The organism is Paenibacillus sp. AK121, from assembly GCF_019042715.1.
Classification (GTDB): domain Bacteria; phylum Bacillota; class Bacilli; order Paenibacillales; family Paenibacillaceae; genus Paenibacillus; species Paenibacillus polymyxa_C.
The window spans coordinates 1-57,671 of sequence record NZ_JAHPJM010000020.1 but is presented as its reverse complement, the minus strand read 5'-3'; the positions used below and the strand labels follow the sequence as shown (position 1 = coordinate 57,671).

Annotated in this window: 54 protein-coding genes, 1 tRNA gene, 1 other RNA gene and 1 riboswitch (1 of these 57 running past the window's edge); of the genes, 17 read left to right on the top strand and 39 right to left on the bottom strand. The window is 46.1% G+C overall.

The annotated features are described in order from the left end of the window. The 9 genes from ffs to rpoE form a co-directional block, all read right to left on the bottom strand. Positions 1 to 138: signal recognition particle sRNA large type (gene ffs / locus KSP24_RS23835), an RNA gene on the bottom strand (it extends 129 nt beyond the left edge of the window). A gap of 111 nt (positions 139 to 249) precedes the next feature. After that, entirely contained in the window at positions 250 to 447 is a 198-nt protein-coding gene (gene rpmE / locus KSP24_RS23830; RefSeq protein WP_013368781.1) for a 50S ribosomal protein L31, read from the bottom strand. Between the two features lie 152 nt (positions 448 to 599). Further along, the gene (locus KSP24_RS23825) at positions 600 to 1,871 is read right to left on the bottom strand and encodes a radical SAM family protein (protein ID WP_064961912.1); all 1,272 of its coding nucleotides are present in this window, start codon (positions 1,869 to 1,871) and stop codon (positions 600 to 602) included. A gap of 94 nt (positions 1,872 to 1,965) precedes the next feature. Next, a complete protein-coding gene (rho, locus tag KSP24_RS23820; RefSeq protein WP_216976961.1) occupies positions 1,966 to 3,303 on the bottom strand; it encodes a transcription termination factor Rho in 1,338 nt (445 codons plus the stop codon). Between the two features lie 263 nt (positions 3,304 to 3,566). Beyond that, positions 3,567 to 4,820, bottom strand: a complete 1,254-nt coding sequence (locus KSP24_RS23815; protein ID WP_216976959.1) for a UDP-N-acetylglucosamine 1-carboxyvinyltransferase — start codon at positions 4,818 to 4,820, stop codon at positions 3,567 to 3,569. Positions 4,821 to 5,047: 227 nt separating this feature from the next. After that, positions 5,048 to 5,902: a class II fructose-1,6-bisphosphate aldolase gene (gene fba, locus KSP24_RS23810; protein ID WP_013368776.1), complete on the bottom strand. Its 855-nt coding sequence runs from the start codon at positions 5,900 to 5,902 to the stop codon at positions 5,048 to 5,050. Between the two features lie 248 nt (positions 5,903 to 6,150). Continuing rightward, complete coding sequence (locus KSP24_RS23805; RefSeq protein WP_014599366.1) at positions 6,151 to 6,519, bottom strand: response regulator; 369 nt, start codon at positions 6,517 to 6,519, stop codon at positions 6,151 to 6,153. 213 nt (positions 6,520 to 6,732) lie between these two features. Then, the gene (locus KSP24_RS23800) at positions 6,733 to 8,334 is read right to left on the bottom strand and encodes a CTP synthase (protein WP_013368772.1); all 1,602 of its coding nucleotides are present in this window, start codon (positions 8,332 to 8,334) and stop codon (positions 6,733 to 6,735) included. A 401-nt stretch (positions 8,335 to 8,735) separates the two neighbouring features. After that, complete coding sequence (rpoE, locus tag KSP24_RS23795) at positions 8,736 to 9,287, bottom strand: DNA-directed RNA polymerase subunit delta (protein ID WP_013368770.1); 552 nt, start codon at positions 9,285 to 9,287, stop codon at positions 8,736 to 8,738. 405 nt (positions 9,288 to 9,692) lie between these two features. On the opposite strand from rpoE, the gene KSP24_RS23790 reads away from it, so the two are divergent. Next, on the top strand, positions 9,693 to 10,853 hold the full coding sequence (locus KSP24_RS23790) for a S8 family peptidase (protein ID WP_013368769.1): 1,161 nt from the start codon (positions 9,693 to 9,695) through the stop codon (positions 10,851 to 10,853). A gap of 17 nt (positions 10,854 to 10,870) precedes the next feature. On the opposite strand, the gene KSP24_RS23785 is transcribed toward KSP24_RS23790, so the two are convergent. The 4 genes from KSP24_RS23785 to KSP24_RS23770 are packed head-to-tail and all read right to left on the bottom strand — an operon-like array spanning position 10,871 to position 16,019. Continuing rightward, positions 10,871 to 12,256, bottom strand: a complete 1,386-nt coding sequence (locus KSP24_RS23785; protein WP_216976957.1) for an MBL fold metallo-hydrolase — start codon at positions 12,254 to 12,256, stop codon at positions 10,871 to 10,873. Further along, positions 12,253 to 13,923 (bottom strand): ABC transporter permease, encoded by a 1,671-nt coding sequence (locus KSP24_RS23780; protein WP_216976955.1) that lies wholly within the window; start codon positions 13,921 to 13,923, stop codon positions 12,253 to 12,255. Before KSP24_RS23780 ends, KSP24_RS23785 begins: the two co-directional genes overlap by 4 nt. 4 nt (positions 13,924 to 13,927) lie before the next feature. Then, complete coding sequence (locus KSP24_RS23775) at positions 13,928 to 15,001, bottom strand: ABC transporter substrate-binding protein (protein ID WP_064961918.1); 1,074 nt, start codon at positions 14,999 to 15,001, stop codon at positions 13,928 to 13,930. Between the two features lie 19 nt (positions 15,002 to 15,020). Beyond that, a complete protein-coding gene (locus KSP24_RS23770; protein WP_216976953.1) occupies positions 15,021 to 16,019 on the bottom strand; it encodes an ABC transporter ATP-binding protein in 999 nt (332 codons plus the stop codon). Between the two features lie 201 nt (positions 16,020 to 16,220). On the opposite strand from KSP24_RS23770, the gene KSP24_RS23765 reads away from it, so the two are divergent. Together KSP24_RS23765 and KSP24_RS23760 are read left to right on the top strand one after the other, a co-directional pair. After that, complete coding sequence (locus tag KSP24_RS23765) at positions 16,221 to 17,099, top strand: LysR family transcriptional regulator (RefSeq protein ID WP_058711745.1); 879 nt, start codon at positions 16,221 to 16,223, stop codon at positions 17,097 to 17,099. A gap of 141 nt (positions 17,100 to 17,240) precedes the next feature. Beyond that, entirely contained in the window at positions 17,241 to 18,101 is an 861-nt protein-coding gene (locus KSP24_RS23760) for a hypothetical protein (RefSeq protein WP_025676291.1), read from the top strand. 131 nt (positions 18,102 to 18,232) lie between these two features. Here KSP24_RS23760 and argS read toward each other — a convergent pair whose 3' ends face one another. From argS to KSP24_RS23745, 3 genes are all read right to left on the bottom strand, one after another. After that, on the bottom strand, positions 18,233 to 19,912 hold the full coding sequence (gene argS / locus KSP24_RS23755) for an arginine--tRNA ligase (protein WP_013368762.1): 1,680 nt from the start codon (positions 19,910 to 19,912) through the stop codon (positions 18,233 to 18,235). Beyond that, positions 19,909 to 20,349, bottom strand: coding sequence for a YwiB family protein (locus KSP24_RS23750; protein WP_013368761.1), 441 nt, complete (start codon positions 20,347 to 20,349; stop codon positions 19,909 to 19,911). Before KSP24_RS23750 ends, argS begins: the two co-directional genes overlap by 4 nt. A gap of 94 nt (positions 20,350 to 20,443) precedes the next feature. Then, positions 20,444 to 21,334 (bottom strand): LysR family transcriptional regulator, encoded by an 891-nt coding sequence (locus tag KSP24_RS23745; protein WP_040102419.1) that lies wholly within the window; start codon positions 21,332 to 21,334, stop codon positions 20,444 to 20,446. 150 nt (positions 21,335 to 21,484) lie between these two features. On the opposite strand from KSP24_RS23745, the gene KSP24_RS23740 reads away from it, so the two are divergent. Together KSP24_RS23740 and KSP24_RS23735 are read left to right on the top strand one after the other, a co-directional pair. After that, positions 21,485 to 23,236: an ABC transporter ATP-binding protein gene (locus KSP24_RS23740; RefSeq protein ID WP_216976951.1), complete on the top strand. Its 1,752-nt coding sequence runs from the start codon at positions 21,485 to 21,487 to the stop codon at positions 23,234 to 23,236. Next, on the top strand, positions 23,233 to 24,972 hold the full coding sequence (locus tag KSP24_RS23735) for an ABC transporter ATP-binding protein (protein ID WP_040102421.1): 1,740 nt from the start codon (positions 23,233 to 23,235) through the stop codon (positions 24,970 to 24,972). Before KSP24_RS23740 ends, KSP24_RS23735 begins: the two co-directional genes overlap by 4 nt. Positions 24,973 to 25,134: 162 nt before the next feature. Here the strand turns inward: KSP24_RS23735 and KSP24_RS23730 are convergent, their stop codons facing one another. Both KSP24_RS23730 and speE read right to left on the bottom strand, forming a co-directional pair. Further along, positions 25,135 to 26,421, bottom strand: coding sequence for an MFS transporter (locus KSP24_RS23730; RefSeq protein WP_216976949.1), 1,287 nt, complete (start codon positions 26,419 to 26,421; stop codon positions 25,135 to 25,137). Between the two features lie 264 nt (positions 26,422 to 26,685). Next, a complete protein-coding gene (gene speE, locus KSP24_RS23725) occupies positions 26,686 to 27,513 on the bottom strand; it encodes a polyamine aminopropyltransferase (RefSeq protein ID WP_017427232.1) in 828 nt (275 codons plus the stop codon). A gap of 282 nt (positions 27,514 to 27,795) precedes the next feature. Here speE and KSP24_RS23720 point away from each other — a divergent pair, with 282 nt between their 5' ends. Next, a complete protein-coding gene (locus tag KSP24_RS23720; protein WP_216976947.1) occupies positions 27,796 to 29,853 on the top strand; it encodes a transglycosylase domain-containing protein in 2,058 nt (685 codons plus the stop codon). A 148-nt stretch (positions 29,854 to 30,001) separates the two neighbouring features. On the opposite strand, the gene KSP24_RS23715 is transcribed toward KSP24_RS23720, so the two are convergent. Both KSP24_RS23715 and KSP24_RS23710 read right to left on the bottom strand, forming a co-directional pair. Then, on the bottom strand, positions 30,002 to 30,466 hold the full coding sequence (locus KSP24_RS23715) for a hypothetical protein (RefSeq protein ID WP_014599361.1): 465 nt from the start codon (positions 30,464 to 30,466) through the stop codon (positions 30,002 to 30,004). Positions 30,467 to 30,601: 135 nt separating this feature from the next. Continuing rightward, on the bottom strand, positions 30,602 to 31,651 hold the full coding sequence (locus KSP24_RS23710) for a hypothetical protein (RefSeq protein WP_013368751.1): 1,050 nt from the start codon (positions 31,649 to 31,651) through the stop codon (positions 30,602 to 30,604). A gap of 124 nt (positions 31,652 to 31,775) precedes the next feature. On the opposite strand from KSP24_RS23710, the gene KSP24_RS23705 reads away from it, so the two are divergent. Both KSP24_RS23705 and KSP24_RS23700 read left to right on the top strand, forming a co-directional pair. Next, positions 31,776 to 32,168: a VOC family protein gene (locus KSP24_RS23705; RefSeq protein WP_016818553.1), complete on the top strand. Its 393-nt coding sequence runs from the start codon at positions 31,776 to 31,778 to the stop codon at positions 32,166 to 32,168. Positions 32,169 to 32,257: 89 nt separating this feature from the next. Beyond that, positions 32,258 to 33,070, top strand: coding sequence for a pentapeptide repeat-containing protein (locus KSP24_RS23700; protein WP_216976946.1), 813 nt, complete (start codon positions 32,258 to 32,260; stop codon positions 33,068 to 33,070). A 308-nt stretch (positions 33,071 to 33,378) separates the two neighbouring features. Here the strand turns inward: KSP24_RS23700 and KSP24_RS23695 are convergent, their stop codons facing one another. Together KSP24_RS23695 and KSP24_RS25405 are read right to left on the bottom strand one after the other, a co-directional pair. After that, the gene (locus KSP24_RS23695) at positions 33,379 to 33,732 is read right to left on the bottom strand and encodes a YunG family protein (protein ID WP_216976943.1); all 354 of its coding nucleotides are present in this window, start codon (positions 33,730 to 33,732) and stop codon (positions 33,379 to 33,381) included. A 52-nt stretch (positions 33,733 to 33,784) separates the two neighbouring features. Beyond that, a complete protein-coding gene (locus KSP24_RS25405; RefSeq protein WP_330707109.1) occupies positions 33,785 to 34,033 on the bottom strand; it encodes a histidine phosphatase family protein in 249 nt (82 codons plus the stop codon). Between the two features lie 141 nt (positions 34,034 to 34,174). On the opposite strand from KSP24_RS25405, the gene KSP24_RS23685 reads away from it, so the two are divergent. Beyond that, positions 34,175 to 34,924, top strand: a complete 750-nt coding sequence (locus KSP24_RS23685) for an MBL fold metallo-hydrolase (RefSeq protein WP_216976941.1) — start codon at positions 34,175 to 34,177, stop codon at positions 34,922 to 34,924. A 99-nt stretch (positions 34,925 to 35,023) separates the two neighbouring features. On the opposite strand, the gene KSP24_RS23680 is transcribed toward KSP24_RS23685, so the two are convergent. Both KSP24_RS23680 and KSP24_RS23675 read right to left on the bottom strand, forming a co-directional pair. Then, on the bottom strand, positions 35,024 to 35,530 hold the full coding sequence (locus KSP24_RS23680) for a PTS sugar transporter subunit IIA (protein ID WP_040102430.1): 507 nt from the start codon (positions 35,528 to 35,530) through the stop codon (positions 35,024 to 35,026). Positions 35,531 to 35,806: 276 nt separating this feature from the next. Further along, a complete protein-coding gene (locus KSP24_RS23675; protein ID WP_216976939.1) occupies positions 35,807 to 36,313 on the bottom strand; it encodes a YwhD family protein in 507 nt (168 codons plus the stop codon). 124 nt (positions 36,314 to 36,437) lie between these two features. Here KSP24_RS23675 and KSP24_RS23670 point away from each other — a divergent pair, with 124 nt between their 5' ends. From KSP24_RS23670 to KSP24_RS23655, 4 genes are all read left to right on the top strand, one after another. After that, a complete protein-coding gene (locus KSP24_RS23670; protein ID WP_216976938.1) occupies positions 36,438 to 38,450 on the top strand; it encodes a M1 family metallopeptidase in 2,013 nt (670 codons plus the stop codon). A gap of 11 nt (positions 38,451 to 38,461) precedes the next feature. Beyond that, positions 38,462 to 39,289 (top strand): hypothetical protein, encoded by an 828-nt coding sequence (locus tag KSP24_RS23665; RefSeq protein WP_013368741.1) that lies wholly within the window; start codon positions 38,462 to 38,464, stop codon positions 39,287 to 39,289. Between the two features lie 275 nt (positions 39,290 to 39,564). Further along, positions 39,565 to 39,702: riboswitch (cyclic di-AMP (ydaO/yuaA leader) on the top strand. Positions 39,703 to 39,707: 5 nt separating this feature from the next. Further along, complete coding sequence (locus tag KSP24_RS23660) at positions 39,708 to 40,208, top strand: C40 family peptidase (RefSeq protein ID WP_013368740.1); 501 nt, start codon at positions 39,708 to 39,710, stop codon at positions 40,206 to 40,208. A gap of 303 nt (positions 40,209 to 40,511) precedes the next feature. Continuing rightward, entirely contained in the window at positions 40,512 to 41,018 is a 507-nt protein-coding gene (locus tag KSP24_RS23655) for a GNAT family N-acetyltransferase (protein ID WP_216976936.1), read from the top strand. Between the two features lie 78 nt (positions 41,019 to 41,096). Here KSP24_RS23655 and KSP24_RS23650 read toward each other — a convergent pair whose 3' ends face one another. Next, the gene (locus KSP24_RS23650; RefSeq protein WP_007428083.1) at positions 41,097 to 41,396 is read right to left on the bottom strand and encodes a 4a-hydroxytetrahydrobiopterin dehydratase; all 300 of its coding nucleotides are present in this window, start codon (positions 41,394 to 41,396) and stop codon (positions 41,097 to 41,099) included. A gap of 117 nt (positions 41,397 to 41,513) precedes the next feature. Then, positions 41,514 to 41,807: a hypothetical protein gene (locus tag KSP24_RS23645; RefSeq protein ID WP_216976934.1), complete on the bottom strand. Its 294-nt coding sequence runs from the start codon at positions 41,805 to 41,807 to the stop codon at positions 41,514 to 41,516. Between the two features lie 187 nt (positions 41,808 to 41,994). On the opposite strand from KSP24_RS23645, the gene motA reads away from it, so the two are divergent. Further along, positions 41,995 to 42,789 carry a flagellar motor stator protein MotA gene (gene motA, locus KSP24_RS23640; RefSeq protein WP_013368736.1) on the top strand — a complete coding sequence of 265 codons (795 nt, stop codon included), beginning with the start codon at positions 41,995 to 41,997 and terminating at the stop codon, positions 42,787 to 42,789. Next, on the top strand, positions 42,782 to 43,609 hold the full coding sequence (gene motB, locus KSP24_RS23635; protein ID WP_013368735.1) for a flagellar motor protein MotB: 828 nt from the start codon (positions 42,782 to 42,784) through the stop codon (positions 43,607 to 43,609). Before motA ends, motB begins: the two co-directional genes overlap by 8 nt. Before the next feature lie 136 nt (positions 43,610 to 43,745). Here motB and rluF read toward each other — a convergent pair whose 3' ends face one another. Beyond that, the gene (gene rluF / locus KSP24_RS23630; RefSeq protein ID WP_014599354.1) at positions 43,746 to 44,447 is read right to left on the bottom strand and encodes a 23S rRNA pseudouridine(2604) synthase RluF; all 702 of its coding nucleotides are present in this window, start codon (positions 44,445 to 44,447) and stop codon (positions 43,746 to 43,748) included. A 50-nt stretch (positions 44,448 to 44,497) separates the two neighbouring features. Then, positions 44,498 to 46,774, bottom strand: coding sequence for a PAS domain S-box protein (locus KSP24_RS23625; protein WP_025677178.1), 2,277 nt, complete (start codon positions 46,772 to 46,774; stop codon positions 44,498 to 44,500). 328 nt (positions 46,775 to 47,102) lie between these two features. Between KSP24_RS23625 and tadA the strand changes: the two genes are divergently transcribed. Beyond that, positions 47,103 to 47,600 carry a tRNA adenosine(34) deaminase TadA gene (tadA, locus tag KSP24_RS23620; RefSeq protein ID WP_013368732.1) on the top strand — a complete coding sequence of 166 codons (498 nt, stop codon included), beginning with the start codon at positions 47,103 to 47,105 and terminating at the stop codon, positions 47,598 to 47,600. 59 nt (positions 47,601 to 47,659) lie between these two features. Beyond that, entirely contained in the window at positions 47,660 to 48,217 is a 558-nt protein-coding gene (locus KSP24_RS23615) for a GNAT family N-acetyltransferase (RefSeq protein WP_025677175.1), read from the top strand. Between the two features lie 124 nt (positions 48,218 to 48,341). Here KSP24_RS23615 and KSP24_RS23610 read toward each other — a convergent pair whose 3' ends face one another. The 11 genes from KSP24_RS23610 to guaB form a co-directional block, all read right to left on the bottom strand. Next, positions 48,342 to 49,418 (bottom strand): hypothetical protein, encoded by a 1,077-nt coding sequence (locus tag KSP24_RS23610; RefSeq protein ID WP_014599350.1) that lies wholly within the window; start codon positions 49,416 to 49,418, stop codon positions 48,342 to 48,344. Between the two features lie 195 nt (positions 49,419 to 49,613). Continuing rightward, positions 49,614 to 49,769, bottom strand: coding sequence for a small acid-soluble spore protein P (locus KSP24_RS23605; protein ID WP_014599349.1), 156 nt, complete (start codon positions 49,767 to 49,769; stop codon positions 49,614 to 49,616). A 72-nt stretch (positions 49,770 to 49,841) separates the two neighbouring features. After that, positions 49,842 to 50,012: a hypothetical protein gene (locus tag KSP24_RS23600; protein ID WP_216976932.1), complete on the bottom strand. Its 171-nt coding sequence runs from the start codon at positions 50,010 to 50,012 to the stop codon at positions 49,842 to 49,844. A 27-nt stretch (positions 50,013 to 50,039) separates the two neighbouring features. Continuing rightward, positions 50,040 to 50,381 carry a hypothetical protein gene (locus KSP24_RS23595; protein ID WP_013368726.1) on the bottom strand — a complete coding sequence of 114 codons (342 nt, stop codon included), beginning with the start codon at positions 50,379 to 50,381 and terminating at the stop codon, positions 50,040 to 50,042. A gap of 145 nt (positions 50,382 to 50,526) precedes the next feature. Continuing rightward, positions 50,527 to 50,615 (bottom strand) — tRNA-Ser (locus KSP24_RS23590). A 93-nt stretch (positions 50,616 to 50,708) separates the two neighbouring features. Then, positions 50,709 to 51,989, bottom strand: a complete 1,281-nt coding sequence (gene serS, locus KSP24_RS23585; RefSeq protein WP_216976930.1) for a serine--tRNA ligase — start codon at positions 51,987 to 51,989, stop codon at positions 50,709 to 50,711. Positions 51,990 to 52,025: 36 nt separating this feature from the next. Further along, positions 52,026 to 52,592, bottom strand: a complete 567-nt coding sequence (gene pdxT / locus KSP24_RS23580; protein ID WP_216976928.1) for a pyridoxal 5'-phosphate synthase glutaminase subunit PdxT — start codon at positions 52,590 to 52,592, stop codon at positions 52,026 to 52,028. Positions 52,593 to 52,608: 16 nt separating this feature from the next. Continuing rightward, the gene (pdxS, locus tag KSP24_RS23575; protein WP_013368723.1) at positions 52,609 to 53,490 is read right to left on the bottom strand and encodes a pyridoxal 5'-phosphate synthase lyase subunit PdxS; all 882 of its coding nucleotides are present in this window, start codon (positions 53,488 to 53,490) and stop codon (positions 52,609 to 52,611) included. Positions 53,491 to 53,622: 132 nt separating this feature from the next. Next, a complete protein-coding gene (locus KSP24_RS23570; RefSeq protein WP_419539284.1) occupies positions 53,623 to 54,945 on the bottom strand; it encodes a D-alanyl-D-alanine carboxypeptidase family protein in 1,323 nt (440 codons plus the stop codon). Between the two features lie 279 nt (positions 54,946 to 55,224). Next, positions 55,225 to 55,617 (bottom strand): hypothetical protein, encoded by a 393-nt coding sequence (locus KSP24_RS23565; RefSeq protein WP_216976924.1) that lies wholly within the window; start codon positions 55,615 to 55,617, stop codon positions 55,225 to 55,227. Positions 55,618 to 55,805: 188 nt separating this feature from the next. After that, positions 55,806 to 57,263, bottom strand: a complete 1,458-nt coding sequence (gene guaB / locus KSP24_RS23560; RefSeq protein ID WP_017427215.1) for an IMP dehydrogenase — start codon at positions 57,261 to 57,263, stop codon at positions 55,806 to 55,808. Positions 57,264 to 57,671: the final 408 nt, after the last annotated feature.

Below are 57,671 nucleotides of genomic sequence, written 5' to 3'. Positions count from 1 at the left end.
GTACTCATTGCGGAGGACCCAACCGTCAACATTGTGCGCAGGGACCAGCCTCACATCAACAACACCTCTAACAGGAATTCAACCTCGCTATAGCGGATTGCGAGTTACAGGGCACCGCTACCTCCCCATCTAGCACGGTGAAAATAAGTATATCGCATGGTTGCACAAAATGCAAATAGCAAATAACGACAAAAAGAGCCTCCTGCAATTGCAGAAGGCTCTAATAACTTTATCTCTTGCGGCAACTTATTAAATACCGTATTTCTTCTTGAAACGATCCACACGTCCACCAGCATCAATAAACTTCTGCTTACCTGTGAAGAACGGATGGCAAGCGGAGCAAATCTCTACACGCAGAGATTCTTTTACAGAACCAGTTTCAAACGTATTCCCGCAAGCGCAAGTAACATTAGTTACGTTATACTTCGGTTGAATAGCCTGTTGCATTAACTTTCACCTCTTTCCGCCCTGAACGTCCTATCAGCCCAGAGTTGTATGAACACATGTTCAAATTATAGCACTTGAATATAAGTGTTTCAACATCTTTTTAGTACACAAAACAGTGTAACATCAGTGTGTTTTAAATATCTTCCGACCGTTTAGGTACTGGCAAATTTGGGACGTGCCAGCCCTTGCGGCGGCACATGAGTGTAAGAACCGATAACCACATCCGGCAGTTCCTCACGATAAATCTCAAGCATTTGCTTCATACCAAGTATCTCCCCTTGAGCCGGTGGAATCAATTCCAGATAGCTTTCAGGATCAATATTCAGATTACGCATTTGAATCAGCTTGAGCTTAGTGCGTTTGGCAAATTCAATCATTGCCTCAATTTCTTCCTCCCGGTCTGTTACACCCGGAAAAATCAAATAGTTGATGGACGTATACACTCCCTGCTCTGACGCATAACGGAGTGACTTTTCCACATTAGCAAGCGTGTATCCGCGCGGCTTGTAATACGCATTGTAATGGTCGTCCAATGCACTAATTGTACTTACTCGCATAAGATCAAGACCCGCATCCACAATTCCCCGGATATGATCGTTCAGTCCCGCATTCGTGTTGATATTAATATACCCCATATCTGTAACGGAACGCACTTCTTTGATCGCATCAATAATCAGTTTGGCTTGAGTGGAGGGCTCACCTTCACAACCTTGCCCAAAACTGATGATAGACTCAGGTGTCTTCAAATGTTCCAACATAACTTCTACAATCTCTTCCACACGGGGACGGAAGTTCATTCTTGTCTGCGGAGATACAAAACCACTGTCATCCGGCTGTTCAGATATACAGCCAAAGCAACCCGCATTACAAGAATAAGATACCGGAACTCCCCCTTCCCAGCGATTCAGGAACGTATTCGAAGAAGTAAGACATTCGTACCCCAGCGCACAGTTAGACAAATGCTGGTACAACCTATTTTCGGGATACTGTTCTGTCATTCGCTGAACTCCCAATTTAACTTGATTGCGGTCGCAGTTTTCGGGATTCCATTTGGAAGGACTGTCACTCTGCTCTGCTGTTACATAAAATGCCCCATCTTTCCAGACAACGGCCGAATAACCGAACAAGGGGAGTTTATACTCCTTATCTGTCTTCACATATCCCGGCAGACACAGGCGTGTAAAACCTTGCGGTAACAAAGCCCCTACTGCCTGCATATCTCCCGGAAGAGAGACCATTTCCCCTGTTTCAGGGTTCATACCGACCGGGCGGGTGCTGGGCAGGCTTACCAGTGTGGCTCCTTCCGGCAACGGAATAAGCTCATCCTCCATGATTTCAACAATCATGTCTGCACTACGGGCAAGCCCATACAAAGAAGCATGATCATATACATTGCCTTTTTCGTCGGCATACACCAAATACATTATGGAGCTCCTTTCGTTCCATTAAGCGCACCATTAACCAAAAGAATGGTAATGGCTGTCTACTTACAGAACAGATAAAATACATAAATTGGGTTTAATTGGTTGTAGCGGGAACCGACGCTGAGGTTGAACGCGTAGTTCTTCGTTGTTGACCACCAGAGCTACCTTGCGAACCGCTGGAAGAAGGTGCTGTCAAATCAAACGAAGCTAAAAACTCAGCGTTAGTTTTGCTGTTACGCAGCTTTTTGAGGAAGCCTTCCACAAAGTCATGGCTTTCCGTCATATTTTTACGAATAGCCCAGATCGTATCTAATTCTTCCTTTTTCAACAGTACTTCCTCACGACGTGTACCGGAACGACGAATATCAATCGCAGGAAAGATACGACGTTCTGCCAGTTTGCGGTCCAAATGCAGCTCCATGTTACCTGTGCCTTTGAACTCTTCATAAATGATATCGTCCATACGAGATCCTGTATCAATCAGGGCGGTAGCAAGAATCGTCAAACTACCACCTTCCTCCACATTTCGAGCCGCACCAAAAAAGCGTTTTGGACGGTGAAATGCTGCCGGATCAATACCCCCACTCAAAGTACGACCAGAAGGAGGGATAACGAGATTGTACGCACGAGCCAACCGTGTAATACTATCCAACAGGATGACAACATCCTTTTTATGTTCTACGAGACGCAGTGCACGCTCCAACACCAGTTCTGCCACTTTGATGTGATTTTCAGGAAGTTCATCAAATGTAGAGGCCACAACTTCACCTTTGACAGAACGCTGCATGTCCGTCACTTCTTCAGGGCGTTCATCAATCAACAAGACAAATAGCTCAATCTCGGGATTGTTGGTAGAAATGCTATTGGCAATTTCTTTGAGGAGAAGCGTCTTCCCAGCTTTGGGAGGTGCCACAATAAGTCCGCGCTGTCCAAGTCCGACAGGGGCCAGTACATCCATAATTCTCGTAGACAAATGGTTGGGGGAAGTTTCAAGGACTAATTTGGTTTGCGGATACAGTGGAGTCAGTGCAGGAAAATGTAGCCGCTCAGCAGCTTGCTCAGGACTTCTTCCATTGACGGCGTTAACTTGAAGCAATCCAAAATACCGTTCATTTTCTTTTGGCGTTCGGCACTTACCGGAAACAAGATCGCCTGTTCTCAAGTCAAACTTGCGGATTTGTGAAGCAGAGATGTAAATATCTTCGGTACTCGGGAGATAATTGATCGGCCTCAGAAAGCCGTAACCTTCAGGAAGTATTTCCAGAACACCCTGCATAAACATTAATCCACTCTTCTCAGCTTGTGCGCGCAGGATGGCGAAAATTAATTCTTTCTTCTTGAGCGTTCCGTAGTACGGGATCTGGTATTGCTTGGCCAGCTTGTACAGGTCGGTCAGCTTCATTTCTTCCAGATCGGAAATTTGCAGATCCATATAATAACCACCTATTCAATTATTAAGTCCATTCATACATTTAAATGATAGACAATGATATCATAAACACCATCAACATAATTTTAACCAAAACAAATAAAGTTATGCAGCCAACTGCCTGGATTATACCGAATTATTCCGGTTTTTTGATAAAAGATTGTTAGGTATGAACCAAATCTTATATCAAGCAGCGGCTGCATAGGTGTTACCCGTTTTATCGCTTTGGTTACGACGAGTTCATACAAAGGACAGACATGGTTTAATTACTCAGTCTGCCGCCACACATCTGCGCCCAGAAGGCGCAGGTTGGAAACGAGATGATCATAACCACGGTCAATATACTCGACACCTGCCACCTCGGTTACCCCTTGGCTTACTGTAAGTCCAGCAATGACAAGGGCCGCTCCAGCGCGCAGATCTGCAGCCTTCACTTTAGCCGCATTCAGTTGACCACCCTCAATAATGGCAGACCGACCCTCTACGCGAATTTTAGCCCCCATTCGCACCAGTTCAGGGACGTGCTTAAAACGATTGCTGTACACAAAATCGCTCAACACACTGACACCCTGAGCCTGGGTTAGCAAGCTGGTCATGGGAGATTGTAAATCCGTGGGGAAGCCGGGGTATACCAAGGCTTTAACGTCGACATGCCCATAGGAAGGTGCACCCAGTACGCGAATACTTTCATCATATTCCTCGATGCCGATGCCCATTTCCTGCATTTTGGCAGTGAGAGCCTCCATATGTTTGGGGATTACATTGTCAATCAATACATTTCCACGGGTTGCCGCAGCAGCAATCATATATGTGCCTGCTTGTATACGGTCAGGTATGATGGAATGACGGCAGCCATGCAGCTCCGACACACCTTCAATACGAATCGTCTCCGTTCCAGCGCCTTTAATAATCGCCCCCATGGAGTTTAACAGAGTTGCTACATCTATAATCTCAGGCTCTTTAGCCGCATTTTCGATAGTTGTGGCGCCTTTGGCACGTGCGGCCGCCAGCATAATATTAATGGTTGCTCCTACACTGCTGACATCCAAATAAATCTTGGTGCCGCGCAGTTCTTTGGCGTGCAAATGAATAGCGCCGTGCTCGTTCGTAACCGTGGCACCCAGCGCCTCAAAACCTTTGATATGCTGATCAATGGGCCGGGGTTCAAAATTACATCCTCCTGGCAAACCGATGATCGCTTCCTTGAATCTGCCCAGCATGGCCCCCATCATATAATAAGAGGCTCGTAATTTCTTAACAGGTCCATTCGGCATAGGAATGGATTTAATGGAGGAAGGGTCTATCTTCATCTGGCTACCTTCCCAGGCAACCTTTGCGCCAAGCTCCTCCAATATCTCGGAATATACCGCCACATCACTGAGCAGCGGCAAATTATCCAAAATGACTTCCGACTCTGCCAGAATGGCTGCGGGAATCAAGGCGATGGCACTGTTTTTGGCACCGCTGATGGAAACTGTACCCTGAAGCGGCCGTCCACCGGTGATCATCAATTTTTCCATAAGCTTGAGGGTCCCCCTACGTGTTTTGCAGTCGGTCAAACAATGAACTGAAACCATAAACTTTCAACTTTTTAAGTGGTTAAAATGGAAAGACACCGGCTAAGCGGTGTGCTTTCCATACCAAACTATTCAACTGTACAGATTTAAATGTTTTGTGCAGCATAAATACAGCTACAATGAAAAAAATGCATTCAGTCTATGCAGTCGCATGACTAGTTGGAACATTATTACGCTTTGTTGTTGGAACCGAACTCACGGATTTTACCGATAACGGTTTGTTTGATCGCTTCACGACCTGGTTGGATGAATGTACGTGGATCGTAAGCATCTGGTTTTGCAGCAAGCACTTCACGAACCACTTTCGCAAATGCGATTTGGTTTTCAGTGTTTACGTTGATTTTGGAAGTACCCAGGGAAATGGATTTTTGGATGTCATGTGTAGGGATACCTGTTCCGCCATGAAGAACGAGTGGCAGTTTCACAGCATTGCGAATTTCTTCCATTTCTTTAAAGCCCAGGTTTGGCTCACCTTTGTATGGTCCATGAACAGAACCCAGTGCAGGAGCCAGTGTGTCGATGCCTGTTTCTTTAACGATACGTACACAATCGTCCAGCTTAGCGTACATTACGTCACCTACAACATCATCTTCTTGACCGCCAACCATTCCAACTTCAGCTTCAACGGAAACGCCTTTGGAATGTGCATATTCAACAACTTTCTTCGTTGTTTCAATATTTTTCTCGATTGGGCTGTGGGAATCGTCAATCATAACGGATGTGAAACCAGCGTCGATCGCTTCTTTACATTTGTCAAAGCTAGAACCGTGGTCCAAGTGAATTGCAACTGGAACCGTAATTTTCATGTCATGAATAAGACCTTCTACCATTTTAACAACAGTGTAGAATCCGCCCATGTGACGTGCTGCGCCTTCAGAAACACCCAAGATTACTGGGGATTTTTCTTCTTCAGCAGCGCCCAAGATAGCTTGAGTCCACTCTAGGTTATTAATATTGAATTGACCTACTGCATACTTTCCTTCGAGTGCTTTGTTCAACATGTCTTTCATAGATACCAATGGCATGGTTACAGTCCTCCTAAAGGTGTTTGGGTTTGTCTATATTTTTAGCCGACATCACATACGGGCTTATTATACCACAACCCATGTTAAATACTAAACAAGCTTTTGCATATCAACACATACAAAAATCACGCCCAGGACGCCGTTTTTCCATAGAATTGTATAAGGAGAGGATTTACTTTCAGTATTTCCCATAATCACAAACAAAAAACCCTGTTTTGTTAACAGAGTTCTCAACCAAAATGATTTACCTAGTCACCTCTGAGTTGTTTGTTCACGGCGATCCGCATTTCATCAATATCAAAGGGCTTGGTAAAATGCATAAGTGCACCTAGCTCCGTCGCCTCTTTAATCATGTCCAGTTCTCCATACGCTGTCATCATAATAACCTTGATATCGGGATTCATGCTTTTTAGGTGCTTCAGAATTTCGAGTCCGTCCATACCTGGAATTTTCATATCGAGCAGAACCAGATCAGGTGGTTCCTTCTCAACAATCTCAAGAGCAATTTTCCCGTTCGCTGCCTGAAAGGTCTCATAACCCTCACTTCCGAACACTTCCATCAGTAAAATCCGTATTCCATTCTGGTCATCGACGATTAATACTTTTTTCTTTTCCAATGTTTTAACCTCCTAAGATCTTAAAACGAGGATCATGCAGCTATTGCCATAACAGCGTCCGATGACGTACAATATCCGTCCCATACCTAAAACTATATTCGCTCCTGCAAAAAGAAAATCCTTCTCATATACATAATTGTGGAATATTCTTTCATAATCAGGAAGCATGGGATAAAAAAAGACCTCCCAAAGGAGGTCTTTCAAGCTGAAGCATTAACCTTGAAGCTGCAATGCCGCCTTTACAAATTCACGGAACAAAGGCTGTGGACGATTCGGACGGGAAGTAAATTCTGGATGGAATTGTACCGCCAGGAACCATGGATGCTCAGGAAGCTCCACAATTTCCACCAAACGTCCATCCGGTGAAGTACCAGAAATACGAAGGCCTGCTTTTTCAATAACTTCACGATATTCGTTATTGAATTCGTACCGATGACGATGTCTCTCGTATACCAGCTCGTCGTTGTAGCAAGCCGATGCTAGGGAACCTTCCACCAGTTTACATGGATACAAGCCAAGACGCATGGTACCGCCCAAATCTTCGATGTCTTTTTGGTCAGGAAGCAAGTCAATGACAGGATAATCGGTAGCCGGGTTAATTTCCGAGCTGTTGGCTCCTTCGAGACCGGCCAGGGAACGAGCAACCTCTATAACAGATACCTGCATACCCAGGCAAATACCGAAAAACGGAATTTTTTGCTCCCGTGCATAACGAATGGTGCTGATTTTACCTTCAATTCCGCGATCGCCGAAGCCACCCGGTACGAGAATACCGCCAATGCCGCCCAGCATGTCAGCTACGTTCTCGTCCGTTACTTCTTCAGCGTTCACCCAACGGATTTTCACGTCCGCATTTGCATCAAATCCAGCGTGGGAAAGTGACTCCACAACACTTAAGTACGCATCATGTAACGCAACATATTTACCAACAATAGCAATTTCAACCGTTTTGTCCAACTTGCTGATTCGATCAACTAACCCTTCCCATTCGGTCATATCTGGTGCAGGTGTTGTCAGCTTCAGGTGGTTAACTACGATTTCGTCCAAACCTTCTTCACGCAGGTTCAACGGAACCTCGTAGAGAGTCGAAGCATCGCGGCATTCTACCACTGCATTCGCATCAATATCGCAGAACAATGCAATTTTAGCCTTCATGTCGGAGGACAATTCATGCTCTGTACGGCAAACAATAACATTCGGTTGAATGCCGATACTGCGCAGTTCTTTTACACTGTGCTGAGTTGGTTTGGTTTTAACCTCACCAGCAGCTTTAATATAAGGAATGAGCGTTACGTGAATGTACATCACATTCTCGCGCCCAACTTCACTTTTGAGCTGACGAATGGCTTCCAAAAATGGCAAGCTTTCAATATCGCCTACAGTACCGCCGATTTCCGTAATAATGACATCCGAACCCGCTTCACGGCCTGCACGGTACACGCGCTCCTTGATTTCGTTCGTAATATGAGGGATAACCTGTACTGTACCGCCCAAATATTCTCCGCGACGCTCTTTGCTGATTACGCTGGAATATACCTTGCCTGTTGTGACATTGCTGTTCTTGGACAGATTAATATCAATAAAGCGCTCATAGTGTCCCAAGTCAAGATCCGTTTCCGCACCATCATCCGTTACAAACACTTCACCGTGCTGGTAAGGGCTCATAGTACCCGGATCGACATTCAGATAAGGATCAAATTTTTGAATCGTTACCTTCAGTCCCCTGTTCTTCAAAAGCCTCCCCAGTGAAGCTGCCGTAATCCCTTTGCCCAAGGAAGACACAACCCCGCCTGTCACAAAAATATACTTCGTCACTGTTCAAAACCCTCCTAGATAAGATGCAAAAATTCAGGCGACATTATGATGTTATCGTAACCCGTTTGCACGGATTATCATCCATGAAGAAGGCAGCGGTTATATTTTCCAATCCGCCGCCCTTAGCCCTCTTTCATGAGTGAAAACACCCCTATAAAAAACAAAAAAGCACTCCCGTAGTACGGGGCACTTTTATACAAAAAGCAAACATATAAGTGAATCAATCATAAGCCCAAGCAATAGTTTACCCCGTGTCCAATCCGCTGTCAAGGAAGTTATCTGTGTTAATTTGTCCATTGAACCAGATTGGAATAAATCTATCTGAAAGCTATAAATCAGCAGGGTTTTCAAGAAAACGGTCATGAAAAAGGGGAGAGCGTATCTCCCCTTTCAACCTGTTCCTAACGAAGTGAATCGTCGTCGTCTTCGATCGACTCATCATCATTTTCATCATCTGTATCTTCCTCATCACTGAGGTCTTCATCGTCAATAACTACGTCATCGTCACTATCATCGTCATCTTCTCCGTCGAACAGCTCGTCTTCGCCATCCTCGTCTTCGCTATCTGCATCGAAGTCGTCATCGGAGTTGTATGTTTCTTCTTCCTCATGATAGTCATCTTCATCGTCATCGTCTTCATCGTTAATAATACGAGGACGCTTGGCGCCTGTCAGGGCATCTTCGGATTTATCTACCGGATACCAACGTTTCAAGCCCCACAAATTCGTACCGACACAGGCAAAACGCCCGTCAATGTTGATTTCAGTATATAGCTGAGCAATAACGTCATTAATTTCTTCGTCGGACAAGCCGCGCAATTTGGCGACTTCATTCATCAGGTCACGGTAATAATATGGAGTATTGGCTGCTTTCAATACCATAAATGCCAAATCCACCATTGGAGTCTCGTGGACTTTCTCCGGGTCAATCTTCAAGTTGAGTGGTGTACTCACCTAGGGACACTTCCTCTCACACGTAATTCACAAGAACATGTTTCAGAGCATACACGATACATGCAATACTAACATATCCATTATCAAAACTAAGTAAAACCTATTTGGAAGCAAATTGCAAGTTAAACATGGGTATCGTCATAATTTCCAAGAATATCCCTCTGCACAAGACGGCACACGTAAAAAGACGGGGTTCCCCCCGCCTCCGACTGTACCCGCTCCGGGAGAGGCCTCCCAAAGTTGTTGCACAAGAGCTTATGCCCTCCATGTATCGTATGTGTCCACAGCTACTTTGACACGACAAGCAGGCCTATTTCCATAAAAAAGGGGCAAGTTTCCCATGCCGTAGCTGACGCTTGCTCATACAATACCTCAGCATGGCTCATCGGAGGGGGACCGTCTCAAATGGACTATCCGGATTTTTTGCAGCGTTTGCATGAGGGTATTTCGGAGCCGTCCGGCAGTGGACGGAACAAACAGATTATCACGTTCGATAAGCCTCACCAATACCGGGAATGTTTGTCCTATCTCAGGAAGCTGAAACCTGAGCTTGTGGGATTACGGCAAGTACAACCGGCTAGGCTAATCCGTGCTCTCATCGCTCCGCTTTCAGGGGGAGACAGGCTGGGCAAATATCACCACGGTGTTACCGTTGAAGAAGATACCCGCATAAAGGTTCACGCAGAAACGGCTTATATGCCGAAAGCAGAGAAAAACCTTTCCATGCCATGGGGAGTTAAACAGGTACGTGCATACAAGGCTTGGCCTTCCTCGACAGGGAATCGGGTCAGAATCGGTGTGATCGACACAGGAGCGGATTTTCATCATCCTGATCTTCGCCATTCCCTCGCCAGAGGTATCAATTTGTTGAACCGGACCATGCTACCCTATGACGACAATGGCCACGGTACTCATATTGCTGGAACCATCGCGGCATCTAATTATGATGAAGGTATGGTTGGCGTAGCACCACGGGCTTTAATTCATCCTGTAAAAGCATTTGATCATAATGGAGCCGCCTATGTCTCTGACATCATTCTCGGTATCGACTGGTGTGTATTAAATCGTGTCGATATTATTAATATGAGCTTTGGTATGAAGTCGCGTAGCAAGGCACTACTTGATATGGTGAATAAAGCATATCATAACGGCATTGTAATCGTAGCATCCTCGGGAAATGAGGGCAAGCGTCGAAGTATTGACTATCCAGCCCGCTATTCCCAGACGATTTCAGTCGGAGCTACCGACAAATACAGACGTATCGCTCCTTTCAGCAATCGGGGGCAATTCGTAGACGTGTATGCACCTGGTGAGAAGATCAGATCCTCCTGGATTCATGGAAAGCATCATGAAATGAGCGGCACCTCTATGGCTACTTCCCATGTGACCGGGAGCATCGCACTTCTCCTTTCACTGAAACCGGAGCTGGAGCCTGGAGAAATTAAAGCACTGCTTAAACGCACCGCCACACCGCTACGCCTTCGTAAAAGCGCCGGGCGCAGTTCCATCTCCACCAAGCTTGGAGAAGTGGATGCCTTCCGATTGATGCAGGAGGGCACAAAGTGAACCACGATCTGATGATACTAAACCTCTATCGTTGAACCTGGCTCCACAGAATGAACTTCTCTGGCAGGACCTCCATGTGCATTATTTTCTTCTCTTATCAACACATCTCGTACAAGGTCGGTCTGCGGTTTTGGTGCATGAACGAGTACAGCCTGTTTGCTAGGCAGATCCTTCAACATTTGCCTCACATCCGATAATCCCTGATGCACCTTGTAAGTCAAATGCCGAGCTATACAGATGTCATTGGAGTCCGCACGTTCCAACAGATGCTTTCCAAAAGAACCATTGGAAGCATGACCGGTTAATATCACACTGTTCCTAATCTTTTCTCCACTATCCATATCATTCAGCATATTGCGGTTATCCGACAGATATTGATAATACCAACGCGCCTGCGGGGAATCCATCATGCCGTCCCTTGTTACAATAATAGTGGCCGTGTTCTGTTCTAGCAGACTTATTCGTTCAGCAGCATCACGAGGCACGGACACCCTATCACTGTTTAACACATGTTTTATTCGCGTGGAAGCTCCCGGCCGTAGCCACTCTCTCCAGCGATTTAACTGTTTCAATCCGTGCCACAGGTCAGGCTCTACAATTATTACTCGTTCAGGGAATTGCTCACTGGCCCATACGATCAACTCCTGTCCTCTGCCAAAGGCAGGCACTGGCAACAACACATGACCGCCAGACCATAATATCTGCTCCATCTCGACCCTCAGCCGCTCCAGCTTAACAGGCTGCGGGTCTATATCCATGCCATAGGCATTGTCCATAATAGATATGTCCACTAGATAGGACTGTGGCTTGCATTCAGGAAGGTCATCTATCCCCTCCCCCATACACAAGTCCGGTGCATCGGCAGCAAGCAGCTCAGACTCACGGCTATAGTCTCCAGAAAAGAACAACCGCTTCCCTTCCATTTCTATGATATACCACACTGCACCAGCCAAATGTCCACTGCGTCCCCACATCATTCTCACACCCGGACAAGCTTCACACCACACTCCTGAAGGCGCTCCATCTTCTAGATAGCGATAGGTAATGGATTGGATATCCTGTTCACTGTAAGGCAATTCACCACCTCTCGATTCAACATAAGTCTGCCAGGAACGAAAATAGGAGCCCAGCTGCTCAGCGGTGGCCTTGGTCGTCCAAACCTCTCCCCGGTATCCATACTTGTACAGTAAGGGGAGCGCCATGGAATGATCCTCATGTGCATGAGACAGCAAAACAGTAGTTAGCTCCTTCACCTTCTGTGGCGGAAAAATCGGATATTGCCCGATTCCTTCCTTTTTTACGCCACAATCCAGCATGATACGATGCTGCTTTCCTTCAAAAACATAACAGGAGCGGCCATGTTCGCCCGCTCCGCCCCAAATCCTAAGCTTGGTCATCATCATTTCCACTTTCTTCGCGAGTTTAAGCTTTCCATTAAGATTAGTAGCAGTGTGGTCAATCCAACCGATATAACAGCCATCGCCATGCCAAGCGACACCTGTCCCTGCTCAAACTGGGCAAATATATAGGTTGCAGACGTCTGGACGGACGGCGGTAAAATCAGCAATGATCCTACCAGCTCCCGTGAAGCAATGGTAAAGGTCATCATCCAACCAGCGAGCATCCCCGGTACAATCAGCGGCAATACAATCCGGCGGAATATGTAAGACGGTCGCCCGCCAAATACTTGTCCCGCCTGAAAAAGAGTATGATCCACCTGTGTAAAAGCGCTTTTAACATACTGAACTGTATAAGGGACAAACAAAATTACATACGTCAGAATAACCATGCCGTATGTGTTATACAACGGAATCGGCATCCACGGCGAGTTCCACCACAAAATCATTCCCACCACCATAACAATTCCCGGCACTGTATTCGGAAGCAAGCTGAATGCATCAACTGTCCGTTGGATCTTCGTGCGTGATCCACCGATAACAAGCGCAAACCAGGTGCCCAGCACCACAGCAATCGTCGATGCACCCAAAGAGAGAAATACACTGTTCAGTAGCGCTTCCATGCTTTCTGAGCCCCACGACAGCAGTTCCTTGTAATAGTCGAGTGTAAGATTGTTCCATGCCAGTCCGATTCCCCGCAGCTTCATAGAGGAGGCCGCGATAATTGAAAAATAAGGGATACCAATAGCTGCGATGAGCAGCAATAGGATGAATGCGACACTCAGTGCTGTAGTCCAGCTGGATACACGAAGACGGGAAGGTCGCGAACCTTTACCCCCTACCAGCCTGTATGTGAACTTTCGATTGATCACCGATTGCACATACCACATAAGCAGGCAGGCCGTTAACAACACCGAAGCCATTGATGTTGCTTTGCCAAAATCAATGGGCCAGCTGGAAATATATTTGTGAATTTCAGAAGTCATGACCTCATACCCGATACGGCGCCCAAAGGTAGCGGGTGTGCCAAACTCAGCAATCGTTTTAACGAAAATGAGCAGTGCACCCATTCCGTATGCCGATAACAGCAAAGGTAAAATGATTCGACGGAACCTGTACAGAAATCCCCCGCCCATGACCGCACCTGCCTCTTCCAAGCTGCCGCCAATCCTTACCAGCGCCCCGCGCAGCAGCAGGTACAGGAATGGAAACAGATGCAGGCTCATGATCATCACCATGCCACCAAGGCTGAAGAAGGAAGCCGTTAAGAAATGCAGGTCCGGGAACAACTGTTCCAGATACCCGTTTTTTTGCATAAACAGAATCCATCCCATGGACCCGATATAGGGCGGAGTCATAAACGGAATCAGCAGCACGACATCCAACCAGCGCCAGTGTGCAAGTCGGGTGTTGGACATGATCCAGGCTAGCGGAAGTGCAAGGACGGTCGTTCCTGCAATTACGCAGATGCCTAGCCAAATTGAGCTGAATAGCACTCCTGCAAATTGAGAAGCAGCTAACGTTCGAAAAGGCGCTGCCCATTGAAATTTTCCTTCAACATACACACTTTGGATGAAGATTTGCAGCAATGGCAGCAAAATTAGGAAAAGAAGCGCGATCAGAGCAAGTGTCAGGGACCATCCCCTGATGTGTTTAACAGACAAACCTCCCATCGGCTTATTTGAACATTTGCGTGAACTTTTCCGTCACGTCTGATCCGTGCTCACCCATCCATTCCCAATTGGTTTTCAGCAACGGGATCTCTTCCAGGTTGGCACGCTTGTCAGCTTTGATATCCGTGCGTCCAGGGAGTAGGGAAGCATCTGCTACTAGTTTTTGTGCCTCGTCCGACAACAGATAGTCAATGAACGCTTTGGCATTTTGCTCATGCTGTGTGGACTTGAGGATTGCGGCAGGACGCGGACTAATAACCGTTCCCTCTGTCGGATAGACGATGTCAATCGGCTCGCCTTTGGCTTTAGCCTTGTAGGTCATGTAATCGACCGCAGCGACGACTACACCTTTAGCCCCCGTAATCACTGGATCTAGCGCTTCCTGATTGGCACCGGCCATGGCCACACCGTTTGCCTTGTACTGCTCAAACAACGTCCAGCCTCCATCGCCCTTGGCACTCAGATAGCCTGTCATAAAATCCAACGCTGAGCCGGACAGCGATGGGTCGGGGATGTTAACCTGATCCTTGTACTCAGGCTTCGCTAAATCGGCCCATGAAGTAGGTGGTGTCTTCACTAACTTTGTGTTATATGCAATACCTAGAGCAGAAGCACTGGTGCTAAAATAGTTGCCCTCCTTATCGGACCAGTCTGGGTTTAGCTTGTCCGCATTTTTGGCATCTGGATAGGGGAGCGTGAGTCCTTCCTTTTTCAAGCCTTGCACAGACGGAAGTGATGCTAGCACAACCACGTCCGCTACCGGATTCGTTTTCTCCGCTTCCATGCGGGCTAAAATCTTACCTGTCGTTCCCTGGAATAACTCTACCTTAACTCCACTCTGCGCCTCATACCCCGCTACCAGCTTTTTCGCCAGTCCATCCGGGCCTGCGCTGTAAACAACCAGCTTCTGATCGGTGGACGCCGCTGCTCCCGCTGGTTTTGCTGTTCCATCTGCTTGTGCCCCATCCTTGGATGTCGTAGCCGTTCCGCAGCCTGCCACAGCCAGTCCAAAAGTCAATGTTAAAGCAAGCATAGCCCCTTTTTTCCATCCTGTACGAAAAACACGCCTATTCATCATCTTATATAACCCCTTTTCCCTATGTTTCAAGTTGGTGGATGTATTGCGGTGATACCCAAATATGCATTTGTTCGCCTATGGGCAAGCGGGTGGAGTGATACGCAGTCCATTGCTTACCGTTTTCGGCTAATAGACGGATTTCATAGCGATCGCCAACATAGCTGACATGCAGGATCTCTACTGTAAAAGTGTGCTGATCCGCTTGCTCCTGTTCCCATCGGACATGTTCAGGTCGGAATAGTGTCCGTTCCAACTCGATCCAGTTGGATTTACCGATAAACCTTGCCACCTCTGGATGAGCTGGGCGACTATAGATCACCTCTGGTGTTCCGGTCTGCAAAATATGTCCACTTTTCATAACCACCACTTCATCAGACATGGACATGGCCTCGATCTGATCATGGGTGACGTATAGGGCGGTTAGCCCCAAATCGCGCACAAGCGATATCATCTCAATGCGCATCTCCTCCCGTAGTACGGCATCCAGCGCACTAAGCGGCTCGTCGAACAAAACCAGTCGAGGCCGGATAGCAACTGCTCTTGCAAAAGCAACCCGCTGCTGCTGACCACCGGATAGTTGATGAGGGTAACGATCCTCCAGCCCTGACAACCTCACCTTATCGAGCGCTTCCAGCACCACTGCCCGCAGTTCCTTGCCTTGAGCGTTAACAGCCCTTTTCCCCCGTTTGCTCGCTCGCAAGCCGAAGGCCACATTTTCAAACACCGTCATATGCGGCCACAGCGCGAAATCTTGAAAGACCATACCAAAGTGGCGGAGATGTGTGGGAACATCCTTTTTGCGTTCAGCTGAAAAGAGAATTTCCTCTCCCATCGTGATTGTGCCGATATCCGGTGTCTCCAGACCAGCAATCAAGCGCAAGAGCGTCGTCTTCCCACAGCCGGACGGTCCGAGCAATGTGGTGAATTTGCCCTGTCGTACGATCAGATTCGTCTCATGCAACGCGGTGGTTTGGCTGAAGGTTTTACTTACTCCGCGAATATATAGATCCTGATTCATCGTATTACCTGCCTGTTCTTATGACTGACCCCAGTGTAAAACTTGAATTCGCAACCTGTGTTATTGGAAAGTTAAAACAAAATTAATTATTTCAATGAATTGTGTTAACACTCATAGATTTAATCTATATAGAGGCGATTGATGCTGCTGCCCAAAGAATAAGCACGATTGTTTGACCAATCTGAAAGCGAGGCATTCTAAGTGAACTTAAGTCTTCTAAAGTTACATATTGTAGAGCTGCTGAACAAGCACCATAAAATTACCACCGTAGCCGAGCTTCTCGGCCTAAAGCAACCTACTGTTACTTTTCATATGAAAAATCTGGAGCGTGAATTCGGAGTAAAGCTGTTTGACACACGTATGGGCAAAATCATCCTGACGGATGCCGGAAATGCCCTACTGCACTATGCCACCAAGATTAATGCACTTGCGGCTGAGGCCGAGCGGGTTGTCCGTGAGTTCGATACACTCCAACGAGGCAGCATACGTATTGGCGCAAGCTATGTACCTGCTACCTATCTGCTTCCTGCCGTGCTGCATCGGTTTGCCCGCGAGCATCCGGGCATTCACATCGCCTTATCCGTGAAAACAGCGCCCGTGATCAAGGACATGCTTGCTCGCCACGAAATTGACCTTGGCATTATTTCGGCAGAGCCGTTTCAATCCCCCACGCTGCTCTCAGAATCCTTGGGGGAAGATGAACTGGTGCTCATCTGCTCACCCACTCATCCGCTCGCTAGCGAAACCGATTTGACATCCGAGCGTATCGCTTCTTCCTCTTTTGTATTGCATGGAAAGGATTCCAGCACACGCCACGCGACTGACAAATGGCTAGAGCGCGGGAGGCGCCGGCTTCCATCCTATCTGGAATTGGATTCACTGGAGGCCATCAAGCAGGCGGTTATGCTGGGAGAACACATCTCCTTTGTCTCTCGTATTGCTGTTCAATCAGAGGTTGAACGGGGTTTACTGGTTGTAAGGCCTATTCCGGGACAGCCTGTTGAAAGGCACATTTATATGGTCAGCAACAGAGATCGTCATCGCTCTGCGCTGATCCACAGATTCACTGAATATTTATGATGGAACTAAGATTAAATCTTAGCTGTCATATAAAAATTATGGCATTTTTTAACCAGAGTACCCTCTTGCCTTGACATACGACTGACAAAATACCCGTAAAGTGAAGCGTGTAACCTATTCGGACGAACAGGAGAGGATGAAATGAAAACAAGTCTGCGTATCACTAAATTCATGTCAGTAGTAACTCTGAGTGCAGTACTGCTCGCAACAGGATGGAAAGGTGCAGAGCCCGTACAAGCCGCTGCCAATGCCACGCCAAGCTATGAGGTTAAGCTGCTGCTGGATACAGCTCAAGTCCTCAATGCGGATGGCTCTTTAAAAAGCGGCATCGTAAATGAGTTCGGAATTAGCGAAGATGCGCAACGATTAAGCGTCGAGTTTTTTGATACAGACTCCTTGCAATTGAATGACGAGGGCTGGAACGTTAGATTTCGCAAAAAAGAGGATAAAAAAAACTATGAGTTAACCTACAAAAAGCGCTATGCGATCACAAACGGGAATATTGATGCAGCACTCACTCAAGCGAATAAAGAAGGTTTCAGTGCCTCTGATGATAATTATGAGGCTGAGGTGGATTGGGGATACAGCAAGCAGACATTAAGCTTTTCCAATGACAAGAAAACAAACGCCTCCAAAGGATTAGCTCTGCCTTCCCCGAATCAGGCGTTAAAACAATTGCAGGACAATCTTCCGGGCAAGCTGCAAAACTGGAAAAGCAGTAACTGGGGCAAACATACCTTGGCAAACTCCAGAGTACGCGGTCCTGTACAGGTCAGCAAATATGAGGGCAGCTTTCAGGGCTTGGATACTGACGTTGAAGTATGGCCTATTCGTAGCGCAAACGGATCGGGTACCGACAATATCATCGAAATCTCCTTCAAAACTTCGGATTACAATACTGCCGCAAGCAACCGCGCCAAGCTGATTAACCTGCTACAATCCAAAGGATGGCTGATTCCTGCCGATTCTCTGAAAACGAATCTGGTACTGGAACGCTATTAAGCCACTCGAACCTAAAAAGTACTCAAACCTAAAAAAGGAACCGAACGGGCCTCCCTGTAGAGGGCAGCACGAACGGTTCCTTTTTACTATTATACATATGACTACAGGGTCATTATGTTGTAGTTTTTTACTTACATACGTTCCGGTGCAGACACACCCACCAGCTTCAGTACATTGGCAATGGTCGTGCGGACCGCGCCAAACAAGGCCAAGCGAGCTTGCGTTTGAGCGGCATCCTCCGTGATGACACGCTCTGCCTTATAGTAGCTGTGGAACATGGATGCCAGCTCGTAGACATAGCGAATCATGCGATGCGGCGCAAAGTTTGCAGCTGCCACCGATACTTCCTCTGGCAACTCGCCAATTTTGCGTAACAGATCGTATTCATGCTCAGCCGTCAGCTTCGATAAGTCAACTTCTGCCAATGGCAGTACAGCAATACCCTGCTCTTCGGCTTGACGATATACGCTGCATGCACGTGCGTGTGCATATTGCACGTAGAATACCGGATTCTCATTGGAAGTGGAAATCGCCAAATCCATATCAAAATCCAGATGTGAATCCATACTACGCATGGTGAAGAAGTAACGGATCGCGTCTACGCCCACTTCTTCCATCAGATCCTCCATCGTTACGGCCTTGCCAGTACGCTTGGACATTTTTACTTTTTCCCCGTTTTGGAACAAGCTGACCATTTGGGCAATCAGTACTTTAAGCTTATCCGGGTCATTGCCCAGTGCTTCCATTGCCGCTTTCATCCGTGGAATATAGCCGTGGTGATCCGCTCCCCAGATGTTGATGATCGTGTCATACCCACGAGCATATTTGTCGCGGTGATAGGCGATATCCGGAGTCAGGTACGTATAAGTGCCGTCATTTTTGATCAATACACGGTCTTTATCGTCGCCATACTTGGTCGTGTTCAGCCAAGTAGCTCCGTCCTTATCATAAATTTCCTCACGGTCACGTAGCTCATTCAGCGCTTTAAGCACTTCACCGTTATCATACAGTGATGTTTCACTAAACCAGGAATCAAAAGGTACACGGAACCGCTCCAGATCACGCTTGATCTTATTCAGTTCCTTTTCCAAACCGTATTCACGGAAATAAGCGGCACGATCTCCCGGTTCCATGGACAACAGAGAATCGCCCTTCTCAGCAACCAGTTCCTTCGCAAACCCGATGATGTCCTCACCATGGTATCCGTCCTCCGGCATCTCTGCAGGCTGTCCCAGCTCCTGCAAATAACGCGCTTCAATGGAACGGCTCATATTGTAAATCTGGTTCCCCGCATCATTAATGTAATATTCACGAGTGACTTGATATCCTGCAAAATCAAGCACGTTACAGAGCGCATCCCCTACGGCTGCACCACGTGCATGACCCAAGTGAAGACTCCCCGTCGGATTGGCGCTGACAAATTCGATCTGTACCTTTTTGCCTGCACCTACCTGTACACGTCCGTAATCCGCGCCTTGCTCCTGTACTTGTCCAATCACTGCATAAAGGTAGCTCTTGTTCAGGCGAAAGTTAATAAAGCCCGGTCCGGCGATTTCCGCACTTTCAATAGAAGCGGAAGCTAAGTCCATATTTGCGATCAAATCTTCAGCGATTTGACGCGGATTCTTCTTCGCAATGCGAGTGAGCTGCATTGCTACGTTGGTAGCTAAGTCACCGTGTGACTTGTCCTTAGGCACCTCCAGCGTAATCGTCGGCAGCTCTTCACGGCTCACGATTCCGGCAGCCAGCACCGCTGCCTCGATTGCTGAGGTCACCTTTTGATTAATAAGTTCCAGTGGATTGCTTGTCATGATTGTTGCTCCTCCTGTATATGCAAACTAATGGCAAAATGCCCCGAGAAATCCTCAAATACGTACAGATCATAGGTCCAGCTCACATGTCCGGTGAATCCATCCATCCGAATATCGAGCTTCTGCGTATGCGCAGACATGTTCAGGTTTAAATAAGGCGAGCGGTAAAATCCAGGCAACCTGCGTCCCAGCGCGAACGACTGCTCCGATTGTACCTCACCGTGACGAATCAGCTTTAGCTCATCTGGTCCGATCTTGACTGTGTTCCGTGTCGTACCGCCCTCAGGACTCTCTTGCGGCTCTTCGTACCTTATATATAGATGCTTCCCGCGAACGATTGCTTCTCCAGGAAGCTCCTGTACCACATCTTCTCCGTCATGATGACTATGAAGACGGATTCGAACCTTTGCATTGTGTGGCATGTGTTCAAACTCCATTCTATCGCTATCCTACTGTACTACTATATCCAGTTCCCGATTGCAATTCAAATGAGTTTTTACAAAAAGATGCTTTCACACTTAAAAAATTCAACTACTGTAGGTCAGCAGCACTGGATGCCTGGCTAAAACTTTCAATGAACCGGGAAGCCAATGAAGACATGTATTTATCCTTCAACCAGACAGCCGCCACACGAGTGTGCAATTCTTCACAACTAATTTCCTTAACGATTAAATGATTATTGCTGCCTAAAGATAAAGCGGAGCGCGAAATCATGCCAATACCCAGCCCTTCGTTGGCCCAATGAAGCGTAGTGCGGGCATCGTCATTTTTACAAAAGATATGGGGCTCAAAACCATGCTTCATACAGGTATCGTGAATCAATTGCTCAAAACGGCGATATATAATGAGTGGTCTGTTCTTCAACTCAGCCAATGAAATGGTCTTCTGTTCGGGATTCCAATCATATTCTTCCGTCATCACTGCTACCATCGGCTCAGTGGACGCATATCTACACCCTAAACCGGCGGTATTAAAAGGGGTTCTGACGATACCGACCTCTACAATTCCTTTGTTCAAAAGATCGAGAATCCTGAAGGTATTTCCCTCATGTATTTCAAATTTTACACCCGCATAGGTTTTATGAAATTCGGAAAGCCTGTCTTTCATCAGGGTCGCTCCAGAGGAAGAAACCGTCCCAATGGTGAGCGTCCCCTTCATCCCCATGGCGAAATCGTTTATTTCCCTTGTCGTAGCATCCGTCAGCTCCAAAATCTGCTTGGCCCTGTTCCGTAAAATGATTCCGGCCTCTGTCAATTGAATGCTTCGTGAGCCTCGATGCACAAGCTTTACACCAAGCTCTTCCTCCAGCTGCATAAGCTGTTGACTTAAGGGAGGCTGTGCGATTTGCAGTTTTTTTGCTGCCGCTGTAATCTGTCCAGCATCTGCAATCGCTAAAAAATACTTGAGATGTCTCAATTCCATCATGAACCTCCGGTTCTGATATATGTAAAGCCTATATCTCTAATATATATTAAATATTATTCATATGGTTGGGGATATGCCATAATCATATTCAGATATGCAATTATAATAGGAAAGTTTATACAATATTTAGGTTAGGTGATGGTTTATTTGCTGAAATTTGCTGTTTTTTTGAAACCTTATAAAAAGGAAACGATTCTTGGGCCTCTGTTTAAACTAATTGAGGCCATTCTGGAATTGTTGCTACCTACTATGGTGGCTTTAATGATTAATCATGGCGTCGGTAAGGGAGACACCCATTATGTTTGGCAAATGGGTCTTTTGATGTTGCTCATGACTATACTGGGCTTTGGCAGTTCTCTAGTGTGTCAGTTTTACGCAGCCCGTGCTTCCCAAGGATTCGGAACCACACTGCGCAATACTATGTTTAAGCATATTTCATCGTTTTCTTATGCAGATCTTGATAAATTTGGTACGCCCTCTCTCATCAACCGAATTACGAATGATGTCAATCAGCTGCAAACGGCTGTAGCGATGTTGATTCGTCTGGTTATTCGTGCTCCTTTTATTTGTATCGGAGCGATCATCATGTCCATGATTCTGGACTTCCGCCTTGCTTTGGTGCTGTTGGCGGCTACACCCGTTCTGGCTTTGATCCTGTATGTGGTCATTACGAAGGCTTCTCCGCTGTACCGGCTATACCAGAAAAAGCTCGATAAAATCGCTCTGGTGCTAAGCGAGAATCTCACAGGTGTACGGGTTATACGGGCATTTGCCAAAAGAGGAGCTGAACGAGTAAAGTTCAATACCGCCTCAGATGACTTGACCCAAACCGCTATTCGTGTCGGCCGGATTTCTGCTCTACTTAGCCCAGCCACCTTACTGGTGGTCAACGGAGCTATTATCGCCATTCTGTGGATCGGCGGTATCCATATCCAATATGGATCTCTTACACAAGGAGAGATTATTGCATTTATTAATTACATTACGCAGATTTTACTGGCCCTGATTGTGGTGACGAATCTCATTATTCTGTTCACCAAGGCGGCCACTTCAGCAGCGAGAATTCAGGAGGTTCTGGACACCGAAGCTTCGATTTCCGACACTGCCAATCCTGTATCATTAGACCAGGAAAGAACGAGTAAGACCGACTCTGTACCGGCCATCTCCTTTGATCATGTCTCCTTTGGCTACAATAAGACAGGACAACTGGCACTTAGCGATGTAGTTGTAGACATATACCCCGGTGAAACGGTTGGAATCATAGGAGGAACAGGCTCGGGAAAATCTACCTTCGTGAATCTGATTCCCCGCTTCTATGATGCAGTAGAAGGTTGTGTACAGGTCGATGGCATCGACGTACGGCATTATAAGCTGGAGCAATTGCGGCAGAAAATCGGGATTGTTCCACAGAAAGCACTGCTGTTCACTGGGACGATAGCGGATAATATCCGTTGGGGACATGAACATGCCACCGATGAGGAGGTCGCCCAGGCTGCAGCCATCGCGCAAGCGGATGAATTTATTTCCAACTTGCCGGAAAAATTCAATGCCCCGATCACCCGAGGAGGACTTAATCTATCAGGCGGCCAGAAGCAGCGACTTACCATTGCCAGAGCTATTGTAGGCAATCCGGAAATTCTGATTTTGGATGATTCCTCAAGCGCACTTGATTTTGCAACGGACGCCGCCCTCCGGAAATCGCTACGGGAAAATAGCACTCGCATGACTGTCCTGCTGGTCTCGCAACGAGTGAGCAGTGTACAGCATGCCGATAAAATCATTGTATTTGATGAAGGCCGGATTGTCGGAATCGGCACACATGATCAGTTGATGAGCAACTCGGAGGTATATCAGGAAATTAATCGCTCTCAGCTCTCAACGCAGGAGGTGGACCAATGAGTGGCAAGGAAACCTGGAGAAGATTGTTAACCTATGTCGGTCAATATAAAACAACAACATTTTGGGTCATCATCAGTGCTATTCTTAGCGTGCTTGCCAGTCTGGTCGGACCCTATATGATTGGCCGGGCTATCGACCATATGGTAAATCAGGGAGCGGTAGACTTTAGAGGTATTGCACAGATTCTATATGGACTAGGCGTTGTATATATTGTAGGCAGTCTATTTAGCTGGTTGCTCACATATTTGACGAACCGCATTGCTTTTCAGACTGTAAATGATATGCGGCGCGAGTTATTCGATCATTTTAATATCCTTCCGTTAAGCTTTCATGACAATCATCCGCAAGGAGATAGCATTAGCCGTTTTGTGAACGATATGGATGCCGTGTCCGATGGATTGTTGCAGGGCTTCTCCACCTTGATCACCGGGTTGATTACCATTATTGGTTCGATTGTACTTATGCTGTATATCAGCCCAGTGATGACGTTGGTGGTATTGGTGTCTGCCCCAATCACATATGTCGTTGCACGGTTTATTACTACAAAATCGCAACGCATGTTCCGTGAACAGGCCAAAATCTTAGGAAGCCTGAACGGTTATGTGGAGGAAATGATCGGCGGACAGCGGGTAGTTACTGCCTTTCACTATGAAAAACGCTCGCTTGAGGAATTTTCCGCCCGAAACGAACAATTGTATCAAGCCGGGGTGAAATCGCAGTTTTATGGATCTTTGTCCAACCCTTCCACTCGATTGGTCAACAACATGACTTTCTCCGTCACCGCTATGATTGGCTGTATTTCGATCATTTTGGGCGGGATTTCGGTAGGCGGTTTATCGAGTTTTCTCATTTACACCAATTTGTTCGCCAAGCCCTTTAATGAAATTACAGGTGTGCTGACTCAGTTTCAGGCTGCTACAGCTTCTGCTCAGCGTATATTTGCTATTTTGGATTCACCTCCGGAGCAACCGGAAAAGTCGAGCGCCGTGCAGCCGGAGCGCAGTAAAGGTACAATTCTGTTTGATCATGTGAAATTTTCCTATAATCCGGAACGAACACTCATTACGAACTTTAGTTTGGAGGTCAAGCCAGGCACTCGCGTAGCTATTGTCGGACAGACCGGAGCAGGCAAAACAACACTCGTTAACCTGCTCATGCGCTTTTACGATGTGGACAGCGGTTCGATCTCCATCGACGGAGTGAACATCAACGATATGAGCCGGGACAGCCTACGTACTAACTTTGGTATGGTGCTTCAAGATACATGGCTGTTCAGCGGAACGATCCGGGACAATATCGCTTACGGAAAGCCAGAGGCTACGGACGAGGAAGTCATTGCGGCTGCGACGGCTGCCAATGCGCATAGCTTTATCAAGCGCCTGCCTCATGGTTACGATACGGTCATCAGCGGATCGGGCGATAGCCTATCGCAAGGGCAAAGGCAGCTGCTCACTATCGCAAGGGTGATCCTCGTCGATCCACCTATGCTCATTCTGGATGAAGCAACCAGCAGTATAGACACCCTTACAGAAGCCCGGATCCAAAAGGCTTTTATGAAAATGATCGACGGACGCACCAGCTTTGTCATCGCCCACAGGCTATCAACCATCCGCGAAGCAGATCTGATTTTATACATGAAAAACGGCGATGTCGTCGAAAGCGGTACTCATGAAGGACTGCTCGCAAGCGGTGGCCATTATGCCTCGCTCTATAACAGCCAGTTCACTACGGCCTAACATTGCAGTTAGGAAAAATTGTTACCTTCATTCGCAAACATGTTCTCCTTAAAAGTCGGTTGCTTTTATGCAACCGACTTTTTGGTTGTGGCACAGGGAGAAGCTATTGCTTATGTAATCGAGCGAAATAAAACATAATCGGCTTATCGGAGATAGTCCAGTTCAAATCCCTGCTCCCGTAGCGGTCGGATGATCAACAGGTTCATTTTCCTGAAAGTCACGTCGATACCACCAGCCGATCAGAACAGCAATGGTAGTCATTGCCGCAGCCAGCAAATACACCTGCACCATACCAAATCGGTCAGCATACCAGCCCATAAATAATAAAGCCAGACCAAAAGCGAGATTGGTAAGCACATCAATTCCTGCCATTACTTTGGGCAGCTGGGCTGGCGGTGCACTGGTTTGCAGCAAGGTGCGGCGAATAATGCCCGCCATTTGAACAGGTAAGCCTGACACAGCAAAAAGAACAAGCGCAGCCACGGGAATGGTATTCAGCGCAAATACAATGGTAATCAGTACATACACCAGCAACGCCCCAAGCATGTACAAAAAGCTGTTCTTTTGCAATCGCTTGACCAAGCCAACGACAATTAATCCACCCAAAATCGTGCCGGAGAAAAAGGACGCATTCATGAAGCCCCACCAGCTCGCATCCCGATGCAGCACTTGACTGACGTACGCCAAAATAAATACGCCTAGCCAGGAGACTCCCCCAATACTGTCCACGCTGTCGACAATCATTAGAGAACGAATACGACGGTTATGCCATATGATTTTCCATCCTTCCCCAAGCTCTTTCCAATGGGAGCCTTTTTCCTTTGCGGGTTTTACTGCATCTGTTGAGGACTCTGGAGATTCGGGGTTTGATTCCCTTTGATCCAGCGGATCACGAATGAAGGACGTGACAGTTACAGCCACGAGATAACAACAGGAGGCAATTGCAAGCGTATTCAGGGAGCCCAGCCAAGCGACAATCATTCCGCTCAACGCCCAGCCTGCACACTTGACCACCTGATCACTGACCGCTACCATGCCGTTAGCCCGCATAAGTCCTTCACCAGTGGCCAAACGGGGTACAAGCGCATTACGCGCAGGATTGGTCCATCCATCCAAAAAAGACATACCAAATACCATCACAAAAATAAACAGAAACGACCTCTGCTCAGATACGATCCACAAATAAAGCAGCAGCAACGTAAAAATGATAAACTGCCCAAACTGGGAAAATAGCAGAACCTGCGTCAGCCGAAATCGACCGAGCACGATCGGTGCAACAAGCCCACTAATCACTTGAGCTGACAAACGAAACAACGGGATTAAAATAGTCGTCATTAAGGAATTACTTGAACTAAATACCAACACCACCACACTCAACATGTAGATGATATCTGCTGCGTTGGAAATCGTCTGAGACCCCCACAGGTAATAAAAAGAGCGTCTGATCAAAAAAGTTCCCCCCTCTTTGGTATATCGCCAATTTATGTATTTTCATAACCAAACCTCCCCTGTCGATTACAAATCTGTTAAATGTCCGGTTTTTTGTATGTTCTACATACACCCTTAAATTTCCTTCTTTTATCTTAAAAGGAAATTCAGTGTCCACTATATTTTCATGCCTACTACAATCTGATTTAACACAAAAAAAGCGTCTATAGCGCTCTTTTCGCTCTATACTGGCGATAAAGATCACTAAGACGCTTCTTAAAATGTTTACTTTGTTAAATCTTCCACAAATTTAGGTAATACAAATGCCGCTTTGTGCAGACGCGGACTGTAATATCGGGTGTCCATTTCTGGAATTTGGTTCTCGTCCACTTCGAGCGGATCATACTTCTTGCTGCCCAATGTGAATGTCCAAAGACCGCTTGGATAGGTTGGAATGTTTGCACCGTACACACGCACAATCGGGAAAATCTCTTTTACATCTTTGTTGACCTTCTGAATCAGGTCAGCCTTGAACCAAGGATTATCCGTCTGCGCCACGAAAATGCCGTCTTCCTTCAGCGCCTCAAAAATACCTTGGTAAAACCCGCGTTCGAACAGCGGTGCTGCCGGACCAACCGGCTCCGTCGAATCGACCATAATCACATCGTATTCATTTTTGTGTTCGATAATATGCATATAGCCGTCATTCACCAGTACTTCCACATTGGGCTCGTCCAACTTCCCGGCAATTTCAGGTAAATATTTTTTAGAATATTCAATGACTTTACCGTCAATCTCCACCAATACAGCCTTTTCCACTTCAGGATGCTTGATGACCTCACGGATAACGCCGCCATCCCCGCCGCCCACAACCAAAACCTTTTTCGGATTCGGATGTGTATTCAAAGCCGGATGTGCTACCATTTCGTGATATACAAATTCATCCTTAACCGTTGTCATCACCATGCCGTCCAGAACAAGCATATTGCCGAATTCCTCCGTCTCGATCATTGCCAGATCCTGAAAATCTGTTTTCTCAGAGACGTAGGTTTGTTTGATTTTTGCTGTAATGCCGAAAGAGGGAGTCTGCTTCTCCGTAAACCACAAATCCATCATTCCAACCTTCTTTCTGATCAAAGTATGTGTCCGGCAATCCGGTAGCATAAACATGGACTTTCCTTATAACTGCAACACGCAAACGCCGAGTTTGCTATATTTATTGTACCAAACACACTTGAATTTCACACTTTTTGCATTATAAGCGATACCCGAATGGACTGTAAAAGCATTTTTAGGGCTTAATCTTGTTTAAAATAGATACGTATATGCATCTGATGAATAGACACTTTCGGATTGACTATACTGAGAACATCAACTATGGAAGGAGGTGGCATGATGACCGATACTACCGGGCGATCCTCCAAGCGTAAACCGCTTTGGCTTCGATGCTTTCAAGGCCTGATGTCTCTCACGATTCTGACGGTCATCGCCGCCTGCATTCTGCTCGCCTATTTGTACACAACCAGCCTTCCGCTCGCCGATACAGACCGGAATTCACGTCTGCTCGATAGTCAGGGGCAAGTCATTGCTACCTTCTCTGCCGGAGGAAAGGAATCTATTCCTGTCCAGCTTGATCACATTTCGCCCGATTTAATAGCAGCTACACTGGCTGTGGAAGACCGGAAGTTTTACGATCATTTTGGCTTTGATTTCAAAGGTCTGGGCCGGGCAGTGATCGTTAATTTGACCCGCTGGGATATGTCACAGGGGGCCAGCACGCTGACTCAGCAGCTTGCGCGCAATCTGTACTTATCTCACGAGAAAACGTGGACGCGCAAGGCCAAGGAAGCCATCTATACTGCACAGCTGGAAATGAAGTATTCCAAGGATGAGCTGCTGCAAATGTATTTAAATGAAATTTACTATGGTCATGGCGCCTATGGCATTGAGGCGGCCTCGCAAATGTATTTCGGTAAATCCGCAAAGGATCTGGATTTGGCCGAAAGCGCCCTATTGGCAGGTATTCCGAAAGGTCCGACCTACTATTCGCCATATAATCATATGAAAAACGCAAAGGATCGGCAGAAAATTGTACTGGACTCCATGGCACTCATCGGTAAAATTACACCGGCTGAAGCCAGCAAGGCCTATGAGGAAATACTGGCCCTGCGGCCCGAGAGCCAGCGTCGGACAGTGGAAGCTGCTCCCTGGTTTCGCGATTATGTTCGCCAGCTAGCGACTCATCAATTTGGGATTAGCGAAGCGGTGCTTGAGCATGGCGGGCTGAGCATTTATACGACGCTGGACATGCACATGCAGCAGGCAGCCGAGGCGGCTGTCAATGAGGGCATGAAGAACAGCAACGGACTGGAAACTGCACTAATCTCCATGGACCCGCGCAATGGACATGTCAAGGCCATGGTCGGCGGAACGAACTATGTCGGGAATCAATACAACCATGCACTGGCCACAACCCGGCAGCCAGGCTCGTCTTTCAAGCCGATTATGTATCTCAGCGCGCTGGATTCCGGCCAATTGACGAGTACGTCCAAATTCGAAAGCCGACCGACGTTGTTCCACTACGACAACAACCGCAAAACTTATAAGCCCAAAAATTTTGGAGATAAATATTTGGGCGAAATAGATCTGCGGCGCGCCATTGCGGCGTCTGATAATATTTATGCCGTCAGCACCATTCTGCAGGTAGGAGCGGATAAGGTCATGGACCTCGCCAGCAAAATGGGCATTACGAGCGAGCTCAAGCCCGTGCCTTCGCTGGCGTTGGGCGTGTCGCCCGTCAGCCCGTTCGAGATGGCCTCGGCCTTCTCGGTCATCAGCAGTGGCGGGCAAAAGGTAGCTCCGGTGGCGGTGCTGCGCATCACCGATGCGGCTGGGCGATCGCTGTACGAAGCGCCGCAAGCCGCACCCGTTCAGGTGGTGAAGCCCGCCTCTGCCTATGTCCTCACACGCCTCATGGAAGGCGTGTTCGAAGAAGGCGGCACCGGCAACCGAGTCGCGAAGTTGATCAAGCGCCCGGTTGCCGGCAAAAGCGGCACGACCAACACGGACGCGTGGATGGTCGGCTTCACCCCCGAGCTATCCACCGCTGTTTGGGTCGGATATGACAAGGGCAAGGCCATCAGCACGCAGGATGCCCGGCGGGCGGCACCAATTTTCGCACAATATACGGAAAAAGCGCTGGAGAATGTGCCGCCCAAAATATTCCGGATCCCTGACGGCGTAGTCAGCGCCTATATTGATCCGGCTAGCGGCAAGCTTGCTGCGCCGGACAGTCCCGACAAGCGGCTGGAGGTATTCGTTAGCGGAACCGAGCCGAAAGAGACCCTATCGGGGCAGAATAACCCACAGGCATCGACACCTACTGACCAAGCGGAACGACAGGCCGAAAAAAAATCCTGGTGGGGCAATTTTAAGCGATGGTGGATGGAGTAATAGCAAAAAAAGACTGGAAAACGCCATAATGCGCTCTCCCAGTCTTTTTAATCTTTATTTCAATTATCCTATTCGCCCATTTTAGCTCTCTTGCCAGTGCCATCAGCCATTACACAGTTAAGCCCCGTTCTTTCCTAAAGCTGCGCTATTACCAAAAACAGCTAAATGACTCAATACGGTTGGTGTCTACACCATAGTAAAACCAAAAGCGGCCACTCCACCGAAAACCTGCTACGGATGTTCTGCCTACAAAGACAGGGTACATCCAGAAGCGCTCTCCGTTCGTCAGCCATACAAACGTGTTGCGGTACAAACAACCGAAAATGGCTCCAGGGTCAACCGCATAGGCCGAAACTAGCGGTTTCGGTGGCGTAAATTGCGGTGGTGGGGAAGTTGGTGCTTGAGCTTGCTGCCCACCTTGCGGACCGAACGGCCCTTGCGGTGGCGGGGAGAACGGCTGTGGCGAAAAGGGGCCTGGGCCTGGTGGCGGACCTACCGGAGACGGGAACGAATCCTGTATATCAGGAAATTGTGGAATTGAAGGACCCGACGGTGTGAATGGACCCGGAGTACCCGGTTGCGTTCCGAAAGGAACTTGTGGCAGTAAAGACATGTGTTTCACTCCTTGTGTTCTAGGCTGATGTATCCTATGCGGGACATCAGCCCGTGGACTGGGCGAATCCCCATATCGCCGCCAAACTCCGTCATTTCGTCCTTTTATACCAAAATTTCTTATATCTCGCCCCGATTAACTCCCCGTCTGGACATGCTCCAGCTCAATTTCATGCACCATTTTAATCTCGACTCGTTTCCTGAGCTCATCATACTGTTTCAGCAGCCGGTGCTTATACCCTAAATTGTCGTTCATCCAGCCTATAATAGAGTCATCCTTATGCTCCGTGGACCAGCTAAACAAATCGCTATAGATTTGAGCAAATGATTCCTCGTTACGGCGAGCGAACCGGATCGGTTGAACTCTATAGCTGAGCTTCAGTTCCAACATTTCATACAACACTTCCAAACGGTACTCCAAGTCCTGTACACCTGCTTTGGATGCATCGTAGCTTTTTATATCCTGAATAAGCTCTCTAAAGGTCAACCCTACATGCTGCATAGCAATATAAGACCACACACAACTTCCCGTAGCTGTTCCATGAGCCTCCCAAAGCGGATTCCACAAAATAGACCGAATTGTATCCTTCTGCTCTTCTCCAAACAAAGCAATTCCAGCAATAATTCCTGCATTACAGTCTACGGAAGCATGTCGCTCTCCCCAATGCACCAATCGTGGAATCATATCTTCAGTAGTACATTTAAAGCTTAGTAGGGGTAAGAATTCATCAAACAGATGCTGATCCACTGCTTGTTCCAATTCAGTCGCCAGTCGTTCACGGAACGATTCGCATGGAAGATGTACGAGCCCCAAACAAGCATCCACAGATGCTGCCCCATATGGCCCGTTCACCCATGCGACGAGATCAGCCGCAGCTTCCACATAACCCAAATAACCTAACACATGCAGCACACCATCAGGTATATGTTCCGAGGATGTCTGATTTCGAACATAACGCTCGTACATATCCTGCGCCAAAGCAACATCTCCGCATCTCATGATCGGCTGAAGAAGCAGCCCCCTAATATAATGATGAGGATCTTCTACAAAAAGCCTATATAACTCCCAGGCATCCTTCACGGTTCCATATTGGGCAACTACATCCGTATAGGCAGAAATGATGCTGGCATCCACTTTATTGCCTGAGCCCAACATATCAATAATCCTTGCTGTCGCGTCTATCATCCGGTTTTCCCCTTTCTCAGTTATGCCTATCTTTCTTTATGAAGTACTTCTCTAATCGTGAATATTTCTATTATAAAAGAGAAAAAATGTTATCATCTATAATCCACTCAAGGGAGCTGATCTGATGCAGGATTCTAGTCCAAAAATCACAACGTTTTTCATGTTCCCCGGTCAAGCAGAGGAAGCCATGCAATATTATACCTCTGTATTTAAGCCGTCTGGTATCATGAGCATTTTTCATCAGGAAGATGGGACCGTGTTACATGCCGTATTCAACCTCAAAGGGCAAACCTTTATGGCCATAGACTATAACCATCAGGACAAACACTCTTTTACTCCAGCCCTATCGCTATTCGTCACTTGTGATTCGGAAGAAGAAATCCATCGTGTGTTTGGTCAGCTATCTCAGGAAGGCCGAGTTTTAATGCCCCTTGAAGCCTCGCCCGTAAGCCAACAGTTTGGCTGGGTCGAAGATAAATACGGTGTTTCATGGCAATTGAATTTGGCAAAAGGGTAATCGACCTATTTTACTTAGCAATACACCATCCTGCATCTTTTTTTGGTATTATTACATGTAGTAGGTGCTAATAAAAGGATGTGTATTTATTGTATACTGCCGATTGTGAAAAATGTTTTGGTTTATGCTGTGTCGCCTTGCCTTATGCCAAATCTGCTGATTTTGCCTTTAACAAGGATGGAGGAACTCCCTGTCAACACCTAAATGCGGATTATCGCTGCGACATTCATAAGAACCTAAGAAATAACGGCTTGCGAGGCTGTACAGTATATGATTGCTTTGGGGCAGGTCAAAGAATTTCCCAAGTTACATACAACGGAAAAAGCTGGCGAGACGACCCGGCAATAGCTGATGAAATGTTCAATCTATTTCCCATCATGCAGCAGCTTTATGAAATGCTCTATTACCTAAATGAAGCCCTTAGCTTACAAGAAACTCACTCCATCTATACCGAGTTACAAGAAGCAATGGCGAAAACAGAGCAGCTTACGGATCAAGATCCAAAATCCCTCATAGATCTTCATGTACCCACCCATAGGGCGCTAGTCAATGATTTACTTGTACAAACAAGTGAGTTAGTGCGAGAAAAATGTAAGAAAAACATGGAGAACCATAAACTGAGTAAAAAAATCAAAAGTAGAGACCTTATCGGGGCTAATTTAAGAGGCGTTAATCTGAGAGGTGCCAACCTGAGAGGCGTTCTACTGATTGCTGCTGACCTACGTGAGGCTGATTTGAGCATGACTGACCTTATCGGTGCAGATTTTAGAGATGCTGACTTAAGTGGGGCTAATCTGGAAGGAAGTATCTTTCTTACACAAGCGCAGTTAAATTCGGCTAAAGGCAATAGCAAAACCAAACTGCCCCCTTCTCTAAGCTTTCCCAGCCATTGGCTAAATTAGATTTTATCCTAAAGCAACATTGCTTACCTATATGAAAAAGAAGTAGACCGCCCTCGACAAGGTACCGATCTACTTCTGAATTTACTGTTTACTCCGTCATTCTACTCATCCGTCGCATGCTGCTCTGTAGTGCTTTCCTGATAAAAACAGACTTGTTCCTTGCATCCATAACGAATAGTAGCTCGAAATCCGCGGGCTTAAACCACACACAATCGCAAGAAGGATCACCGCAACTGCTAAATATTTATTAATTGCACTCCCTCCTTACTCCCTAAAAACTATTTGGCTATGGAGACATTTAACTACACTCATACCTTTTCGTTAAGGGATTCTCCTAGTCTCCGGCTTAAGGCTGCATACTGCTCTGCATTGGTGTCTGAGAATGCTTCTTCCCGGCTGGATTGTACATGCTGATACTGTGGAAGGCTTAAAAATTGCGACTTTGTAAAATCTATAATGTCCTCACCGATTCGGTTGTAATAATGCCAGCCGCTATCCAGCCAGGTCTTCAAAATATCACCACCAAGCCTGTCCTGAACGACAAGCGCTGTGACTCCACATTGTCCGGCTGCAGGATTATTAGCTGTCCATTTAGAGCTAGATTCCAAAGACCAAGCCTGAAACAATGCCTTTTCTAATTTTAAATAACGGTTTGCATTCAATATGCGTCTCCCCTTTCGAAACCATTCTGCACTTATAGTGAACGCGCCTTACTTATTTCCACCCATATTCCACACTCTGTGAATGACGTAGATTAGTATATACCTGCAAATGTCTACGCTCAGCCAAGGGCTGAATAGTTCGTACGGCTCGTTTCCATGGACTGGACACAATATATTCCACACCTATATTCTCCATAAAATCAGCCAACTGCTCAGCTTGTCGGGCACCTTCATCGGTGAGTTGGGCATCTGGTTCCTGTCCGGTTGCTTGGGCATGTCTAACAAAATAAATTTTCTTCACGTCATCGCTCCTAACCGTCACACAAATGTAGTATTCTATATATTTACAAATAATTATTTTTATGCTATAATGTAGGTTTACATACTTGGATTTCATGATAAGATTCCTTTGTATTACATCAACTCTTATGGGAGGGATTCGATGCAATTAGACAAAGGAATACACATGCTCCAGGTTTCTGCTAATATCATGGGAAGTATAGAGAGCATTCACCCCACCTTAATGTGGGACGAAGACAATATGATTTTAGTTGATACAGCTTACCCCGGGCAACTCTCGCTTTTAAATGAAGCTATTCTAGGTACCGGATTAGCAATCCATAATCTTACCTCTATATTAATAACACACCAGGATCTTGACCATATTGGCAGTTTAGCAGATATAATCCAGGCTTCTTCCTCCCTAGTTCAAGTATTAGCCAGTTCTATCGAAAAGCCTTATATACAGGGAGAAAAACAGCTTATAAAGCTAACCCCAGAAGCAATAGATCAAGCTGTATGCTCCATGCCTGAATCCGTTCCGGTAGAGTGGAGACATGCATTCCGGCGTACACTTGAAAATCCCCCAAAGGCTATTGTAAACTCCACCATCGTTGCTGGAGAGGAATTGCCCTTCTGTGGGGGGATCTTAATTATAGATACTGCTGGTCATACACCAGGACACCTAAGTTTCTATCATAAATCCAGTCAAACCCTAATTGCAGGAGATGCTCTACGTGTAGTAAGCGGCAAATTACTGGCTCCAGACCCGCAATACTGCTGTGATTTCAATATCGCCAAAGAATCTCTTAAAAACCTGCTGCCATATGATATTAAAAGAGTGATTTGTTTTCATGGAGGGCTATACGAAGGCAATTGTAATCAGCGGATATCTGAAATATGTGAATCCTAGCTTTTGTCCACATGTTCATACCAGTCCCTTGACCAGTCAGTGAATCATCTAAAGAAAAGACTAACCAGGAATTCCTGGTTAGTCTTTTCTGAATGAAAGCTAGGCTTTTAAATGAACCCTTAATACAGGTACATCTGAAGTAGCAGATGAGCTTTCTAATATCTCCACATGACTGATCATATCTTGCCCGTCTGGAACGATTACTGGAGTAATTACAGGTAATCCACCCTGTTGAATCGCATCCAGATCAAACTCCATCAATAATTGTCCAGCTTTAATGCTATCTCCTACTTTGACATGAGGGTTAAACCCCTGCCCTTTGAGAGAGACGGTATTAATCCCGACATGTATCAAAACTTGTACGCCAGATTCATGTTCAATAATCAGAGCGTGTTTGCTTTTCTCCATGACATGGGCAACTTTTCCGGCAAAAGGAGCGGTGACCCTACCCTCAGATGGATGAATAGCGATGCCATCCCCCATAGCTTTTGTAGAGAACGCAGGATCTGGAACCTCTTCTAGAGAAACCACTTTTCCTTTAATTGGCGCTACCATGTCGAATTCTTCAATACGGGGAGCCGCCTTCTTTTTCAACCATTTAAACATAACGATGCCACCTTATTTAGAGATTACATTCATAAACAGCGATAGGAAAAAAACTATATCCTTTCAGGAACCGGTTCCACGAATTAATTAAATAAAAACCGGAGTGAAACCGATTTCTATTTGAATTATAGTGAATGCCTTTCTATGATGTCAAGGCGATGATGTTCATAACTTACATGAAAAAGAGTAGACCGACCCCAACCAAGGTATCGGTCTACTTCTGAACCTTACTGCCGACTGCTCTTTAAGCAGTTGTGTACACTGTTAACGCTAGGCTTACCCTTCGAGCGCCTGCTTCAATTCCTCTGGCGAAGCGTCCCACCATTCCTGATTATGCGTAATCAGCAGGCTTTTGAGCGCTGCTTTATCTTCGCTGCCGAGATCATCCAGCATGAAACGGCGCTTGAGTGCATAATCCATACGGTTAACATGATCGGCAAGAATTTTCCAGCCGCGTTTGGCTTCGTCGTCAATCAGCATCTCGCAGGCCGTCGCGCCACCGTACATACGTCCTTCAGGCGTACGGTCCACAGCTACCCATACCAGCCATACCTGGCGTCCGTTCGGTACGTCTTCTTTATTCGTAGAGAACTTGATTCCACGTTCTACTTTACTTTTGGCATGCATGGCACCGATATCAATTTTTGCCTCTCCTCGGTCAATGATGACCGGGGACATGCTGTTCAGGTCGATTGAGCCTGCGCCGAAGCCCTTATGTTTACTCTTGCCACTGACAATATTCAGTGCAATCTGCTTTTTGCCGTCCGGCTGATTTTCACTCATGCGTCACTAGGCCTCCAATTTCCGTCTTCACACTCATTCTACACTATAAATATTTTAACTAATAATCTCGCGAAAGCAAACATATACATGCTGTAGATGCTTGTCAACGGGAGGTATCCATTGTATGACCCCAGCACGCGCCAAAATCGTTTTATTGTCTACACTAGCCCTCGGACTCCTCGCAGGGACGTTATGGTTTGCCTGGCAACCCCAATCGCAATCCGCCCCTCAGTCTGCAGGCAAACCACTATACGGCTCCGAGTCTGAGTCTGCGCTTGCGCCAGATATGGGCAAGCCTCTAGGGGCCAACATCATGCCCGACCTGCCCAAGAACCCTCCACAGCCCGCTTCGGAAATTCTCAGCAAACGGGTGGTGGAGTATCACATTGATGTATCTCTGGAAAAAGGACGGGTTTTGCGAGGCACTGAGACACTGACCTGGAGACATCCGGGCAAGAAAACTGTGAATGATCTGTATCTTCATCTATACCCGAATGCCTTCTCTTCTATGGAAACCACCTTTATGAAAGAATCCGGGGGAAAGCTGCGCGGAGACACCATGCCCAAGGACGGCTTTGGCTCCATGACGCTGACCGAACTAAAAACAGAAGATGGTTTATCTCTCATGCACCGTACTCAATATGTACAACCAGATGACGGTAACGCAAGTGACCGTTCGCTCATGAAGGTACGTCTGCCCAAGCCAGTACGAGGTGGCGAAGAAATCACACTATATATGAAGTTTGAAGTCAAACTGCCTGGCATTTTTGCTCGTATGGGTGCGACAGATGATTTTGTAATGGCTGGACAGTGGTTTCCAAAGCTCAGCGTCTATGAGACTGCAGGACAACGTGGACGCGCCGACGAGGGCTGGAACCTCCATCAGTATCATGGCAACTCCGAGTTCTATGCCGATTTTGGAATTTACAGCATACGAATTCGGGTGCCTGAAACACACATCGTATCAGCGACCGGATTCCCCACCCGTGGTGCAGTACGACAGAACGGCCAGAAAATATATCAATTTTATGCCGATGATGTACACGATTTTGCCTGGTCCGCTTCACCCAACTTTGTAGCCGTAGAAGAACCCTTTTCTTCTACTGAAGTTCCTGGTGTCAAAATCAAGCTCTATCTGGACCCGTCCCATAAGGAACTCAAAGGACGTTATATGAGCGCAGCCAAGGCCGCCCTTTCGTACTACAGCAAATGGTACGGGCCTTATCCATATTCCACTCTATCTATCGTTGTTCCACCCAAAACAGGCAGTGGAGCCGGCGGCATGGAATATCCGACACTCATCACGGCCGCAGCTGCGGACCAACTGAATCCCGGCTATAATCTGGAACGGACGCTGGTTCATGAGATTGGGCATCAATATTTCTACGGAATGGTAGCCAATAATGAATTTGAGGAGCCCTGGCTGGATGAAGGCTTCACCTCCTATGCAGAAGAACGGCTCATGGAGCAAGAATATGGGCTTATCCCCAACTTGCCATTACAATCCGGACAGGTAGCTTCTCCACAGCCCCTAAACCGCGAATCCTGGAAGTACGGATCGTCGGCTGAGTATGCACAAAATGCCTACTCACGAGGCAAGCTGGTACTACGAGGTATTGAACGTCAGGTGGGTACGAAAAAAATGGACCGGATTATGCGAACCTATGTCCAGACCTACCGATTCAAGCATCCGACCTCACAGGATTTTCAGCGTGTCGTGGAGAGGGTGACTGGACGCTCATGGAGCCACTATTTTGAACAATATGTATATGACGGCCAGATGGCGGACTTTTCTGTCGATCGCATCACGAACCGCAAGTTGGAGAATGGATATGAAGCAGTCGTGACGCTCAGCAAAAAAGGAGCAGATTATCCCAAGATCCCTGTTCAATTTACCTTCAAGGATGGCACCACAATATTTAAGGCATGGGACGGTACGGGCAAAAGTACATCTTTCCGACTCAAAAGCACCTCTCCCGTGTCCTATGTGACCGTTGATCCTCTATACACTATTGCACTGGAGAACAAGCATATTAATAATAGCCTGAAGGCTGAATTGGACGAAAAGCAACAAACTCGTTGGAGTGTGAGTGTAACCAAGCTGTTGGAGACACTGCTTGGAAGTCTGTCATGGTGAGGTGTCTATAGATGCGGACTGTTTTAAAAGAAGGCTGGGCGCTAGTGCGCATACGCTTTTATATCGTTATCATTTTATTTCTGTATCGTCTGCTGTGGGGAGTATTTCTCTATCGGCTGGTACAGTCGGCCGTTGTCCCGCTGCTGCTGCGTTATCCTGATCAGAGCCAAAACGAGCTGGGAAAGACCTTGTTTTGGATGGAGGGGCAGATCGCCTTGATGGACAGCCGGGAAGTACATGTGTATTTATGGATACTATTAGGGGCGACCGTATTGCGCGTCCTAATCACTCCCTTCATTAGAGCTGGCATATATCAAAGCCTGTATACCGATGCGTCTGAACCGCAAAGCCTGTCCTTCTTCAAGGGGATGAAACGTCACGGTATGTCATCTCTGTTGTATTACATCATCGAGTTGGGTTTGCTGCTGCTTCCCGCCTTCTGGGTGGTACCGAGACTCTATCCTATTGTAGCAGGGACGCTGCAATCTTCCTCTTACCTGTTGCATTTGTTGCCCTATGCCATTGGGTGGGTGGCTTACGGTTGGTTCATTCGGCAGTGCATCCTGTATATGCAACTGGGCACGGTCAGTGGTCACGCCATACTATCGTCCCTGCTCGCCTTCTTTCGCCAGCTTCTTCCGGCTGTAAGCGTATCTCTCTTGCTTGGTGCTTGTGTGCTGCTGGTCTTCGGTCTATTTGGCACCGTAGCGATGATTTGGACTGGTATGTTGGCGCTAATTCTCCAGCAATCGTATCATTTTGTTACCAGTCTGGTCAGGCTGTGGCATATCAGTTCGCAGTATCGTCTATGGCACATCGATATCTCCAGCAGAGGCTAATCCCTCTCTTTATGCTTTCTCCTGCATTTTTAGCTGTCGAAAAAACTTTTTTCTTTCCCGTGCAAACGGCACATAACTGAATACTGTTAACAGAATCTGTTCCTAGGGCGTTAGGAACAGATTTTTTTGTAACTTTTTGCGATGAAACATTTGCCAAAGCCTGCTGTCTTTGTTACAATAATCGCAGTGAACTGATAGTAACAACTTTGTAATCTTTATTGTAACCTTTATCTTAAAAACATCGTTGTCGTGAATACTGCTCTCCAAGGTGCACATCTTAAGTTAAGCCTAATTCCTGGCACCTAGGAAGCGGGGGAACCAGTTTGGGTGAATTGATCTCGCAACAGAGTGGTCATAGGGGAACCTTCTACCGAATCCTTAAGCTAACCTCGCAGGCATTGGAAGGGGTATATTTTTTTTGAAGAAGAAGCTAACGATTGCAGCCATGGGTCTCGCCATTGCCTTTACATCTTTTACATTCGGTGGCAGCAGTGCATTTGCAGACTCTAAGATGGACCAGGTCATCCAAGATGCCAAAGGAACGAACTATAGAAGCGGAGGTACTACACTCGAGGGATTCGATTGCTCCGGCTTCACAATGTATGTATTCAACAAACTGGGAATTAAACTGCCGCATCAATCTGGATCACAATTCAAAATGGGAGCTTCTGTATCCCGCGATGAAATGAGACCAGGCGACCTGGTGTTCTTCAACACCACAGGAAGAGGCGTTTCCCATGTAGGTATCTTCGTAGGTGAAGGGAAATTCGCCCACTCCTCGACTTCACGTGGTGTAGTAGTTAGCTCACTGAACGAAAATTATTACGCTAACCGTTATGTCGGTGCAAAAAGAATTATGAGCACAGACGCTTACCATTCTGTAGCTTCAGATATTCCTGATGACGACAACGTAGAATAACTACCGCACAGCAAGCTAACCCTAGCCGCAATTTGATTCTGGCCGGAATCGAATTGCGGTTTTTTATGTCCACTACATCAGTAATTATTATCATTACTGACGAACCGACACCTCAAAAGGTTTCAGTTTTAGCGAACATCGTCGGTTTTACCGCCACCGCTGGGGGAGCATATGAGCAGTAAATCCTTCTTATTGAATGTATACCCGACTTAGGTACGAAATAAACACGCTTGCCATTCTCCTACAACTTGTCTACAATCTGTGGTTAATGATTGAAGTACCTGCATAAGGAGGAATGGAAAAGTGCCGGCCTCAATATCCAACTACCGGATTGTACCGATGGACGAGCATCAAGCGGCTGAAATCTGTGAGTGGCGCTATGATCCCCCCTACAACATATACGGCTGGCTTCCCTGGGAACAAATGAAGGCACTTGAAGTCGAATTTGGAAGTCCCACGCTTCGCCAAGAGCAATATGTTGCCGTACTGAACGAAGAGAATGAGCTGACGGGATTTGCTCAATATTTTCCTATGGTCGATGTGACCCGGCTGGGTCTTGGAATGCATCCCGAAAGATGCGGACATGGCACAGGCTCCGATTTTGTCCGGGCCATTGCCGAGGAAGCCAGACGACGTCATCCACAGAATGAAATTGACCTAGAGGTTCTCACCTGGAATCAGCGGGCTATACGAGCCTACAAGACAGCTGGATTTGAGCTGACGGATACCTATGAACGTCAGACTCCAGATGGCAGAAAACCGTTCTATTGTATGGTATATCGTCCTGAACAACAGAACCGGGTTCTATAAATAAGAGCGCCTTCGCTATACAACCGCGATGTTGTATAGCGAAGGCGCTCTTAATATATACAACAGATCATTATAAAATCAATGACTGCTGCGCATTTTTTCAAAAGCTTCATTATATTGTTGGGCTTCCTTAATATCTACGGCCATAATACCGCCATCGTCCCAAGAGGTCAAACGCAGAGTCACGGTCTTGTAATCAATCGTAATAAATGGATGGTGATTGAATGCCTCAGATATAGCGGCAACTTCATCCACGAATGCAATTCCCTTCATAAAACTGGAAAAATTATATTTCCGAACGATCCAACGTCCTTCCTCCAGTTCCCAGCCCTCCAGTTTCTCCAGATGTGCTTCAATCTCTTCTTGTGTAAAAGGCATGTTACGAACTCCTCCCCGTTTATACGGAAGCCTTTTAGCCGCTTACATGCGGCCAAAACTACGATATATTGGTGTACATATTACCACGGCCCCGTTGATAAATCCATAAGACGGCCTTCAAATCAAAGGGACCGACGTCAGCTCCTCATCTCCGATGAGTACATAGATCCGGTACTGCTCCGGCTCATAAATCACAACGCCGCTGCCTACAGTAATTATGGGCTCCGTACCCAGTGCATAAAATAGGTCTTCTGCCAAAGCTTCATTGACTTCCTGACGCCCCATCGGGTTCAGCCTGTCCCAATCTTCTGCTTCCATTTCAAAAAATTCATAGCTATCTGGGATGCGTCCCACAGCCTCTGTCAAATCGTTCAAAATTTGTTCATACTCGCGCCCATGCTTTACTCCCATGCTATTTCCTCCAATGGTTCAGCGATTCAATACATAATCACTTTATTATACCGGAAATTGGCCCTTAACAAAAAAGAGAGTTTTGTCGATAAATACTATAATCCGTCTCATAATGACGCGCTTGGGGCAAGGACGACCCATGCGGCATGAAAGGATTCAAAATCTATTCTCATGGATGAGGTGTATCATGCAAATTACAACCATTATTGGACTTGTGCTCGGGCTTTTGTCACTGGTCGTCGGGATGATCCTGAAGGGCGCGCCAGTCGTCAATCTGGTCAATAATCCCGCTGCTTACATGATTATTTTCGTCGGAACAGCAGCAAGTATATTCATGGCGTTTCCGATGGATGACATGAAACGAGTGCCAAAGCTGTTTAAAATTATTTTCACCCAGCAGAAATTGCTGGATCGCAAGGAGCTTATCGGTACATTTACCGAATGGGCATCCATTACCCGTCGTGAAGGTCTGCTCGCGCTGGAATCCAAGGTCGAAGAGATCGACGATCCCTTTATGCGCGGCGGTATGCGAATGATTATCGATGGTAATGATCAGGAGTTCGTACGCGATGTTCTGATGGAAGACATTAACGCTACCGAAGATAGACACCGCGCTGGCGCACTGATTTTCTCCCAAGCCGGTATGTACGCTCCAACACTCGGGGTACTTGGTGCGGTTGTAGGTCTGATCGCCGCTCTGGCCGACCTTAGTGACATGGAAAAACTGTCCCATGCCATTGCAGCCGCTTTTATTGCAACGTTGCTCGGTATTTTTACAGGTTATGTCCTATGGCATCCAATGTCCAACAAGCTGAAACGGCTATCCAAGAAAGAAGTGGAACTTAAGTTAATGATGGTCGAAGGTCTGCTTTCCATTCAATCTGGTATCTCGACGATTGCCATCAGCCAGAAGCTAGCAATCTTCCTAACTCCAACCGAACGGGCTTCGATGACCCAGAAGGATGGCGATTCCAGTGAGTAAAAAGAGACATGAACCGCATGAAGAGCATGCTGACGAAAGCTGGCTGTTGCCATATTCCGACTTAATGACCCTTCTGTTGGCTCTTTTCATTGTCTTATTCGGTATGAGCTCGCTCGATGCCAAAAAATTTGAAACTATGGCTCAATCCCTGAGTTCAGCTTTTAGTGGCGGTACTGGCGTGCTGGATCACTCAGCCGCGAATCCGTCGTCACAATCCATGGATATGGGCAAAAATAAAGAAGAGGTATCACAACCCTTAAAATCGAAAGCCACTTCCACCTCTGATCTGCAAAAGCAACTCGCCCAGCGGGAAGAAGAAGATTTAAAGAAGCTTAAAAAGCAAATGGATCAGTATATTCAAAATAACGGCCTGTCCACCCTACTGAACACCAAGCTGAACCAATCCCAGCTGATGATCACCATTAGTGATAATGCCCTGTTTTCATCCGGGCAGGCCGAAGTAAAGCCAGAAGCGAGAAAGCTGGCCAAATCCATTTCCAGCATGCTCCAGCAGTTTCCTGGTTATGATGTTATCGTATCCGGTCATACGGACAATGTACCTATTTCCAATAGTCAGTTCCCGTCCAACTTTGATTTGAGTGCCAAGCGTTCGCTCAATTTCTTGCGTATTTTGTTGCTCAATCCGCAGCTCGATCCTACCAAGTTTGTATCCATTGGATATGGCGAGTATCGACCATTGGCAGGCAATCAAACTGGAGCAGGACGCGCCAAAAACCGTCGTGTCGAAATTTCCGTTCTTCGCAAATATCAGAACGGTACACAAGTTATTAGTCCTACCTCAAGCTCGAATGAAGGTTGATCATGAATATGTTATATGAACAAAGGCACCGCCGCATTTTTTATGCAGCTGGTGCCTTTTACTTTAGGGATTTCTGTTCTCTAGCCCTGTCATATACGAGGGACAAGCGCTGTAGGCTATAAGAAGGCCTCTGGCATTAGCTAAGTGTATAATCAAGCATCTGGCCCAGTTCCAGCTTTTCAGCCTCTGTTAAATCACGCCAGGCGCCTTTCTGAAGGGATCCCAAACGAATATTCATGATTCGCAGGCGCTGCAGTTTCTTAACTTCATAACCGAAGGCAGCACACATACGTCGGATCTGACGATTTTTCCCTTCTGTCAGGATAATACGGAATACATACTCAGATACACGTGTTACTTCACAGGGCAGCGTTCGATGACCGAGTATCTTTACACCGCTGGACATCCCCTGCACAAAGGATGGTGTGACCGGACGATCCACTGTTACGATATATTCTTTCTCATGTTTGCCTTCTGCCCGTAAGATCTTATTCACAATGTCCCCATCATTGGTTAATAAAATGAGACCTTCCGAATCCTTATCCAGGCGTCCAATTGGAAATATCCGCTGCGGGTGCCCCACAAAATCGACAATATTGCCTCTAATGTGGCTCTCTGTCGTGCTTGTAATGCCCACTGGCTTGTTCAATGCAATATAGACGTGATCGGACTTATCGCGCAGTGGCTTGCCGTTCACACGGACGTCATCGCCTTCCTCCGCTTGACTCCCCAGCACAGCCACTTCGCCGTTAATCGTCACGCGGCCGCTCTCTACCAGCTTGTCCGCCTCCCGGCGCGAGCAAAAGCCAGTTTCGCTGATAAATTTGTTAATGCGCAACCTGTGTACCCTCCATTTCTACGAACACACTTCCTTCTGCCCCCAGCTCATTACTCAGGTTTGGCGATAGGAAGCTGCACGAGGGCGGTTGTTCCCTCTCCCTCTGTGCTTTCAATATCCAGTGTGCCTTTATGGCTCTGTATAATACGCTGGCTGACCATAAGCCCTAGTCCTGTACCTGTTTCTTTGTTTGTGACAAAAGGTTCTCCCAGCTTGGATAGCATTTCTGCGGGAATACCTGTTCCCTGGTCCCGTATGAAGATTTTAACGCTTTCTCCCTCTAAGAACAAATGAATTGTGATGATGCCACCTTTACTCATAGCCTCCATGCTATTTTTAAGTAAATTAATGAATACCTGTTTTAACTGATTTTCTTCAGCATATACCAAGGCAGGCTCGTCCGTGACCTGAAGGTTGAATACAATACCCAACAGATGCGCCTGGCTATCCAGTAAAGAAATAACATCACTCACAATATAACGAACATCTTTTTTCTGAAAATGCACTGCCTGTGGCTTCGCGAGTATTAAAAACTCGCTAACGATCAAATTAATGCGATCCAGCTCAGACATCATAATATCGTTGTGTTTCATATTCAACACTTGATTTTGCTGCTGTAGTTGTAGGAAGCCACGTAGCGTGGTTAATGGATTACGAATCTCATGCGCTACGCCTGCCGCCAGTTGCCCTACGGTTGTCAGCTTCTCTGATCTACGCAGCAGTTCTTCCATCCGGTTGCGCCCCGTAATATCACGCGAAACACAGATAAAGCCTAAGATTTCGCCTTGTTCATCCAGAATAGGGGACGTACTCATACTAATCTCTACTGTACTTCCATCCTTACGCATTCGTAGGGTCTCACTTGATACGATGCTTTCTCCCTGAAGCAGGCTCTCCTTCTGAAATTCATACTCCTCCTGTTGCTGCGGAGGTACAAACTCCAGCTTACGGCCAACCAATTCCTTCTTAGTCCATCCGTACAAAGCTTCGAAGGCATGGTTAACCCGAATAACACGATCCTCCTGATCGGTTACATGAATCGCATCTGCCGTCTGATTAATAACCGATTCTAGATGCTCCTTTACAGAACGGTTTTCTTCATACATCTGTTCAAGTCTTCTCGTATACATCCCCAGATTGTAGGCCATCGCATTGATGCGCTCACCCAGCCGTGCAAGCTCATGGCCGCCCTTAATTTCTAGCCGTGTATCAAAATGGCCGTCAGCCATCTCGTTCACTTTTCCCAAAATCGACTGAATCGGACGGACAAATAGGCTGGCGAGCACATAGCTTCCAATGATCACAACCTCCAATAGAACAATGGAAATAGCAACTAAACTAATCAATTGCTTAGATATAACAGAAGCGATTGTATCATAATTCATGACAATACGAATGACATAGGCATCACGGTTTGTCGGATAAAAAGGTATGTAACTGACAAGCACTCGTTCGCCTTTAATATAGCAATCTTGTACGATACTCTCTCCCGAAAGGATCGCCCTGGACACGGCCAAACGATCCTCAGGCACTCTCGTTAGTTGATACGTGCCGAATTGGATCGGTTCGTTGTACATGTAATAGTGTTTTCGGTCGTTACCGTTCTTGTCCATCGTAGCGCCACCAAAGGTTGCAGGGTTGATTCCTGTTATCTCCAAAATGCGATAATCCACTTGCTGAGTCTGCTTCACAATCTCAGCTGGACTCAAGATAGGTATAAAATCCTGGACTGAAGTATCCTGGAAGGATACTCGAATTAAGTAGTTGCGTTTTTGGTCATAATAAAATCCCCATTTATTAATATGTGAGGAGGCTGAATCTGTGTAATCAAAAGAACTGGTCCAAAAATGATCCAGATTCTGACCATGTGCCATGGCCACCTGTCCATGCTCATATAATTGGTCAACTGCATTTTTCCAATACCCCATTAATGGATCGGATGACGTTAGCTCTTTAGGATTCGAAGATTTGACAACCTTATACCCCTGTCCATCTCGGATCATCAAAGAGATATTAATATCCCTGTGAAGTGTAGCTATCTGTTGTAGCTGTTCCTGCTGGATATTTCGGATGTCGGGATCAAGCTGATTGGCAGCCAACGTAGCAGAGAGCCACAGATTATATCCGAGCTGCTTGTCAACAGCCTCCCAACTATGTCGGGTTTGTTCAATAGCTCCTCCGATGATTTTAGCCGTCAGAACCATTTTGGTTTCACTGTCACTTCTTAGATTTTCGTGGGTCGTGTAGTAATTGAGTGCGATGTTTAACAATAGGATAAACAGGACCGACCCCGACAAAATGATCGTTATTCTGATTTTTATCGACACACTGATTTCTCACCTCTTGCCGTATGCTGGCGATTACTGGCAATTGCTAACTCAATGATACCGTAATAGTGCCTGGGATACCAGCATTTACATTTACCGGATATACATAAATACACATCCTGTGAACAATGTTGTCAATAGGCGAGCATTTACCTACAATGTATTAAGATAATCATCCACATATAGTCCACAAATACACAGATGTTATTATAAACTGTGGATAAACCTGTGGACAAGTATGGTGTTATCCACAATTTTATTCACATCATGTTAACAACGGAATACTTGTTCGTTGGATAATTCCGCGTTTGAAAGGAGTATTTTTCCAGTGACCATTATGGATCACGCCTATTGGATGAGAGAAGCCATTCAGGAAGCGTACAAGGCAGAAGCGTTGGGTGAAGTCCCCATCGGAGCTGTCATTGTAAAAGATAATGAAATCATCGGTCGCGGCTACAATTTGCGCGAGACCGACACCGACCCAACTGCACACGCAGAGATGGTTGCCATCCGGCAGGCCAGTGAGCATTTGGGAGCTTGGCGCCTGCTAGATTGCAGGCTGTATGTCACTTTGGAGCCGTGTCCGATGTGCGCTGGAGCCATTGTGCAATCACGCGTCCCCCATCTCATATACGGCACCACAGATCCCAAGGCGGGCTGCGCAGGCACGCTAATGAATTTATTGCAGGAGCCTCGGTTCAATCATTGTACAGAAGTAACCAGTGGTGTACTTCAGGAGGAATGTGCCTCCATGCTAACAAACTTTTTTCGGCAGCTCCGGCAAAAAAGAGCGGCTGCCAAATTGTCTCCTCCTTCATCATCCTGAGGAGGAAAGTCTAAAGCTCTTCATCTCACTGCTAATTCCTCATGAAAGGAGATCACCCCATGCCTATGAGCTTGTATAATACGCCTCAAGGTATCTTTTTACGTCCCCTAAGCTTGGAGGATGGAGAAGCTCTTCTCGCCCTTAGACTTCGAAATAGGGACTCTCATGCGCCCTATGAACCGCTGTATGAGGATTCATTTTTCACTTTAGAGAAACAGCAGGATTACATCCGTGAGAGATTGCGCCAAGCGGAAGAAGATCGAGGATACTTGTTTGGTATCTTTCTCCTAAAACAAGAACGGCTGATAGGTTATATCTCTATTTCCAATCTGGTGCGTGGAGTTGGACAATTCGCCGATGTCGGCTATATGATGGATCAACATGAGCAGGGAAAAGGGCATATGACGGCTGCCTTAAAATTGATCATACAGTATGCCTTCCGTGCCTTATCTCTACATCGCCTCCAAGCAGGCACCCTTCTCCATAATGATCGCTCACAACGCGTATTACAGAAGTGTGGCTTTCAGCCAGAAGGTATTGCTCGCAAGCTGGTACAGATTCAGGGCGAATGGCAGGATCATCAGATGTTCGGAATTCTAGCTGAGGATCACGTGTGACGAATCTCAATAACCGCACGAAGGATAACTTATTCATAAACAAAGAAAACCGCCCGGCCTACGCCGAGCGGTTTTCTTACATCACATTCGAAGGAATGATGTTTGTAATCATGTTACCTCCTAATTAAGGAGATACAGTTTGCATTTTTTGTTGTAGCTGTTCAATAGTCAGGACTTGATCAGCTGTTGGAATACCCACTTTAAATGCTGCTTTTTCATTGATTTTGCTGTATTGCGAGTAGCCTGTTACAGACAATTTCACATTGTCTTTCGTAGAAGGATCATTCACTTCCACGTTCGCATTCAGATCTTGATACACAGGAACGTTATCCTTGTTCAGAGCAGTGTTAATGTCAAACTGTTTCACTGTCAAATAGTTCTTCAACTCATCCAGCTTTTTGCTGACTTCGCTGGTGTTGGATTGCAGTTCTTTCTTCGCTTCAGCCAGTTCTTCCTTCTTCACTTGAAGCATGCTAGCATATTCGTCTTTAGACATAATATCTAGGACCTTAGGAAGCGCCTTAGTAATAAATGTATTAGTCGCTTGCTTCACATTGTCGTTCGTGATTTTAAACTGAACCACTTGTTTAGCTTCAACGCCTTGTGGCAATTTAGCATCTTTAGGATCAATATCAAAGAAATACGTAGCTTGATCATACTCATTCATAATCGCAGCAATCACTTCGTTCGCAAATTTCTGCGATTTTTCCTGATCCATAGTTGCAGGGTTAAACTCTTGTCCTGATTGTTTAGCCAGTTCTTGTGGATCAATGAGTAGGAATTTACCTACAACATCCTGTGGAAGCGGGTAAAATGGAATATTAGGAATTTTAACGTACAATTTATCTTTAGTCATTACCATTGGAATCGTAAAGCTGGTAGAAAGATCACCTTTCAAATGAATGCCCAGCGTCATTTCAGATTGGAAAGGTTCTTTTTGGTATACACCATCCATTGTAATATCAGCATTTTTCAGCATGCTAGTTACCATTGCACTTTGCTCAGCTGGAACAGAAGCGGAGGTAATTGTCAGTTCCTTAACGGTAAATTGACTTTTGGATTCATAGGAATTCAGCTTCATAGCATTTGCTGTACCGGTCGTAACAGCTTCCTTCGGTTCTAACTTCTTGCTACAACCTACCAGCGCTACCGTCATAAGCAACACCATAGTGAGGACCAAGACGGATAACTTTTTACTCATTGTGTAGATTCTCTCCTCTCAAATTAACCCCTTTTTTTATGCTATAAAAAAATACACACCCTCTATTTTAACTCATATTCACAAACGGCGAAACACTTATTGGAAAATTTTCTTACAATAAGCACAAAGACACCCTGGCTCTCTAACCAGGGTGTACTATACTTTGTAATATTTTTAGGAGAAAAGTCTGACTGCTTATGAACCTTGTCTGTTGTGGTGATCGACGTGATTCCGCTGTTTCACCTTCTTGGAACCGGATAGGGGCTCTTGTTGATGACTACGCTCACGCTTTTCATTACTTCCGCCAGAATCCTGGGCCTCGGGAACAGGAACGGCTCTAGGCTTGCCCATTTACGCATCCTCCATTCTAAGTCTAAATTATTGGTACATCAACAAATCCGTTTATTACCATTTAAAATAGGACTATAGATGGGTCAGATCTTCCGTTTTATCGTGATTCAGTGAATCCTGATGACGACGATCATTACGATCCTGCTGCACTTGCTGTGCCTGATGACTATTTACTGGACGTTGCTCCAAATCATCGACAACGTTGGACAGGTTTTTATCCAGTCCATTTTTGGCCTTTGTCATGTAGCCTACCTCCTCATTCCTTCATGACTACGAGTGTGTCAATGATTGTAATGTTTGAGCACATTGGTGAATGTGCCGAGTATAATCGGACACCAGCTGTTGAATGATATCTGTTCGTTCATCCACAGACCGCCCGTCACGCTCTACATCGACTAAGCTAACCTGTACTTCCCGGGAATCTACATACGTACACGCAAAATCAAAGGAGTACATTTGTCGGCCTTCTACCTCGATATGGATTCGTATAGCCCGGTTATCGGCTTCATCTGCCTGTACCTGTGTTTTATCCCCTGAATTCAAAAGAATCGGCAGTTGTTCCTGCCAGGCCTCTACCAGCTTTTGCTGATCTACTGTCATTTCTCGATTCATGCCAGCACCTCCACATCTGATAACGTGTGAAAAAAACAGGCTTTTTATACAACAAAAAAGCCATTCTTCACGATTCCTGATCATTAGCATATAGAACCTAATGTACCAGCTATCGTATTTGAATGGCTTGGTTTTATTTAGAATATGGCGGAGAGGATGGGATTCGAACCCATGTGAGCTTGCACTCTAACGGTTTTCAAGACCGCCCCGTTATGACCGCTTCGGTACCTCTCCAGGTGGTAAATGGATAAAGCTGCTTCCCTCTATCAAACAACTCAGGCGCAACAAAATTATTTTACCACAGAATTTTTAAGAATGCAAGGCTTACTATTTAGGAGTTATAACCTCAATGCCTCGCATATATGAACGCAGCACTTCGGGAATCACAATGCTTCCGTCCTCTTGCTGATAGTTCTCCAAAATAGCAGCTACAGTCCGCCCTACAGCCAATCCTGAACCGTTCAGCGTATGTACAAATTCAGGCTTTGCCTTCGCATCTGGACGAAACCGGATGTTTGCACGACGTGCTTGGAAGTCTTCTGTGTTGGAACAGGAAGAAATCTCACGGTACATGCCGCTCTCAGGCAACCATACTTCCAGATCGTACGTTTTGGCAGACGTAAACCCCATATCCCCTGTGCAAAGTACCAGCACCCGATATGGAAGTCCGAGCAGCTGCAAAACACGCTCAGCGTTATTCGTCATTTTCTCTAATTCTTCATAAGAGGTATCCGGGTGAACCAGCTTGAGCATTTCCACCTTATTGAACTGATGCTGACGAATCAAGCCACGTGTATCACGTCCTGCAGATCCTGCCTCTGAGCGAAAGCAAGAGCTGTATGCCACATAATATTTAGGAAGCTGATCTGCATTCATAATCTCTTCACGGTGGTAGTTCGTTACCGGAACTTCGGCCGTAGGAATGAGATAATACTCAGTATCACGCAATTTAAACAAATCTTCTTCAAACTTTGGAAGCTGACCCGTTCCGTACAGACTGTCCCGATTTACAATGTATGGAGGTAGCATTTCTTCATAACCATGCTCACTACTGTGCAGATCCATCATAAAGTTAATTAGCGCACGTTCTAAACGCGCTCCCAGTCCCTTATAGAACGTAAAACGAGAACCCGTCACCTTAGCTGCAGCCTCAAAATCAAGAATATCTAGATCCTGAGCCAACTCCCAATGTGCTTTGGGTGTAAAAGGAAACTCGCGCGGCTCTGACCAGCGACGAATTTCCACATTGTCCTCTTCCGAAGCGCCTACAGGCACAGTCTCATTGGGGATATTAGGAATCGACATTACCAGTTCGTCGATCTGAACTTCCAGTTCACGCACTTGCTCATCCAATTCTTTAATACGATCGGAGACCTGGCGCATTTCAGCAATAAGATCATCCGCATTTTCCTTATTCTTCTTCAACTTGGCTACTTCACCAGATACGACATTCCGACGATTTTTGAGTCCTTCACTTTCCTGAAGCAACTCACGACGGCTTACATCCAGATCTGTAAAACCATTAATCAGATCCAGAGATTTACCTCTGTTCTGTAAAGCTTTCTCAACCCGACCAAGCTCATTACGCAAAATCTTTATATCTAACACAGGTGATCCCTCCTACACTACAAACCTGACTTTCCGCTATCCGCGGACCATATCCACAAAATACTGATGTAACCGGAAATCGTCTGTTAATTCCGGATGGAAGGATGAAGCCAGCAAATGACCCTGACGGGCTGCCACAATCTCGCCGTTATACTCAGACAGCACATCTACTCCCATTCCGACAGATTGTATTAAAGGCGCGCGTATAAACACCGCACGAACCGGCTCCTCAATCCCTTTAATGTTCAAGTCTGTTTCAAAGCTTTCTCGTTGGCGACCAAAAGCATTACGCGATACTGTAATATCCATTAGTCCCAAATGTACTTCTTCCTGTCCTTGAATCGTTTTGGCCAATACAATCAATCCCGCGCAAGTGCCAAATACAGGCTTGCCTTGATTGGAAAATTGACGTATAGCCTCTATAAAATCATACTTGCGCATTAGCTTGCCGATAGTTGTGCTCTCACCACCGGGAATGATAAGACCGGACAGCTCATCGAGCTGTTCGATCTTCTTCACTGCTATACCTTCAGCACCTGCACGTTCAACGCTTCGTATATGCTCAGCCACAGCGCCTTGCAGCGACAATACCCCTATTTTCATGCCGGCCCCTTCTTTCTTACCAACCACGATCCTGCATGCGCTCATGCGATGCCAGTTTGGAAATTTCAATGCCTTTCATAGGAGTTCCCAAATTCTTGGACACTTCTGCAATCAGCTTGTAATCCGTGTAATGAGTGGTCGCTTCCACAATTGCCCGCGCAAATTTCTCAGGGCTGTCCGACTTGAAGATACCAGAGCCTACAAAGACACCATCAGCGCCTAAATGCATCATCAACGCAGCATCCGCAGGTGTTGCTACACCGCCTGCTGCAAAGTTGACCACTGGTAGCTTACCAAGCTCATGCACTTCCAACAGCAGTTCATAAGCAACTCCGAGGTTTTTCGCTTCTGCATACAGCTCGTCCTTCGACAGGTTTTGCACCTTGCGAATTTGACCATTGATAAAACGCATGTGACGAACAGCCTCAACAATATTTCCAGTTCCCGGTTCACCCTTTGTACGGATCATAGATGCGCCTTCACCGATACGACGCAATGCTTCCCCTAGATCCTTGGCTCCACAAACAAATGGAACGGTGAACTCCCGCTTATCGATATGGAATACCTCATCCGCAGGTGTCAATACTTCGCTCTCATCGAGGTAGTCAACACCTAGAGATTCCAGTACCTTTGCCTCAACAAAGTGACCAATACGAGCCTTAGCCATAACAGGAATAGAAACAACCTTCATTACCTCTTCCACAATCGTAGGGTCAGCCATGCGAGCAACCCCACCCGCTGCACGGATATCCGAAGGCACTCGTTCAAGAGCCATTACGGCTGTAGCGCCTGCTGCCTCAGCAATTTTAGCCTGTTCAGCGTTCATGACATCCATGATTACGCCGCCTTTTTGCATCTCTGCCATACCTCTTTTTACACGCGAAGTTCCCGTTTCCATGTCGTTGCCTCCTGTAAGGGTTACGTTTAGATTTCTAACTTAAGATTTTACCGTACGAACGCCAAATACACAATCATTTCAAGTTGCAAAATAAGTAATACAGAACAGGTTAGACCGGTTAGCGTTTCATCTTTAGAAGAGATTTTTAATTCCCTGGAACAAATCGCCGAAGAAATCACCAATTGCCCGGAAAAGCATTCGGAACCAACCACCCTCTTCTACTGCTGTAGTTGTAACCAAATCAACAGTTTTCGTCTGGCCTTTATCCACGCCATCCGTTTTGTATGTGTACGTAATCGTTCCGACTTTTGCCCCTTGCTTCAAAGGTGCCACGAGAGAGCTTGCTGGTGTTATATTCGTTGTAAAGGTTACCTTAGGATTGCTCGCACCCTTAGGTACGATAAAACTTACTGCATCTTTTGTGACGATCGGCACTTCTGTTTCCGTACCTTTGGTCACAGGCACATTCTCAACGCCCTTAACCACCGTCTTTGGAGCCACAACCTGCTTCACTTCAAAATTATCAAAGCCATAGTTCAGCACTTTAGCCGTCTCTGTGAAACGGTGTTCATCAGAGTCTGCGCCCATAACTACACTAATGAGGCGCATTCCGTCGCGCTCCGCTGTTCCTGTAAAACAATTACCTGCATTATTGGTATGACCTGTCTTCATTCCATCTAAGCCAGGATAAGCAAACTTTCTAAAGTTAGTAATATTTTTGTTCGCTTCTAGCATCCAGTTATAGTTAATAATCGGTGCTTTGTCGGTTGGACGGAATTTGTACGACTGAATCGTGGTAAACCGTGTATAATCTGGATGATCCTTAATAATATAACCCGCCAGAGTAGCTGCGTCTCTCGCAGTCATCACAGTTTCCCGGTCAGTGTCCGGTTGAAACCCTGTAGGCATATCCTTGCGGTCCAAGCCAGTCGAGTTGATAAAATACGTATTTTTCATACCCATTTTCTGAGCTGTTTCATTCATTAGTTTTACAAAGTCCTGCTCGGTTCCAGATACACGTTCGGCAAGAGCTACTGTTGCATCATTGGCAGAACCTACTGCCATGGCAATATAAAGCTCTTCTACCGTATGTTGATCCCCCTGGGCCAAAAAAATACGTGATCCAATACTCTTAGAAGCATTCTCGTTAATCGTAACCTTATCCGTCCATTTGAGCTTGCCTTGCTTAACCTGCTCCGCTACGATGTACTCTGTCATCATTTTGGTCATACTAGCTGGCGGGAGCGGCTCATCTGGATTCATAGAGAGCAAAACCTGGCCAGTGGAAGGCTCAATCAAAATGGCGGAACGAAGTGCTAAACTAGGAGGATTAATAGATCCTGTGCCTGTAATTGTCTTTGCCTCTGTTGCCGCTCCAGCAGCAAAAGTAACCACGTTCGGATCAAAATTTCCTACAACCGGTAATGCTGACATGTACATCATATTTAACAGCATTACAGCAGTTACACTTTTTTTAAATACCTGACTTTTTTTATATTTGTTTTGACTTATGTTAGCTTTCAATGAATATGGACCCCTCTCTAAATTGCACTCACTTAAATAAATTCTGTAAAGCCGATTATTTTAATATCGGTCCACCTATGAATATAAGTCACTCAGCTACTAAAACAATTCTTATCTATTCTATCACAGGGTTTTACGCAAAAAAAGGACAGATAGGATAAAGCTCTATCTGTCCTTCTGTATTAACATTTAATCTAAAAGTGATATGCTTTATTCAATCCAATGCCCCCAGCTACCAGTCCAGTTAAACCCAATAGAACCACTAACAGGTGAAGAAGATATATTTTCAATACGTATATTGTATTCACCAGTTCTCAAATTTGTAAATGTTCGAGATTGATTGTTTTGAGTAAATGTAGCACTAAGCTCATTTCCAGAAATTATATTGTAAACTACTACTCTAATTGTTGAACCATTTGGCAAACCATTAGCAGAAACAGTTACACTACCACCACTATTTACCTGTAACGCTTGCATCAGGCTTTGTTTTCCACCAGCTACTAAGTTAAAACTTGTAGAACCGGTAGCAGCAAAAACGGGTACAGCAACTAACATAGCAATAAGAAGAGTAATAAGGCTAGTAAAAGCAAACTTTTTTTTCATTAAAACTTCCATCCTCTCTAAAAATAGTAAGTTTGTATCTCTCACATCCAATATAACACAATATTTGTAACAAATAAACATATAGTTCCTAATTTTTTTCTGCTTATAAATTTCAATAAACTCGTTTGTAAAAAGACAGGCAGAGCGAAATGCGCTCTGCCTGTCTTCAAATCAAATACAGCTGAATTCTATAGAGAGTAGTTTGGTGCTTCTTTCGTAATCTGCACATCATGCGGATGGCTTTCGCGCAGACCTGCACCTGTAATACGGATAAAGCTTGTATCGTTACGAAGCTCCTCAATATTAGCAGTACCACAATATCCCATACCAGAACGAAGACCGCCCAACAGCTGGTGAACAGTGTCGGAAAGTGGCCCTTTATAAGCAACGCGTCCCTCAATACCTTCCGGCACCAATTTCTTGTCGTCATCTTGGAAATAACGATCTTTACTACCTTGCTTCATCGCAGCCATAGAGCCCATACCACGATATACTTTGAAGCGACGTCCTTGATAAATTTCCGACTCGCCTGGGCTCTCTTCCGTACCTGCAAAAAGACTTCCCAGCATTACTGCAGAGGCCCCTGCCGCAATGGCCTTTGTAATTTCACCAGAGTATTTAATACCGCCATCTGCAATAATCGGAATATTATATTCACGTGCTACTGTTGCACAATCATAAATAGCTGTTATTTGTGGAACACCAATCCCTGCAATTACGCGTGTTGTACAGATAGAGCCTGGACCAATACCGACCTTAACGACCGATGCTCCTGCTTCAATCAATTCGCGCGTTCCGTCACCTGTAGCTACATTACCTGCTACAATCGTCAGATCAGGATATGTTTTACGCAACTCGCGGACTGCTTCAATAATGTTAATATGATGGCCATGAGCGGAATCCACAACAATCAAATCCACACCAGCTTTTACAAGTGCTTCAGTCCGTTCAAACGTATCCTTGGAAATGCCGACAGCCGCACCGACCAGAAGACGCCCTTGTGCATCCTTCGCTGCGTTCGGAAATTGAATAGCTTTCTCAATATCTTTGATGGTGATCAAACCTTTGAGGTAGTTCCCTTCATCGACCAGTGGAAGCTTTTCAATTTTATGCTTTTGCAAAATGACTTCCGCTTCCTGTAAAGTCGTGCCTACTGGTGCAGTTACTAGTTCTTCCTTCGTCATGACTTCACTAATTTTAAGATCAAAGTCGTGAATAAAGCGAAGATCACGGTTAGTAATAATACCCACCAATTTGTTCTCTTCGTTTACAACAGGCACACCGGAAATACGATATTTACCCATAACGGCCTCAGCATCGGATACCAAGTGATCCGGAGTCAATGAGAATGGGTTGGTGATAACACCGCTCTCTGAGCGTTTAACCCTATCTACCTCTACCGCTTGCTGTTCAATCGACATATTTTTATGAATAACACCAATACCGCCCTCACGAGCCATCGCAATTGCTAACACTGCCTCAGTAACAGTATCCATACCAGCACTCATTAAAGGAATGTTCAGCTTCACGTTATCACTCAAACGAGTCGCTACGCTTACTTCTTTGGGCAGTACCACCGACTTACGAGGTACCAACAAAACATCGTCAAAGGTAAGGCCTTCCTTACCGAATTTATCTTCCCACACCAAGATGATCCTCCTTCAAAATGTTTAGTCTGTATTGGTCTTGTTGTCTGTCCGACATGGACAAATCAAGGCTCTCTGAAAATATATTATTGCAATCTTAGCAAAGCGGTATAGGGGTGTCAAGCCTTCATCAACAGCCCTAACCCGTAGTATTTCCCTGTACAAACAACTGTACTCCTACGAAGGACAACTATTATAAACAAACGGCTTTAAAGGTACCTCTCTACTTACAAAAGCATATTTCACTTTGAGTAAGCAACAAAGGAGTAAGAATATAAATAAATCCACTTATATACAAAAAAGGATCATGATCTCAAAAAGATCATGATCCTTTTTACTTGTTGCTTGGCAACGTCCTACTCTCCCAGGACCCTGCGGTCCAAGTACCATCGGCGCTGGAGGGCTTAA

Bases quoted from the DNA above. Each gene is read 5' to 3' on its own strand.
- rpmE (WP_013368781.1), bottom strand. From the start codon at position 447: ATGCAACAGGCTATTCAACCGAAGTATAACGTAACTAATGTTACTTGC.
- KSP24_RS23825 (WP_064961912.1), bottom strand. From the start codon at position 1,871: ATGTATTTGGTGTATGCCGACGAAAAAGGCAATGTATATGATCATGCT.
- rho (WP_216976961.1), bottom strand. From the start codon at position 3,303: ATGGATCTGCAAATTTCCGATCTGGAAGAAATGAAGCTGACCGACCTG.
- KSP24_RS23815 (WP_216976959.1), bottom strand. From the start codon at position 4,820: ATGGAAAAATTGATGATCACCGGTGGACGGCCGCTTCAGGGTACAGTT.
- fba (WP_013368776.1), bottom strand. From the start codon at position 5,902: ATGCCATTGGTATCTATGAAAGACATGTTGAACAAAGCACTCGAAGGA.
- KSP24_RS23790 (WP_013368769.1), top strand. From the start codon at position 9,693: ATGGACTATCCGGATTTTTTGCAGCGTTTGCATGAGGGTATTTCGGAG.
- KSP24_RS23785 (WP_216976957.1), bottom strand. From the start codon at position 12,256: ATGATGATGACCAAGCTTAGGATTTGGGGCGGAGCGGGCGAACATGGC.
- KSP24_RS23780 (WP_216976955.1), bottom strand. From the start codon at position 13,923: ATGGGAGGTTTGTCTGTTAAACACATCAGGGGATGGTCCCTGACACTT.
- KSP24_RS23775 (WP_064961918.1), bottom strand. From the start codon at position 15,001: ATGATGAATAGGCGTGTTTTTCGTACAGGATGGAAAAAAGGGGCTATG.
- KSP24_RS23770 (WP_216976953.1), bottom strand. From the start codon at position 16,019: ATGAATCAGGATCTATATATTCGCGGAGTAAGTAAAACCTTCAGCCAA.
- KSP24_RS23760 (WP_025676291.1), top strand. From the start codon at position 17,241: ATGAAAACAAGTCTGCGTATCACTAAATTCATGTCAGTAGTAACTCTG.
- argS (WP_013368762.1), bottom strand. From the start codon at position 19,912: ATGACAAGCAATCCACTGGAACTTATTAATCAAAAGGTGACCTCAGCA.
- KSP24_RS23750 (WP_013368761.1), bottom strand. From the start codon at position 20,349: ATGGAGTTTGAACACATGCCACACAATGCAAAGGTTCGAATCCGTCTT.
- KSP24_RS23745 (WP_040102419.1), bottom strand. From the start codon at position 21,334: ATGGAATTGAGACATCTCAAGTATTTTTTAGCGATTGCAGATGCTGGA.
- KSP24_RS23735 (WP_040102421.1), top strand. From the start codon at position 23,233: ATGAGTGGCAAGGAAACCTGGAGAAGATTGTTAACCTATGTCGGTCAA.
- speE (WP_017427232.1), bottom strand. From the start codon at position 27,513: ATGGATTTGTGGTTTACGGAGAAGCAGACTCCCTCTTTCGGCATTACA.
- KSP24_RS23720 (WP_216976947.1), top strand. From the start codon at position 27,796: ATGACCGATACTACCGGGCGATCCTCCAAGCGTAAACCGCTTTGGCTT.
- KSP24_RS23715 (WP_014599361.1), bottom strand. From the start codon at position 30,466: ATGTCTTTACTGCCACAAGTTCCTTTCGGAACGCAACCGGGTACTCCG.
- KSP24_RS23710 (WP_013368751.1), bottom strand. From the start codon at position 31,651: ATGATAGACGCGACAGCAAGGATTATTGATATGTTGGGCTCAGGCAAT.
- KSP24_RS23705 (WP_016818553.1), top strand. From the start codon at position 31,776: ATGCAGGATTCTAGTCCAAAAATCACAACGTTTTTCATGTTCCCCGGT.
- KSP24_RS23685 (WP_216976941.1), top strand. From the start codon at position 34,175: ATGCAATTAGACAAAGGAATACACATGCTCCAGGTTTCTGCTAATATC.
- KSP24_RS23680 (WP_040102430.1), bottom strand. From the start codon at position 35,530: ATGTTTAAATGGTTGAAAAAGAAGGCGGCTCCCCGTATTGAAGAATTC.
- KSP24_RS23675 (WP_216976939.1), bottom strand. From the start codon at position 36,313: ATGAGTGAAAATCAGCCGGACGGCAAAAAGCAGATTGCACTGAATATT.
- KSP24_RS23670 (WP_216976938.1), top strand. From the start codon at position 36,438: ATGACCCCAGCACGCGCCAAAATCGTTTTATTGTCTACACTAGCCCTC.
- KSP24_RS23665 (WP_013368741.1), top strand. From the start codon at position 38,462: ATGCGGACTGTTTTAAAAGAAGGCTGGGCGCTAGTGCGCATACGCTTT.
- KSP24_RS23650 (WP_007428083.1), bottom strand. From the start codon at position 41,396: ATGCCTTTTACACAAGAAGAGATTGAAGCACATCTGGAGAAACTGGAG.
- KSP24_RS23645 (WP_216976934.1), bottom strand. From the start codon at position 41,807: ATGGGAGTAAAGCATGGGCGCGAGTATGAACAAATTTTGAACGATTTG.
- motA (WP_013368736.1), top strand. From the start codon at position 41,995: ATGCAAATTACAACCATTATTGGACTTGTGCTCGGGCTTTTGTCACTG.
- KSP24_RS23615 (WP_025677175.1), top strand. From the start codon at position 47,660: ATGCCTATGAGCTTGTATAATACGCCTCAAGGTATCTTTTTACGTCCC.
- KSP24_RS23610 (WP_014599350.1), bottom strand. From the start codon at position 49,418: ATGAGTAAAAAGTTATCCGTCTTGGTCCTCACTATGGTGTTGCTTATG.
- KSP24_RS23605 (WP_014599349.1), bottom strand. From the start codon at position 49,769: ATGGGCAAGCCTAGAGCCGTTCCTGTTCCCGAGGCCCAGGATTCTGGC.
- KSP24_RS23600 (WP_216976932.1), bottom strand. From the start codon at position 50,012: ATGACAAAGGCCAAAAATGGACTGGATAAAAACCTGTCCAACGTTGTC.
- KSP24_RS23595 (WP_013368726.1), bottom strand. From the start codon at position 50,381: ATGAATCGAGAAATGACAGTAGATCAGCAAAAGCTGGTAGAGGCCTGG.
- pdxT (WP_216976928.1), bottom strand. From the start codon at position 52,592: ATGAAAATAGGGGTATTGTCGCTGCAAGGCGCTGTGGCTGAGCATATA.
- pdxS (WP_013368723.1), bottom strand. From the start codon at position 53,490: ATGGAAACGGGAACTTCGCGTGTAAAAAGAGGTATGGCAGAGATGCAA.
- KSP24_RS23570 (WP_419539284.1), bottom strand. From the start codon at position 54,945: ATGCTGTTAAATATGATGTACATGTCAGCATTACCGGTTGTAGGAAAT.
- KSP24_RS23565 (WP_216976924.1), bottom strand. From the start codon at position 55,617: ATGAAAAAAAAGTTTGCTTTTACTAGCCTTATTACTCTTCTTATTGCT.